General features: G+C 70.9%; 44 protein-coding genes, 1 pseudogene and 1 riboswitch. Of the genes and pseudogenes, 13 read left to right on the plus strand and 32 right to left on the minus strand.

Annotated features, from left to right (window positions below):
• Positions 1-149: 149 nt before the first annotated feature.
• The 10 genes and pseudogenes from gatB to ACFWYM_RS38740 form a co-directional block, all read right to left on the minus strand.
• Positions 150-1,661, minus strand: a complete 1,512-nt coding sequence (gatB, locus tag ACFWYM_RS38695; protein ID WP_384848323.1) for an Asp-tRNA(Asn)/Glu-tRNA(Gln) amidotransferase subunit GatB — start codon at positions 1,659-1,661, stop codon at positions 150-152.
• Positions 1,662-1,675: 14 nt separating this feature from the next.
• Positions 1,676-1,918 carry a hypothetical protein gene (locus tag ACFWYM_RS38700; RefSeq protein WP_384848199.1) on the minus strand — a complete coding sequence of 81 codons (243 nt, stop codon included), beginning with the start codon at positions 1,916-1,918 and terminating at the stop codon, positions 1,676-1,678.
• Positions 1,915-3,423, minus strand: coding sequence for an Asp-tRNA(Asn)/Glu-tRNA(Gln) amidotransferase subunit GatA (gene gatA / locus ACFWYM_RS38705; RefSeq protein ID WP_384848202.1), 1,509 nt, complete (start codon positions 3,421-3,423; stop codon positions 1,915-1,917). Before gatA ends, ACFWYM_RS38700 begins: the two co-directional genes overlap by 4 nt.
• A gap of 5 nt (positions 3,424-3,428) precedes the next feature.
• The gene (gene gatC / locus ACFWYM_RS38710; RefSeq protein WP_010984178.1) at positions 3,429-3,725 is read right to left on the minus strand and encodes an Asp-tRNA(Asn)/Glu-tRNA(Gln) amidotransferase subunit GatC; all 297 of its coding nucleotides are present in this window, start codon (positions 3,723-3,725) and stop codon (positions 3,429-3,431) included.
• A 298-nt stretch (positions 3,726-4,023) separates the two neighbouring features.
• Positions 4,024-6,090, minus strand: a pseudogene (locus ACFWYM_RS38715) (putative bifunctional diguanylate cyclase/phosphodiesterase); the annotation flags it as partial.
• A 695-nt stretch (positions 6,091-6,785) separates the two neighbouring features.
• Complete coding sequence (gene ligA / locus ACFWYM_RS38720; protein WP_384848205.1) at positions 6,786-8,969, minus strand: NAD-dependent DNA ligase LigA; 2,184 nt, start codon at positions 8,967-8,969, stop codon at positions 6,786-6,788.
• A gap of 31 nt (positions 8,970-9,000) precedes the next feature.
• Positions 9,001-10,032 carry a methionine synthase gene (locus ACFWYM_RS38725; RefSeq protein WP_384848208.1) on the minus strand — a complete coding sequence of 344 codons (1,032 nt, stop codon included), beginning with the start codon at positions 10,030-10,032 and terminating at the stop codon, positions 9,001-9,003.
• Positions 10,029-10,718 carry an SDR family oxidoreductase gene (locus ACFWYM_RS38730; protein ID WP_384848211.1) on the minus strand — a complete coding sequence of 230 codons (690 nt, stop codon included), beginning with the start codon at positions 10,716-10,718 and terminating at the stop codon, positions 10,029-10,031. The genes ACFWYM_RS38725 and ACFWYM_RS38730 overlap by 4 nt, the downstream gene beginning before the upstream one ends.
• Positions 10,719-10,776: 58 nt before the next feature.
• A complete protein-coding gene (locus ACFWYM_RS38735) occupies positions 10,777-11,322 on the minus strand; it encodes a TIGR00730 family Rossman fold protein (protein ID WP_384848214.1) in 546 nt (181 codons plus the stop codon).
• On the minus strand, positions 11,319-12,167 hold the full coding sequence (locus ACFWYM_RS38740) for a class I SAM-dependent DNA methyltransferase (RefSeq protein ID WP_384848217.1): 849 nt from the start codon (positions 12,165-12,167) through the stop codon (positions 11,319-11,321). The genes ACFWYM_RS38735 and ACFWYM_RS38740 overlap by 4 nt, the downstream gene beginning before the upstream one ends.
• Positions 12,168-12,287: 120 nt before the next feature.
• On the opposite strand from ACFWYM_RS38740, the gene ACFWYM_RS38745 reads away from it, so the two are divergent.
• Complete coding sequence (locus tag ACFWYM_RS38745) at positions 12,288-12,650, plus strand: DUF427 domain-containing protein (protein WP_384848220.1); 363 nt, start codon at positions 12,288-12,290, stop codon at positions 12,648-12,650.
• Here the strand turns inward: ACFWYM_RS38745 and ACFWYM_RS38750 are convergent.
• Entirely contained in the window at positions 12,634-13,611 is a 978-nt protein-coding gene (locus tag ACFWYM_RS38750) for a GlxA family transcriptional regulator (protein WP_384848223.1), read from the minus strand. The two genes, ACFWYM_RS38745 and ACFWYM_RS38750, sit on opposite strands and share 17 nt — an antisense overlap.
• A 70-nt stretch (positions 13,612-13,681) precedes the next feature.
• Between ACFWYM_RS38750 and ACFWYM_RS38755 the strand changes: the two genes are divergently transcribed.
• The gene (locus ACFWYM_RS38755; protein ID WP_384848226.1) at positions 13,682-14,671 is read left to right on the plus strand and encodes an NADP-dependent oxidoreductase; all 990 of its coding nucleotides are present in this window, start codon (positions 13,682-13,684) and stop codon (positions 14,669-14,671) included.
• Positions 14,672-14,715: 44 nt separating this feature from the next.
• Here ACFWYM_RS38755 and mnmA read toward each other — a convergent pair whose 3' ends face one another.
• Positions 14,716-15,846, minus strand: a complete 1,131-nt coding sequence (gene mnmA / locus ACFWYM_RS38760; protein WP_384848231.1) for a tRNA 2-thiouridine(34) synthase MnmA — start codon at positions 15,844-15,846, stop codon at positions 14,716-14,718.
• A gap of 61 nt (positions 15,847-15,907) precedes the next feature.
• Here mnmA and ACFWYM_RS38765 point away from each other — a divergent pair, with 61 nt between their 5' ends.
• Complete coding sequence (locus tag ACFWYM_RS38765; RefSeq protein WP_384848234.1) at positions 15,908-16,636, plus strand: N-acetylmuramoyl-L-alanine amidase; 729 nt, start codon at positions 15,908-15,910, stop codon at positions 16,634-16,636.
• Here the strand turns inward: ACFWYM_RS38765 and ACFWYM_RS38770 are convergent.
• From ACFWYM_RS38770 to ACFWYM_RS38780, 3 genes are all read right to left on the minus strand, one after another.
• Positions 16,633-17,802, minus strand: a complete 1,170-nt coding sequence (locus tag ACFWYM_RS38770; RefSeq protein WP_384848237.1) for a cysteine desulfurase family protein — start codon at positions 17,800-17,802, stop codon at positions 16,633-16,635. The two genes, ACFWYM_RS38765 and ACFWYM_RS38770, sit on opposite strands and share 4 nt — an antisense overlap.
• A gap of 67 nt (positions 17,803-17,869) precedes the next feature.
• Positions 17,870-18,142, minus strand: a complete 273-nt coding sequence (locus ACFWYM_RS38775; protein ID WP_384848240.1) for a DUF4190 domain-containing protein — start codon at positions 18,140-18,142, stop codon at positions 17,870-17,872.
• 11 nt (positions 18,143-18,153) lie between these two features.
• The gene (locus ACFWYM_RS38780; RefSeq protein WP_384848329.1) at positions 18,154-18,321 is read right to left on the minus strand and encodes a hypothetical protein; all 168 of its coding nucleotides are present in this window, start codon (positions 18,319-18,321) and stop codon (positions 18,154-18,156) included.
• Positions 18,322-18,432: 111 nt separating this feature from the next.
• Here ACFWYM_RS38780 and ACFWYM_RS38785 point away from each other — a divergent pair, with 111 nt between their 5' ends.
• Complete coding sequence (locus tag ACFWYM_RS38785) at positions 18,433-19,059, plus strand: TetR family transcriptional regulator (RefSeq protein WP_384848243.1); 627 nt, start codon at positions 18,433-18,435, stop codon at positions 19,057-19,059.
• Between the two features lie 22 nt (positions 19,060-19,081).
• Positions 19,082-19,993, plus strand: a complete 912-nt coding sequence (locus tag ACFWYM_RS38790; RefSeq protein ID WP_384848246.1) for an alpha/beta fold hydrolase — start codon at positions 19,082-19,084, stop codon at positions 19,991-19,993.
• Here the strand turns inward: ACFWYM_RS38790 and ACFWYM_RS38795 are convergent.
• Positions 19,932-20,933, minus strand: coding sequence for a helix-turn-helix transcriptional regulator (locus tag ACFWYM_RS38795; RefSeq protein ID WP_384848249.1), 1,002 nt, complete (start codon positions 20,931-20,933; stop codon positions 19,932-19,934). The genes ACFWYM_RS38790 and ACFWYM_RS38795 overlap by 62 nt on opposite strands.
• A 151-nt stretch (positions 20,934-21,084) precedes the next feature.
• On the opposite strand from ACFWYM_RS38795, the gene ACFWYM_RS38800 reads away from it, so the two are divergent.
• Positions 21,085-21,681, plus strand: coding sequence for a TIGR03086 family metal-binding protein (locus ACFWYM_RS38800; protein WP_384848252.1), 597 nt, complete (start codon positions 21,085-21,087; stop codon positions 21,679-21,681).
• Positions 21,682-21,743: 62 nt separating this feature from the next.
• Here the strand turns inward: ACFWYM_RS38800 and ACFWYM_RS38805 are convergent, their stop codons facing one another.
• The 7 genes from ACFWYM_RS38805 to ACFWYM_RS38835 form a co-directional block, all read right to left on the minus strand.
• Entirely contained in the window at positions 21,744-22,598 is an 855-nt protein-coding gene (locus ACFWYM_RS38805; protein WP_384848255.1) for a thioesterase family protein, read from the minus strand.
• A gap of 66 nt (positions 22,599-22,664) precedes the next feature.
• Positions 22,665-23,333 carry a trimeric intracellular cation channel family protein gene (locus ACFWYM_RS38810; protein WP_384848258.1) on the minus strand — a complete coding sequence of 223 codons (669 nt, stop codon included), beginning with the start codon at positions 23,331-23,333 and terminating at the stop codon, positions 22,665-22,667.
• 142 nt (positions 23,334-23,475) lie between these two features.
• Positions 23,476-24,714 (minus strand): ABC transporter ATP-binding protein, encoded by a 1,239-nt coding sequence (locus ACFWYM_RS38815; protein ID WP_384848261.1) that lies wholly within the window; start codon positions 24,712-24,714, stop codon positions 23,476-23,478.
• A 32-nt stretch (positions 24,715-24,746) separates the two neighbouring features.
• The gene (locus ACFWYM_RS38820) at positions 24,747-25,844 is read right to left on the minus strand and encodes an ABC transporter ATP-binding protein (protein ID WP_384848264.1); all 1,098 of its coding nucleotides are present in this window, start codon (positions 25,842-25,844) and stop codon (positions 24,747-24,749) included.
• Positions 25,841-26,839, minus strand: coding sequence for an ABC transporter permease (locus ACFWYM_RS38825; RefSeq protein WP_384848267.1), 999 nt, complete (start codon positions 26,837-26,839; stop codon positions 25,841-25,843). Before ACFWYM_RS38825 ends, ACFWYM_RS38820 begins: the two co-directional genes overlap by 4 nt.
• Before the next feature lie 123 nt (positions 26,840-26,962).
• Positions 26,963-28,732 (minus strand): ABC transporter substrate-binding protein, encoded by a 1,770-nt coding sequence (locus tag ACFWYM_RS38830; protein ID WP_384848270.1) that lies wholly within the window; start codon positions 28,730-28,732, stop codon positions 26,963-26,965.
• 76 nt (positions 28,733-28,808) lie between these two features.
• The gene (locus ACFWYM_RS38835) at positions 28,809-29,819 is read right to left on the minus strand and encodes an ABC transporter permease (protein ID WP_384848273.1); all 1,011 of its coding nucleotides are present in this window, start codon (positions 29,817-29,819) and stop codon (positions 28,809-28,811) included.
• Positions 29,820-30,871: 1,052 nt separating this feature from the next.
• Here ACFWYM_RS38835 and ACFWYM_RS38840 point away from each other — a divergent pair.
• On the plus strand, positions 30,872-31,291 hold the full coding sequence (locus ACFWYM_RS38840; RefSeq protein WP_384848276.1) for a hypothetical protein: 420 nt from the start codon (positions 30,872-30,874) through the stop codon (positions 31,289-31,291).
• A 70-nt stretch (positions 31,292-31,361) separates the two neighbouring features.
• On the opposite strand, the gene ACFWYM_RS38845 is transcribed toward ACFWYM_RS38840, so the two are convergent.
• The 8 genes from ACFWYM_RS38845 to ACFWYM_RS38880 form a co-directional block, all read right to left on the minus strand.
• On the minus strand, positions 31,362-32,420 hold the full coding sequence (locus ACFWYM_RS38845) for a methyltransferase (RefSeq protein ID WP_384848279.1): 1,059 nt from the start codon (positions 32,418-32,420) through the stop codon (positions 31,362-31,364).
• The gene (locus tag ACFWYM_RS38850; RefSeq protein WP_384848282.1) at positions 32,398-33,117 is read right to left on the minus strand and encodes a DUF6875 domain-containing protein; all 720 of its coding nucleotides are present in this window, start codon (positions 33,115-33,117) and stop codon (positions 32,398-32,400) included. The genes ACFWYM_RS38845 and ACFWYM_RS38850 overlap by 23 nt, the downstream gene beginning before the upstream one ends.
• A 3-nt stretch (positions 33,118-33,120) precedes the next feature.
• Positions 33,121-34,596: an FAD-dependent oxidoreductase gene (locus ACFWYM_RS38855; protein WP_384848285.1), complete on the minus strand. Its 1,476-nt coding sequence runs from the start codon at positions 34,594-34,596 to the stop codon at positions 33,121-33,123.
• Positions 34,593-35,813: an ATP-grasp domain-containing protein gene (locus ACFWYM_RS38860; RefSeq protein WP_384848288.1), complete on the minus strand. Its 1,221-nt coding sequence runs from the start codon at positions 35,811-35,813 to the stop codon at positions 34,593-34,595. The genes ACFWYM_RS38855 and ACFWYM_RS38860 overlap by 4 nt, the downstream gene beginning before the upstream one ends.
• A 1-nt stretch (position 35,814) precedes the next feature.
• The gene (locus tag ACFWYM_RS38865) at positions 35,815-37,104 is read right to left on the minus strand and encodes an acetyl-CoA carboxylase biotin carboxylase subunit family protein (protein ID WP_384848291.1); all 1,290 of its coding nucleotides are present in this window, start codon (positions 37,102-37,104) and stop codon (positions 35,815-35,817) included.
• A 19-nt stretch (positions 37,105-37,123) separates the two neighbouring features.
• The gene (locus ACFWYM_RS38870; protein WP_384848294.1) at positions 37,124-38,377 is read right to left on the minus strand and encodes an MFS transporter; all 1,254 of its coding nucleotides are present in this window, start codon (positions 38,375-38,377) and stop codon (positions 37,124-37,126) included.
• A 234-nt stretch (positions 38,378-38,611) separates the two neighbouring features.
• A complete protein-coding gene (locus tag ACFWYM_RS38875; RefSeq protein ID WP_384848297.1) occupies positions 38,612-39,409 on the minus strand; it encodes an enhanced serine sensitivity protein SseB C-terminal domain-containing protein in 798 nt (265 codons plus the stop codon).
• A 165-nt stretch (positions 39,410-39,574) separates the two neighbouring features.
• Positions 39,575-40,408, minus strand: a complete 834-nt coding sequence (locus tag ACFWYM_RS38880) for an enhanced serine sensitivity protein SseB (RefSeq protein ID WP_384848300.1) — start codon at positions 40,406-40,408, stop codon at positions 39,575-39,577.
• Between the two features lie 181 nt (positions 40,409-40,589).
• Between ACFWYM_RS38880 and ACFWYM_RS38885 the strand changes: the two genes are divergently transcribed.
• Positions 40,590-41,099, plus strand: coding sequence for a hypothetical protein (locus ACFWYM_RS38885; RefSeq protein ID WP_384848303.1), 510 nt, complete (start codon positions 40,590-40,592; stop codon positions 41,097-41,099).
• A gap of 57 nt (positions 41,100-41,156) precedes the next feature.
• Positions 41,157-41,762 (plus strand): hypothetical protein, encoded by a 606-nt coding sequence (locus ACFWYM_RS38890; RefSeq protein WP_384848306.1) that lies wholly within the window; start codon positions 41,157-41,159, stop codon positions 41,760-41,762.
• Positions 41,763-41,908: 146 nt separating this feature from the next.
• Here the strand turns inward: ACFWYM_RS38890 and ACFWYM_RS38895 are convergent, their stop codons facing one another.
• Positions 41,909-42,613, minus strand: a complete 705-nt coding sequence (locus tag ACFWYM_RS38895) for an AAA family ATPase (protein ID WP_384848309.1) — start codon at positions 42,611-42,613, stop codon at positions 41,909-41,911.
• A gap of 146 nt (positions 42,614-42,759) precedes the next feature.
• Positions 42,760-42,890: riboswitch (glycine riboswitch) on the plus strand.
• 154 nt (positions 42,891-43,044) lie between these two features.
• Between ACFWYM_RS38895 and gcvT the strand changes: the two genes are divergently transcribed.
• From gcvT to ACFWYM_RS38915, 4 genes are all read left to right on the plus strand, one after another.
• Entirely contained in the window at positions 43,045-44,178 is a 1,134-nt protein-coding gene (gene gcvT / locus ACFWYM_RS38900) for a glycine cleavage system aminomethyltransferase GcvT (protein WP_384848311.1), read from the plus strand.
• Positions 44,179-44,265: 87 nt separating this feature from the next.
• A complete protein-coding gene (gene gcvH, locus ACFWYM_RS38905; protein ID WP_384848314.1) occupies positions 44,266-44,643 on the plus strand; it encodes a glycine cleavage system protein GcvH in 378 nt (125 codons plus the stop codon).
• A gap of 28 nt (positions 44,644-44,671) precedes the next feature.
• Entirely contained in the window at positions 44,672-45,931 is a 1,260-nt protein-coding gene (gene glyA / locus ACFWYM_RS38910; protein WP_384848317.1) for a serine hydroxymethyltransferase, read from the plus strand.
• 190 nt (positions 45,932-46,121) lie between these two features.
• Positions 46,122-46,972 (plus strand): L-serine ammonia-lyase (locus ACFWYM_RS38915; protein WP_384848326.1); only part of this gene is annotated, 851 nt, incomplete at its 3' end.

Here is a 46,972-nt window from a genome sequence, read left to right on the forward strand (position 1 = left end):
GGCTCACTATGTGACACCGCGGCGGGGGGCCCCCCCCACCCGGGGCGCCGCCCCAACTCCCGTACAGGAGAAGCCCGTGCACGAAAGGCCCGTACACGAAAGGCCCGTACAGGAAAAGCCCGTGCAGGAAAAGCCCGTACAGCTGACGGCTAGCCCTCGCTCACGCCCAGCTGCTCCAGGATCAGCTCCTTGACGCGCGCGGCGTCGGCCTGGCCACGGGTCGCCTTCATGACGGCACCCACCAGCGCGCCCGCCGCCGCGACCTTGCCGCCACGGATCTTGTCGGCGATCGCCGCGTTGCCCGCGATCGCCTCCTCGACGGCCTTCGTCAGCGCGCCGTCGTCCGAGACGACCTTCAGGCCGCGCTTGTCGACGACCTCGTCCGGCGTGCCCTCGCCCTTCAGGACGCCGTCGATGACCTGGCGGGCCAGCTTGTCGTTCAGGTCGCCGGCGGCGACGAGCTCGGAGACGCGGGCCACGTGCTCGGGCGTGATGGGCAGCGCGCCCAGCTCGACGCCCTGCTCGTTGGCGCTGCGGGCCAGCTCACCCATCCACCACTTGCGGGCCGAGGCCGAGTCCGCGCCGGCGTTGATCGTGGCGACGATCGGGCCGATGGCACCGGCGTTGCGGATCGACTGCATGTCGTGGGCGGTGATGCCCCACTCCTCGATCAGCCGGTTGCGCTGTGCGAGGGGCTGCTCGGGGAGCGCGGCGCGCAGCGACTCGACCCACTCGCGGGACGGGGCGACGGGCACCAGGTCGGGCTCCGGGAAGTACCGGTAGTCCTCGGCGTTGTCCTTGATGCGGCCCGACGTCGTGGAGCCGTCCTCCTCGTGGAAGTGACGGGTCTCCTGGACGATCGTGCCGCCGGAGGACAGCACCGCCGCGTGCCGCTGGATCTCGAAGCGGGCCGCGCGCTCCACGGAGCGAAGGGAGTTGACGTTCTTCGTCTCGGAGCGCGTGCCGAACTTCTCCGTCCCGTTGGGACGCAGCGAGAGGTTCACGTCGCAGCGCATCTGGCCCTTGTCCATGCGGGCCTCGGAGACGTCGAGCGCCTTGATGACCTCGCGCAGCTCGGCGACGTACGCCTTGGCGACCTCGGGGGCCCGGTCGCCCGCGCCCTCGATCGGCTTGGTGACGATCTCGATGAGGGGGATGCCCGCGCGGTTGTAGTCGAGCAGCGAGTGCGAGGCGCCGTGGATGCGGCCGGTGGCGCCGCCCACGTGCGTGGACTTGCCGGTGTCCTCCTCCATGTGGGCGCGCTCGATCTCCACACGGAAGATCTCGCCGTCCTCCAGCTGCACGTCGAGGTAGCCGTTGTAGGCGATCGGCTCGTCGTACTGGGAGGTCTGGAAGTTCTTCGGCATGTCCGGATAGAAGTAGTTCTTCCGGGCGAAGCGGCACCACTCGGCGATCTCGCAGTTGAGAGCGAGGCCGATCTTGATGGCGGACTCGACGCCGATCTCGTTGACGACCGGCAGCGCGCCGGGCAGGCCGAGACAGGTCGGGCACGTCTGGCTGTTGGCGTCCTGCTTCAGCTCGGTCGAGCAGCCGCAGAACATCTTCGTCTTGGTGCCGAGCTCGACATGGACCTCGAGGCCCATGACGGGGTCGTACGACGCCAACGCGTCCTCGTACGACAGAAGTTCGGTGGTCACGATGGAAACTTTCCCTCTCAGCCCAGCAGGACGTCGTCGTCGCCGAGGCGCTTGAGCTCGCGCACCAGGAGCGCGACGCCGGTGACGATGGCGGCGGCGGACACGGCGGCGTCGATCAGGCGCAGCGTGTCGCCCTCGAAACGAGCCTTCTTGGCCTGCTTGACCACGCTGATCGCGCCGAACGCGGTGGTGCCGATCGACAGATACGTACCGGTCTTGGACTTCTTGAAGCCCTTGGCCTTGCTCACAGCACTACTCACAGCGACGGAGCCTCCTCAAGCAGCGGGTGGCCCCACTTTTCCACGAAGGCGGCCTCGACGGCAGCGCCCACCTTGTACAGGCGGTCGTCCTTCATGGCGGGGGCGATGATCTGGAGCCCGACGGGCAGGCCGTCCTCCGGCGCGAGGCCGCAGGGCAGCGACATGGCGGCGTTGCCCGCCAGGTTGGTCGGGATCGTGCACAGGTCCGCGAGGTACATCGCCATCGGGTCGTCGGCGCGCTCGCCGATCGGGAAGGCGGTGGTCGGCGTGGTCGGCGACACGATGACGTCGACCTGCTCGAAGGCCGCCTCGAACTCGCGGGTGATGAGCGTGCGGACCTTCTGGGCGCTGCCGTAGTACGCGTCGTAGTAGCCGGAGCTGAGCGCGTACGTGCCGAGGATGACGCGGCGCTTGACCTCGTCACCGAAGCCCGCCTCGCGGGTCAGCGCGGTGACGTCCTCGGCCGACTTGGTGCCGTCGTCGCCGACGCGCAGGCCGTACCGCATGGCGTCGAAGCGCGCGAGGTTGGACGAGCACTCGGACGGGGCGATCAGGTAGTACGCGGACAGGCCCAGGTCGAACGAGGGGCAGTCCAGCTCGACGACGGTGGCGCCGAGGGACTTGAGCAGCTCCACGGACTCGTTGAAGCGCTGGACGACGCCGGCCTGGTAGCCCTCACCCGCGAACTGCTTGACGACGCCGACGCGCATGCCTTCGACGCTGCCGTTGCGCGCGGCCTCGACGACCGCGGGGACCGGGGCGTCGATGGAGGTCGAGTCCAGCGGGTCGTGCCCGGCGATGGCCTCGTGCAGGAGGGCCGCGTCCAGGACGGTACGGGCGCAGGGGCCGCCCTGGTCCAGGGACGAGGAGAAGGCCACCATGCCGTAGCGGGAGACACCGCCGTACGTCGGCTTGACGCCCACGGTGCCGGTGACGGCGGCGGGCTGGCGGATGGAGCCGCCGGTGTCGGTGCCCATGGCGAGCGGCGCCTCGTACGCGGCGAGGGCCGCGGAGGAGCCGCCGCCGGAGCCGCCGGGGATGCGGGTGAGGTCCCACGGGTTGCCGGTCGGGCCGTACGCGCTGTTCTCGGTGCTCGACCCCATGGCGAACTCGTCCATGTTGGTCTTGCCGAGGATGACGACGTCGGCGGCCTTCAGGTTCTTCGTGACCGTCGCGTCGTACGGCGGGATCCACCCCTCGAGGATCTTCGAGCCGACCGTGGTCGGGATCCCCTCCGTGGTGAAGATGTCCTTCAGCGCGATCGGCACACCGGCGAGCGGCCCGAGCTTCTCGCCCCGGGCACGCTTCTCGTCGACGGCACGGGCCTGCGCGAGGGCACCTTCCCTGTCCACATGCAGGAAGGCGTGCACCTTCTCGTCGACGGCCTCGATGCGGGCCAGGTGCGCCTCGGTGACCTCGACGGCGGTGAGGCTGCCGTCGGCGATCTTCGCGGCGATCTCGGCGGCGGTGAGCTTGATGATGTTGACGTTGCTGTTGTCCGTCATGGTTCTTAGTCCTCCCCCAGGATCTGCGGCACCTTGAAACGCTGCTGCTCCTGGGCCGGGGCGCCGGAGAGCGCCTGCTCGGGGGTGAGCGACGGACGGACCTCGTCCGCGCGCATGACGTTCGTCAGCGGCAGCGGGTGAGAGGTCGGCGGTACGTCTTGGTCGGCGACCTCAGAGACGCGGGCGACCGCGCCGATGATGTCGTCCAGCTGTCCGGCGAAGTGGTCGAGCTCTTCGGCCTTCAGCTCCAGACGTGCTAGGCGGGCGAGGTGGGCGACCTCCTCGCGCGTGATGCCAGGCATGCAGCGATCCTCTGGGGTGAGTGTGTGGGTTGTGCCCCCAATCCTATGGGGCGCGAGCGGTTGCCCGTGCAGCGGTTTCTCCCCGCCGCTCCGCGACGGTCTCTACGCCGCTCCGCGACGGCTGCTGCCCCGCTCCGCGGGGCCTTCCCCGGCGCTCCGCGCCGGGTCTCCTCGCCGCTCCGCGGCAGCCTCTTCGCCGCTCCGCGCCGGGTCTCCCACCCGCCCACCCGTTCTCTGCGACGCGGGACACAGGTCATGTGTCCCCTCCCACGGACCGGCGGCCGCAGGCCAGGGCGCCCTACTTGGAGGACCGCTCCCCCTCCGCGGCCTGAGCGGCAGGCCGCTGCCAGCCCCGCGACCCCCGCGCCCGCAGCCACGCCGTCGTCTCCTCCTCCGGCATCGCCGCCGCGACCAGCCACCCCTGCACCGCGTCGCACCCGAGGTCCCGCAGCCGCTCCCACGTCTCGTCGTCCTCGACGCCCTCCGCGACGACGAGCAGGCCCAGCGAGTGCGCCAGGTCGACGGTGCAGCGCACGATCTCGGCGTCCTCCGTGTCCACGGCGAGGCGGGCCACGAACGACCGGTCGATCTTCAGCTCGCTCACCGGGAGCCGCCGCAGGTGGACCAGGGACGAGTAGCCCGTGCCGAAGTCGTCGAGCGACATCTTCACCCCGTGCCCGGTCAGTCCGGCGAGCGTGTCCGCCGCCCGCTGCGGGTCCTCCAGAAGCACGTGTTCCGTTATCTCCAGTTGGAGCGCTCCTGCCGGGACCCCGTGCCGGGCGAGGCGGGCCGCCACCGCTCCGGCGAAGCCGGGGGTGTGGACGTCACGCGGCGAGACGTTCACCGCGACGGGCACCTTCAGGCCCTGCGCCTGCCAGCGCGCGACCTGCGCGAGCGCCGTCTCCAGCACGTACTCGGTGAGATGCGGCATCAGGCCGGACGACTCCGCGATCGCGATGAACTCGTCCGGCGGGACCTTCCCGCGCTCGGGGTGCACCCAGCGCACGAGCGCCTCCAGGCCCGCGACCTGTCCGTCGAAGCGCACCTTCGGCTGGTAGTGCAGCTCCACCTCGCCCGCGTCCAGGGCCCGGCGCAGATCTCCCAACAGCCCGAGGCGGTCAGGGGTGTTGGAGTCCCGCTTCGACTCGTACACCTCCACTCCGGTGCGGTCGCGCTTCGCCTGGTACATCGCGACGTCCGCGCGCCGCAGCAGTCCCTCCGCGTCCAGCGCGTGGTCCGGGAAGACGGCGAGCCCGGCGCTCGCCTCCAGGACCAGCGTCAGTCCGTCCAGGTCGAGCGGGGAGCCGAGCGCCGCGACCAGGGAGCGGGCCACGCGGGACGCCGACGTCGTGGAGTCGGCCACCGGGAGCAGCACCGCGAACTCGTCGCCGCCGAGGCGGGCCGCCTCCGCGCCGCGCGGCAGGGCGAGCCGCAGCCGGTCGGCGATCTGCAACAGGAGCCGGTCACCGGCGAGATGGCCGAGGGTGTCGTTGACGGAGCGGAAGCGGTCCATGTCGATGAGCATCAGCGCGCACCGCGCCCCAATGCGCTCGGCGTCGTCGATGGCCGTCCAGGTGCGCTCCAGGAGCCACTGCCGGTTGGGCAGCCCGGTCAGCGGGTCGCGCAGCTGTTCCTCCGCGCGGGCCCGGGCGATCCACAGTGTGGAGTCGAGCGCGACCAGCGGGATCGCGAAGAGGGGCAGCAGAATCGGCAGCGCTGTCGCCACCACGCAGATCAGGGGTGCGATGCCCAGCAGGGCCACGCCGACCAGGCCCTGTCTCACGAGGGCGGTGCGGGTGACGGTCGGCAGCGCCCCGGAGCGCGGCGCGTGCACGTACCACAACAGGACGCGGGTGACGCCGAGATACGTGGCGGCGACGAGCGCCACCTCGGGGGCGGTGTACAGGTCCCAGCTCTCGGGCAGCCAGGGCGACTCGGCCGAGGGCGCGGTGCCGAACGCGGCCATCGCGAGGGCGGCGGCGCCGATGCCGAGGAGGTCGACGGCGCCGTGCAGCAGGCCCTGCCGCCAGCGGTTGCGCCGGGCGACGCTGACCAGCACGACGACGGTGAGGCTGACCATGCCCGCGGGCACCCAGCCGTACAGCAGGAGCACCGCGACGGTGAGGGCGCCACCCGAGCCCGTACCGCCCCACCAGCGGTCGCGGCCGAGGGCGACGAGGTGGGCGACGATGAGTCCGGTGAGGACGGCGAGCGACCAGCCGACGGTGCCGGACGGGAACAGCGCGTGGTGGTCGGTGAAGGCGTGGAAGAAGCCCGTGCCGAGCACGACCGCGGCGGCGGCCACGACGGCGACGGGCAGCAGCGGCCAGGGCTCGTGGCCCTCCTGGCCGCCGTGCGGCGGATGCGGCCCGCGACGGTCCAGGACGCGCCACAGCGGCCGACGTGCTTCGGACGTCCGGGACTCGGCGGAGACGGAGGGCCGCGTCGCGGTCGTACGGGGGTCGGCCATACGGGAGTCGGTCGCACGGGAGTCGGTGGCGCCAGAGTCGGTGGCGCGGGGGTCTCTCGCCCGCTGCTCGGTCTCGGGCCCGGCTCCCTCCTGGACTCCGGTGCTCAGCACCGGGCCGATGGGCGTTCCCCCGGCCGTGGTCCGCCGGTCCGCGGCGCGCGCCCCGACGGGGCTCCGCTCCGGCTCGCGCAGCTCAACTTCCTTGCCCTGTACGCCGGATGCGCGTGCGGCATCGGATGTGCCCGAAGTGCCACGGTCGCGGCGGCTGAACCAGGCGCCCGGCCCGGCCTTGAGGCGGGCTCGCAGCCGTGAGTCCGGGGCGACGCTCTCGGTCGGTTCCATTCCCGTCCCTCTCACAGCCGGCGGTGCCCACGCCACGCGGACCCAGTCCCAAGTCAGCCGCGTCTGAAAACCCTTCCCCAGGCTCTCGATGAGCAGGAGATACCCCATCCGCACCGGGGCACGGCAGGCGCACACCTCAACAGTAGGCCGCAGAAGGCTTCCACGGGCAGCGGTCGACAACGGTTGCCCGAATGCGACCCGGCCACCCGTATGCATCTGGTATGCGCTGAACGGGTGGCCTTCAACCGCTACTCCTCGGTCGGAAGCGCGACTTCCTTCGCGGCGTCCGGTCCCTGTTCCAGGAGGACCGCGAAGCCGTCCTCGTCCAGAACGGGGACCTTCACCTGCATCGCCTTGTCGTACTTCGAGCCGGGATTGTCGCCCACGACGACGAACGACGTCTTCTTGGAGACCGAACCGGTCACCTTCGCCCCACGGGACTGCAGGGCCTCTTTGGCGCCGTCCCTGGTGTGGTGCGCGAGCGTTCCGGTCACGACCACCGTGAGTCCTTCGAGGGGGCGGGGGCCCTCGTCGTCGCCGGTGGACTCCTCCTCCATGCGGACTCCTGCGGCCTTCCACTTACGGAGGATCTCGCGGTGCCAGTCCTCCTCGAACCACTGCTTCAGGGAGGCCGCGATGGTGGGTCCGACGCCCTCGACGGCCGCCAGCTCCTCCTCGGTGGCCTGCTCGATGCGGTCGATGGAGCGGAACTCGCGGGCGAGGGCCACCGCGGCGACCGGGCCCACATGGCGGATGGACAGGCCCGTGATGATGCGCGCGAGAGGGCGTTCCTTCGCGGCTTGAATGTTGTCCAGCATCGCCAGGGTGTTCTTCTTCGCCTCGCCCTTCTGGTTGGCGAAGAACGTGACGACCTTCTCCTCGCCGGTCTTCGGGTCGCGCTTGGGCAGGCCGGAGTCCTGGTCCAGGACGTACGACTTGATGGGGAGCAGCTCGTCGACCTTGAGGTCGAAGATGTCGCCCTCGTCGAGGATCGGCGGGGTGGAGGGCTCCAGGGGGTTGGTGAGGGCGGCGGCCGCGACATAGCCGAAGTTCTCGATGTCCAGGCACTTGCGGCCGGCCAGGTAGAAGAGGCGCTCGCGCAACTGGGCCGGGCACGACTGGCCGTTCGGACAGCGGAGGTCGATGTCGCCCTCCTTCATGGGGCGCAGCGCCGTCCCGCACTCGGGGCACTCGGAGGGCATCTCGAACTCGCGCTCGCTGCCGTCCCGCAGGTCCACGACGGGGCCGAGGATCTCGGGGATGACGTCGCCCGCCTTGCGCAGCACGACCGTGTCGCCGATGAAGACGCCCTTGGCCTTCACCACGTCCTGGTTGTGCAGGGTGGCGAACTCGACCTCGGAGCCCGCGACGGTGACGGGCTCGACGACCGCGTACGGCGTGACGCGGCCGGTGCGGCCGACGCCGACTCTGATGTCGACGAGCTTGGTGTTGACCTCCTCCGGCGCGTACTTCCAGGCGATGGCCCAGCGCGGGGCGCGGGAGGTGGAGCCGAGGCGGCCCTGGAGGGGGATCTCGTCGAGCTTGACGACGACACCGTCGATCTCGTGCGCCACGGAGTGGCGGTGCTCGCCGAAGTGGGCGATGAACGCCCGTACGCCGTCGAGGTCCTGGACCACCTTGTTGTGCTGGGCGGTGGGCAGGCCCCATTCGTGGAGGAGCTCGTAGGCGTGCGAGAGGCAGTCGATGTCGAAGCCCTCGCGGGCGCCGATGCCGTGCACGACCATGTGCAGGGGGCGGGTCGCGGTGACGCGCGGGTCCTTCTGGCGCAGTGAACCGGCCGCCGCGTTGCGCGGGTTGGCGAAGGGCTTGTCGCCCGCTTCGACCAGGCGGGCGTTGAGCTCCTCGAACTTCTCCATGGGGAAGAAGACTTCGCCGCGGATCTCGACGAGGGCGGGGATGCGCTCGCCCTTGAGGCGCTCGGGGATGTCGGCGATCGTGCGGACGTTCGGAGTGATGTCCTCGCCGGTGCGGCCGTCGCCGCGGGTGGCGGCGCGGGTGAGTCTGCCGTCCTCGTACGTCAGGTTCACCGCGAGGCCGTCGACCTTCAGCTCGCACAGGAAGTGGAAGTCGGTCGTGCCGACGTCCTTGGCGACGCGGTCGGCCCAGGCGCCGAGCTCCTCGTCGTCGAAGGCGTTGTCGAGGGAGAGCATGCGCTCGCGGTGCTCCACGGACGCGAAGTCCGTCTCGTAGGCACCGGCGACCTTCTGGGTCGGGGAGTCCGGGGTGCGCAGCTCGGGGTGCTGCTCCTCCAGCGCTTCGAGGGAGCGCAGGAGCTTGTCGAACTCGGCGTCGCTGACGACCGGTTGGTCCTTCACGTAGTACCGGAAGCGGTGCTCCTCGATCTGTTCGGCCAGCTGGGCGTGCTTGTCCCGTGCCTCGGCGGGCACTGTGCCTTGCTGTTCGACAGCCACCGTCTCGTCCTCCCGTTACCTTCAGACCCCGTTACTCAGGGTTGTCCGCGAGTGATCTCGCTGCCCGGGCGCAGTGGGCGAGCGCCTGTCGTGCGTACGCGGGCGACGCGCCCGCGAGTCCGCACGACGGAGTGACCGTGACCGACTCCGCGAGAGAACCCGGATTCAGCCCCAGCCTGCGCCACAGCGACCTGACACCCATGACGCTACCGGCAGGGTCTGACAATGGGCCGTCCACGCCGGGCACGACACCGGCGAACAGCTGTGTACCGCCCTCGACGGCCTCCCCGATCACCTCGTCGTCACGCTCGGTGAGCAGCGCGAAGTCGAACGAGACGGCGTCGGCGCCCGCCCTGCGCAGCAGCGCGAACGGCACGTCGGGGGCGCAGGAGTGGACGACGGTCGGTCCCCCGTCGACGCCGTGGACGGCGAGCACGTCCCGCAGGGTGCTCTCGACGAGTTGGCGGTCCACGGCGCGGTGGGTGCGGTACTCGCTGGCCGTCTTGATCTGTCCGCGCAGCACCGCGATGAGCGAGGGCTCGTCGAGCTGGAGCACCACGTCGGCGCCGGGGACGCGGCGGCGCACGTCCGCGAGGTGGGCGCGCAGGCCCTCGGCGAGGGAGCCCGCGAGGTCGCGGCAGGCGCCCGGGTCGCTGAGCGCGGCCTCGCCGTTGCGCAGCTCCAGGGCGGCGGCGAGGGTCCACGGGCCGACGGCCTGGACCTTGAGCGGTCCCTCGTACCCCTGCGTGAACTCCTCGAGGGCGTCGAGGTCTTCGCCGAGCCAGGAGCGGGCGCGCCTGGTGTCGCGCCCGGGGTGGTCGCCGATGCGCCAGCCGCTGGGCTCCACGCGCGCGTACAGGTCGACGAGGAGTCCGGCGCTCCGGCCGATCATGTCGGCGCCGGGCCCGCGCGCGGGGAGCTCCGCGAGGTACGGGATGCCCTGCTCGGCGCTCTCGAAGGTGCCGGTGACGGTCTTCGCGGCCTCGCGCGCGTCACCGCCGGGCATCGATCCGACGCCGGTGGCCGCTCCCCACACACCTGCTCTCCGCACGCGTTCGCTCATCGGCCGGGCCGCACCGTCAGGTCGTTGACCTCCGCGTCGCGCGGCAGGTCGAGGGCCATCACGATGGTCGTGGCCACGGACTCGGGGTCGATCCAGCGCGTGGGGTCGTACTCCTTGCCCTCCTGCTGGTGGATCTTCTGCTGCATGGGGCTGGCGGTGCGGCCGGGGTACACGGAGGTGACCCGGACGCCATTGCCGTGCTCCTCGTGGCGCAGGGAGTCGGCGAGGGCCTTCAGTCCGTGCTTGGAGGCGGCGTACGCGGACCAGTCGGCGTTGGCGGTCAGGCCCGCGCCCGAGTTCACGAAGATCACGTGGCCCTGGGCGACGCGGAGTTGGGGCAGGAAGTGGCGGGTCAGCTCGGCGGGCGCGATCAGGTTCACGTTGAGCTGGTGGCGCCAGGACTTGGGGGTGAGCTCGCCGACCGGGCCGAGGTCGGCGACGCCGGCGATGTGCAGCAGGGAGTCCACGCGGTCCGGGAGCGTCTGGTGCCCGAAGGCCCAAGAGATCTTGTCCGGGTCGTCCAGGTCGCCGACGAGGGTGCGCGCGCCGGGGAACTCGGCGGCGAGGTCCTTGGCGCGCGCCGCGTCGCGGGCGTGCAGGACGAGGTCGTCGCCGCGGGCGTGCAGGCGGCGGGCGACGGCGGCGCCGATGCCGGAGCCCGCGCCGGTGATCACATGTGTAGCCATGGGCCCATCGTCGCATTCCGGCCGCGCGGGGCCGGAACGCGCCCAGGGGCCGAGACGGTCAGACCTGTCCGCTCGACTCCTCCAGGTACGCCAGCGCCCCGACCGGCTCCTCGGCGAAGAAGACCAGGTCGGTGAGGGGCACCGGCAGGAAGCCCTCGTCCTCCATGCGGCGGAACTGCTCCTTCAACCCGTCGTAGAAGCCTGCCGAGTTGAGCAGCACGACCGGCTTGGTGTGCTTGCCGTGCTTCTTCAGCTCCAGGATCTCGGTGGCCTCGTCGAGCGTGCCCGTGCCGCCCACCATGATCACGACGGCGTCGGCCTTCTCCAGGAGCAGCGCCTTGCGCTCGGCGAGGTCGCGCGCGATCACCATCTCGTCCGGCGCGGACACGGTGCGGGCCTTCGCGGCGAGGAAGTCCACCGAGACCCCGAGGAGCCGCCCGCCCGCCTCCTGCACGCCGTCCGCCACGACCTTCATCAGGCCGCTCTCCGAGCCGCCCCACACGAGCGTGTGGCCGCCCTTGCCGAGCAGCTCGGCGAACTCGCGGGCGGGGCGGGTGTAGCGGTCGTCGAGGTCGGCGGCGGAGAGGAAGACGCAGATGTTCATGCGCCCACGGTACGACGCACCTCCGACACCCGGGGCTCGGGCAGCAGGGACTCCGTCCGGCTGTCCTTCGGGGCGTGGGTGATCCGGATCTTCGACTGGCCGTGCGGCTTGTCCTCCCAGTCGGCCATGAAGCGGGCCGACAGGCCGTGCTGCGCGGCGAGTTCGACGAGGGTCTGGGTGCGGTAGTAGAAGTCCTCGCGCAGGACCTGGTGCTCCTTGCCCTCGGTCCGGTCGAAGGTGAAGTCGAAGTGGCCGCCGGGCGCGAGGACGCGGCCGACGTGGGCGAAGCACTCCTCGATGACGTGCAGCGGCGAGTGCGAGAAGACGCTGTGCGCGTGCACGACGTCGAAGTGGGCGTCGGGCAGGAAGTCGAAGGTGAGGTTGTCGACGAGGGTGAGGTGCGGGGTCTTGGCGCGCAGCCCCTGGCTCACCAGGGTGCGCTGGGCGGCGAGGAGGATGTCCGGGGAGATGTCGATGCCGTGGTAGTGCCCGGCTTCGAGGTGGTCGATGAAGAGGCGGCCCGCGCGGAGGTTGCCGCAGCCGATCTCCAGGAGGCGGTGCTCGGGGCGCAGGCCGTGCTCCACCAGGTAGTCGAACTGCATCTTGCCGATCCACGTCCACCGGTCGACCGAGGGGCCGCCGCCGACCGCCGCCTCGGCGCTGCGGGCCGCGTCGGAGGCCATCACCGCCCGGTAGTACGCGACGTGGTCGCGGTGCTTGACCCGGAGCACGGCGTCGCGCAGGGCGCGGCGCAGATGGGCCGGAACGCGGCCGGGGTGCCGCAGGGCGTAACGGGCCTTGTGGACCAGGGACTTGCGGTTCCGCTTCAGGTCGTCGGCAGCCACACGCGCCTCCATGACAGTGAGTGATGAGCCATTGCGGAGCGTGATTGTGTCATGGCGCGGGGCGGGAACAAGCCGCCTGTGGACAACGCTGCACCCAGTACCCGAAGAGAGGCGGAACTGATGACCCAGGGACACCGGATCACCGTCGAGCAGGGCACCGACCGTGTGCGCGTGGTCCACGGCGGGCAGGTCGTGGCGGAGAGCGGACGCCCGCTCCTGCTGCGTGAGACGGGCTGCCCGGTGCGCTACTACCTCCCTCCGGAGGACGTGCGCACCGATCTGCTGACGGCGTCGGAGACCACCACGTACTGCCCGTTCAAGGGAACGGCCTCCTACTGGTCACTGCCGGGCGCGCAGGACCTGGTGTGGGCCTACCCCGACCCGAAGCCCGACGTGGCCGGGATCAAGGACCACCTCTGCTTCTACGAAGTCGAGGTCACCGAAGCGGACGTCGACGAAGTGGACGTCAGCGCACAGCCGTGAACGTCCTGCGGTAGGCCGCGGGCGACGTGCCGAGCACGGAACGCATGTGCTGGCGCAGCGAGTTGGCCGTCCCGAAGCCCGCCCGGTGCGCGACGAGGTCGATGGACAGGTCGCTCGACTCCAGGAGCTGCCGGGCCAGTTCGAGGCGCTGTGCGGTGAGCCAGCGCCCCGGAGTGGTCCCGGCCTCGTCGCGGAAGCGGCGCGTGAAGGTCCGCAGGCTCATGCGCGCGTGGGCGGCCATCTCGCCGAGCGAGAGCGGCTCCTGGAGCCGTTCGAGCGCCCACGCGCGTGTGGCGGCCGTCGTCGCCATCGTCGGCTCCGGGACGGGCCGTTCGATGTACTGGGCCTGTCCGCCGTCGCGCCACGGCGGCACGACGCACACGCGCGCGACGCTGTTGGCGACCGCGCTGCCGTGGTCCCGGCGCACCAGGTGCAGACACAGGTCCACGCCCGCGGCGACGCCCGCCGCCGTCAGCACGTCCCCGTCGTCCACGAAGAGCACGTCCTCGTCGACCCTGACCCGGGGGAACGTGCGCTGGAAGTGCCGGGCGACCTGCCAGTGCGTCGTCGCGGGCCGCCCGTCGAGGAGCCCGGCGGCGGCGAGCACGTACGAGGCGCTGCAGATCGACACCATGCGCGTACCGGGCCTGATCCGGGCGAGGGCGGCGGCGAGCGGCGGCGGCAGGACGCCCTCGTCGGTGCCGCCGCAGAGGTGGCGGGTGGGCGGGATGACGACGGTGTCGGCGCCCGCGAGCACTTCGGGACCGTGCTCCACGGCCACCGAGAACCCCGCCTCCGTGCGCACGGGACGCCCGTCGACGGTGCACACGACGACGTCGTACAGGGACCGCCCGGAGGCGTCCTCGGCGCTCCCCAAGACCCTTGAGGGGATGCCCAGTTCGAAGGGGTACACACCGTCGAGCGCGAGGACGGCGACGCGGTGCACGCTGCTGGCTGCCATGGCCAGATCCTGTCACATCATGGCCATACTGCCAGCACCATGATCGACCGCAGAGCCTCAGGCTGAAGCCATGACGACGAACACGAACAGCCTGAACAGCACGAACAGCACGAACAAGAAGATGCGCGCCATCGCCGCCCCCTCCTGGGGCGCCCCCGACGTCCTCACCCCCGTCGAGGTCGACCGCCCCGAGCCCGGCCTGACCGAGATCCTGGTGCGCGTCCACGCGGCCGGGGTCAACCCCGTCGACTGGAAGATCCGCGCCCACGGCACGATCGTCCCCTGGGAGCCGCAGACCCCGATCCTCGGTTACGACGTGTCGGGCACCGTCGAGGCGGTCGGCCCCGGAGTGACCCTGTTCGCGCCCGGGGACGAGGTGTTCGGGATGCCGCGCTTCCCCGAGCAGGCGAGTGCGTACGCCGAGTACGTGACGGCCCCCGCGCGCCGCTTCGTGCGCAAGCCGGAGGCCCTCGGCCACGTGGAGGCCGCCGCGCTCCCCCTCGCCGCCCTCACGGCCTGGCAGTCCCTCGTCGACACCGCGCAACTGCGGTCAGGACAGCGGGTGTTGATCCACGCGGCGGCGGGCGGCGTGGGCCACCTCGCGGTGCAGATCGCCAAGGCCAGGGGCGCGTACGTCATCGGCACCGCGCGCGCGGACAAGCACGCCTTCCTGAAGGGCCTCGGCGCGGACGAGCTGATCGACTACACGACGACGGACTTCGCCACCGCCGTACGGGACGTCGACGTCGTCCTGGACGGCATCGGCGGCGACTACGGAGACCGCTCGCTGCCCCTCGTGCGCCCCGGCGGCCACCTGGTGACGCTGCCGTCGCCGGACGACCTGCCGTCGGCGCGGGCGGCCGCGGAGCGGGGCGTGCACCTCGGCTGGACGGTCGTGGAGCCGGACAGCGCGGGACTCCAGGCCGTCGCCCGTCTCGTCGAGGAGGGAAAGCTCCGGGTCGAGATCGACGCGGTGCTGCCCCTGGAGGAGGCCGCGCAGGCCCACGCGCGCGGGGAGGAGGGCCGCACCCGGGGCAAGATCGTGCTCCGGGTGTCCTGACCCGGCTGATCGGCTGCCCCGGCTGACCCGCCCGCCCCGAACCGCTACGCGGCGGCCGTCGCCCGCTCCGTGGTCGCGATCGTCGCCGAGCCGACCACGCGCGTCCCGTCGTACAGGACGATCGCCTGGCCGGGGGCCACGCCCCGTACGGGCTCGGCGAAGGAGACCTTCAGCTCCGAGCCGTCGACGAGCTCCGCGGTCACCTCCGTCTCGCCGCCGTGGGCGCGCAGTTGGGCGGTGTACGTGCCGGGCCCGGACGGGGCGACGCCGCACCAGCGGGGCTTGACGGCGGTGAGCGCGGTGACGTCCAGGTCGGCGGCGGGGCCGACCGTCACCGTGTTGTTCACCGGCGAGATGTCCAGGACGTAGCGCGGCTTGCCGTCCGGGGCGGGGGTGCCGATCCTGAGCCCCTTGCGCTGGCCGATCGTGAAGCCGTACGCCCCCTCGTGCGTGCCCAGCTTGTTGCCGTCGGCGTCGACGATGTCGCCCTCCGCCTTGCCGAGCCGGTCGGCGAGGAAGCCCTGGGTGTCGCCGTCCGCGATGAAGCAGATGTCGTGCGAGTCCGGCTTCTTGGCGACGGCGAGGCCCCGGCGCTCGGCCTCCGCGCGGATCTCGTCCTTCGTGGTGACCGTGTCCCCGAGGGGGAAGAGCGCGTGGGCGAGCTGGCGGTCGTCCAGGACCCCGAGGACGTAGCTCTGGTCCTTGGCCATGTCCGAGGCGCGGTGCAGCTCGCGGGTGCCGTCCTCGTTCACGATCACCTGGGCGTAGTGGCCGGTGGCGACCGCGTCGAAGCCGAGCGCGAGGGCCTTGTCGAGCAGCGCCGCGAACTTGATCTTCTCGTTGCAGCGCAGGCAGGGGTTGGGGGTGCGCCCGGCCTCGTACTCCGCGATGAAGTCCTCGACGACGTCCTCGCGGAACCGCTCGGCGAGGTCCCACACGTAGAACGGGATGCCGATGACGTCCGCGGCGCGGCGGGCGTCGCGGGAGTCCTCGATGGTGCAGCAGCCGCGGGCGCCGGTGCGGAACGACTGCGGGTTGGCCGAGAGCGCGAGGTGCACTCCGGTCACGTCGTGCCCGGCTTCGGCCGCGCGGGCGGCGGCGACGGCGGAATCCACGCCTCCGGACATGGCGGCGAGTACGCGGAGGGGGCGGGTGCGCTGCGGGGTCTCAGTCATAGCCCTTACAGGGTACGGGCCGACGGGAACCGGATGCCCGTGCGTATGCGTTCACGATCACATGGGGGAAGACGAGACGACTCAGGGACAGGACGGCGAACGGCCCGCGCCCCGCTCACAGGGGCGGGGCCTCAACCGCCGCACACTCCTGATCGGCGGCGCCGTGGCCGCCGCGGGCACCGCCGTCCTCGCCCGCGACGAGCTCGGGCGCCTCTGGTGGCGGCTGCCCGGAGTCGTCAAGCGCCGCAAGGAGGGCGAGGTCGACGCGAAGGGCGCGCAGTGGGTCGCCGCGTCCGAGTACAACTGGCGCCGTGCGGACCGCCCCGACGACTACCGCATAGACCGCGTCGTCATCCACGTCGTCCAGGGCAGCTACGACACGGCCCTGCGCGTCTTCAAGGACCCGTCCCACGGCGCGGCCGCCCACTACGTGGTGCGCAAGGACGGCCACGTCGCCCAGATGATCAGAGAGCTCGACGTGGCGTTCCACGCGGGCAACAAGGACATGAACGAGCGGAGCATCGGCATCGAGCACGAGGGCTTCGTCGACAAGAAGTCCTCGTTCACGCCGCGGATGTACGCGGCGTCGGCCCGCCTCACCGCCGGGATCTGCAAGCGGTACGGGATACCGGTGGACCGGGAGCACATCATCGGGCACGTGGAGGTGCAGGGCACGGACCACACGGACCCGGGGCCGAACTGGGACTGGGACCTCTACATGCGCGAGGTGCGGGCCGCGCGGAAGCGCCTGGACCAGACGGAGGCGAAGGCGAAGCGGGAGAAGAGCTAGCTCAGCCCGGCCGCCCGCGCCCGCTCCACGGCGGGGCCGATCGCCTCCGCCACCGCCTCGACGTCCGCCTCGGTCGACGTATGGCCGAGGGAGAAGCGGAGCGTGCCGCGGGCCAGGTCCGGGTCCGTGCCCGTGGCGAGCAGGACGTGGCTGGGCTGGGCGACGCCCGCGGTGCACGCGGAGCCGGTGGAGCACTCGATGCCCTGGGCGTCCAGGAGGAGCAGCAGGGAGTCGCCCTCGCAGCCGGGGAACGTGAAGTGGGCGTTGGCCGGGAGGCGGCCCTCCGGGGACGGGTCGCCGCCGAGGATCGCGTCCGGGACCGCCGCCTGCACGGACTTCACCAGGTCGTCGCGGAGCGCGCCGACCTCGCGGGCGAACCGGGCGCGCTGCGCGGCGGCGTGCCGGCCCGCCACGGCGAAGGCCGCGACGGCGGGCACGTCGAGGGTCCCGGAGCGGACATGGCGCTCCTGGCCGCCGCCGTGCAGAACCGGCACGGGGCTGTACTCACGCCCGAGCAGCAGCGCCCCGATGCCGTACGGGCCGCCGATCTTGTGCCCGGAGACGGTCATCGCGGCGAGCCCCGAGGCGCCGAAGTCGACGGGCACCTGGCCGAACGCCTGCACCGCGTCGGCGTGCAGCGGGATGCCGAACTCCCGTGCCACGGCGGCGAGTTCCTGCACCGGCTGGAGCGTGCCGATCTCGTTGTTGGCCCACATGACGGTGGCCAGGGCGACGTCGTCGGGGTTCCGCTCGACGGCCGCGCGCAGGGCGTCGGGGTGGACGCGGCCGTGCGCGTCGACCGGGAGGTACTCGACGGTGGCGCCCTCGTGCTCGCCGAGCCAGTCCACGGCGTCGAGGACCGCGTGGTGCTCGACGGGGCTGGCGAGGACGCGAACGCGGGCGGGGTCGGCGTCGCGGCGGGACCAGAACAGGCCCTTCACGGCGAGGTTGTCGGACTCGGTGCCGCCCGAGGTGAACACGGTCTCGCTGGGGCGGGCGCCGAGCGAGGCGGCGAGCGCCTCGCGGGCCTCCTCGACGGTGCGCCGGGCCCGGCGCCCGGCCGCGTGCAGCGAGGAGGCGTTTCCGGTGACGGCGAGCTGGGCGGTCATCGCCTCGATCGCCTCCGGCAGCATCGGAGTGGTCGCGGCGTGGTCGAGATAGGCCATGGTGCCCCCGATTCTACGAGGCACTCGGCGCAGCCCGCCCCGGCCGTCGCCCACCTCCCCGAACGTCTCAGCCCGCGAGACTCCAAGAGGCCGTGCCGTCAACGGAGATGAGCGTGGCGAGCACGACGAGGTCGGCCACACCGAGGCCGAGGCCGAGCAGCGCGCGGCCGCGGCGGGCGGTGCCGCGCCACAGGGCGAGGCTCGCGAGCACGATGGCGACGGGGCCGAGGAAGAGGTTCAGGACGAGCAGGCCGAGCAGACCGAGGACGAACGAGGCGACGGCCATGCCGTCGGCGTCGCGGCGCACGGCAGGAGAGGCGGCGGGGGCGGTGAGGTGCATGAGATGACTCCTCAGTGACGGCGGGCGCGGCGCTCGCGGATCGCGAACACCAGCAGCCAGAGGCCGATGACGGCGGCGGCGACGAAGGTGACGGGGAGCGGGGCGTGGGCCACGGAGCCGAGCGCGACGCCGAGCAGCAGGAGGGCGGCGACGAGGAACAGCATGTGAATGCCTCTCAAAGGGAGGGCGGCAGGATAGGTGAACAGTTGTGGTTACAACTGTTCACTGACTGGAGAGTCTACGCCCTCTCCGGCTTTCAAATCTCAGAGAACAGTTGTTAACTGCATGGCATGAGTCACACCCTCGGCAGCCGGCAGGCCCAGAAGCAGAAGACCCGCCAGGCCCTCCTCGACGCGGCGCTCGCGCTCCTGGAGGAGCAGAGCCTCAGCAGCCTGGGCCTGCGCGAGGTCACCCGTGCCGTGGGCGTGGCCCCCACCGCCTTCTACCGCCACTTCCGGGACACCGCCGACCTCGGCGTGGCCCTGGTCGAGGAGGCGCTCGACAGCCTGCACACGACGCTCGGCGCGCTGCTGGCGGCGACCGGGGACGGCGAGGAACGGATCGCGGCGACCGTCGAGTTGATCGCCGCGTACGTCCGCAGCCACCCCGCCCACGTCCGCTTCATCGCCCGCGAGCGGCACGGCGGCGTCAGGGCGGTGCGGGACGCCATCGGCGCCCAACTCGACCTGTTCGCACGGGAGGTGGCCGGCCAGTTCGCGCGCGAGCCGGAGGGCAAGGGCTGGGACGAGGACGATCTGCTGATGCTCGCCCGGATGTACGTCGACCACATGGTGATGACGGCGTCGGCGTTCCTGGACGCCGACGGCGACACCGACGCGGCGGCACGGACGGCCGCGACGGCCCGCAAGCAGCTGCTCCTGGTGAGCCTCGGCCGCTACCACTGGCTGGACCGGTAAGGGTCAACTAGGCTCACTGTCTATGACAGTTGCCCACGACGCCTGGACCCTCGACCGCACCTTCGACAGCTCGTCCGGCACCGTCCGCTGGGCGGCGCTCGGACCGGAGGACGCCCCGCCCGTCGTCCTCCTCCACGGCACGCCCTTCTCCTCGTATGTCTGGCGGGACATCGCCCGCGCGCTCGCGCCCGGACACCGCGTGCACGTCTGGGACATGCCCGGCTACGGGGCGTCCGAGATGCGGGCCGGGCAGGATGTGTCGCTGGCCGCGCAGGCGCGGGTGTTCGCGGAGCTGCTCGCGCACTGGGGCCTCGACGGTGACGGTGTCGGAGGTGCGGGCGGGGGCACAGGCACGACCCAACCAGCCGTCGTCGCCCATGACTTCGGCGGCTGCGTGGCGCTGCGCGCGCACCTCCTGCACGGCGCGCGCTACGCCCGCCTCGCCCTCGTCGACCCGGTGGCGCTCGCCCCCTGGGGCTCCCCCACCTACCGCCTCCTCGGCGCGCACGCGGACGTCTTCGCGCAGCTGCCGCCCGAGCTGCACCGCGCCCTCGTCCGCGAGTACGTGAGCTCGGCGAGCCACCCCGGCCTGCACCCCGCGACCCTGGACCGGCTCGTGGACCCCTGGTGCACGGAGGCGGGACGGCCCGCCTTCTACCGCCAGATCGAGCAGAACGACCAGCGGTACACGGACGAAGTCCAGGACCGTTACGGCGAGTTGGGGACGTCCCCCATACTGATCTGCTGGGGCACGGAAGACACCTGGATCCCGGTGGCGAAGGGCCATGAGCTGGCGAAGCTGATCCCCGGCGCCGAGCTGCGGCTGATCGAGGGCGCCGGACACCTCGTACAGGAGGACGCGCCCGCGTCGCTCACGGCCGCGCTGACCCGCTTCCTTCAGGCGCCGCCGGCTCAGGGGGGTACAGCGCGCTGATCGCGGCGGCGTCGCGGGCGAGCAGTGCGCGGGCCTCCGGGGGGTCGAGGACCTCGACCGTGTCGACGAAGGCCAGCAGCGTGCGGGCCTCGCGCACATCGCCGTAGCCGAGCCGGACGGTGGCCCACTCCCCCTCCCCGGCGCTCTCCGGGGGCTCCGTGAGGGCGCCGCCGCAGAGCCGCAGGAACATGTCGAGCCGCTCCCTGCGTACGCGTGCCGTCACCGCGACGAGGCCCGGTCGCTCCTCGACCTGGCGCCGCAACACCTCCCAGGCGTCGGCGAGTTCGACGCCGGGCCGCCGCTGGACCGGTTCGTCCAGGAGGGCCGCCGAGCGCACCCGGTCGGCGCGGAAGAGCCGTGGTTCGCCGTCGCGGTCGGCGACCAGGTACCAGATGCCGGCCTTGGAGACGAGGCCGTACGGGTCGACGGTGTACGTCTTCGGCTCGGTGGCGCCGCTGTGCCGGTAGCGCAGCCGCAGGCGGCAGTCCGCGAAGACGGCGTCCTGGAGCACATCGAGCTCGACGGCGGCCGCCGGGACGCCGCGTGTCCAGCGCGAGGAGTCGACGAGGATCCGACGGCTCGTCAACTCGGCGGCGGGCCGGTGGGGTTCGGGCAGTGCGGCCATGACCTTGCGCAGCGCGGAGCCGAGCGCGGCGTCCAGGCCGAGCGCGGCGTGCGCGCCCTGACTGCCCAGGATGAACAGGGCCCGCGACTCGTCGGCGGTCAGCCCCGTGACATCGGTGCGGTACCCCGGGAGCAGCGCGATCCCGCCGTGCCGCCCGCGCTCGGCGTAGACCGGCACACCGGAGGCCGAGAGGGCTTCGATGTCCCGGTAGATGGTGCGCACGGAGACCTCGAGCCGGTCGGCCAGCTCGTGGGCGGGCACCTGCCCACGGGTCTGGAGGAGAAGGAGGATGGAGAGGAGGCGGTCGGACTTCACGGGGGCAGGATCTCGCAGTTCGGGGAGATTTCCGGGGGAAAGGCTGACGGTAGCTGTCAGGTTATAGGGGCACCCTGCTTCTCGTACGCGGACGCCGCGACAGTCATACGGAGCCCATCTCGTGGGCGTGCGACGACTCTTGGAGACAGACATGACCTCGACGAACCAGCCCCTGCCCGACCCCCGCCCGCTCTTCGCCCGCGCCAGCGAGCAGCTCCTGGAGTTGGTGTCGTCGGTCAAGCCCGAGCAGCTGTCCGACCCCACGCCGTGTACCGAGTTCGACGTGCGCGCCCTGATCGGGCATCTCGTCGGCGGACTGAAGCGCGTCGCGGTGGTGGGCGAGGGCGGGGACGGGCTCGCCGTGGACGTGGACATCAAGGGGCTCGCGGACGACGCGTGGGGCGCCGCGTACGACGAGGGGCGCCGGCGTGCGATCGCCGCGTGGACGGACGACGCCCGCCTCGACGCTACGGTCACGGTGCCGTGGGGCGAGGTACCGGGCCGGGCGGCGGTGTCCGGCTACGTGATGGAGTCGGCGACGCACACGTGGGACCTGGCGGTCGCGCTGGGGCGTTCCACGGGTGAGCTGGACCAGGAGGTGGCCCGATTCGCGCTCGGGGTCGCGCGCCAGGTGCTGCCCGCCGACCGCCGGGGCGAGGGAGTACCTTTCGCCGACGTGCAGCCCGCGGCCGAAGGGGCGGACGTGTATGGGGAGTTGGGGGCTTGGATGGGGCGCAGCGCCATGTGACGGAGGGCTGCGGCCCCCTGCGGCGGAGGGCGCCGCAGCCCCCTGTGACGGGGGCACCCCCATCAAGCCAGCTTGACCCGCGCCAGCTGCCGGGACTGGGCCACCAGCCGGTCCTCGCTGTCCCAGACCTCCGCGTCCTCCTCCAGGAAGCCGCCCGCCAGGTTGCGGGTCGTGATGGAGACGCGGAGGGGGCCCGGGGCGGGGCGGTGGCGGATGTGCGTGGTGAGTTCGACCGTGGGGACCCAGCCCATCAGGCCCAGTTCGAAGGCTGTGGGAGGCAGGGCGTCCACCACCAGGAGGAGCGACAAGGGGTCCGCGTCGCGGCCGTCCGCCAGGGAGAACCAGGCGCGCATCTCGCCCTTGCCCGAGGGCGCGCCGAGGGCCCAGCCGAGCGTGGACGGGTCCAGCTTCAGCGCCAGGCGCTCCGTGATCGCCGAACTCCCGGGCACGGGCGGGGCGTTGTCGGGGGCGTCCCCCGCGCCGAAGCACTGGTCGATCGGCGGGATCGCGGGGGGCTTCGCCGTCGTGCGGACGTCGTCGGGGAGGGTGTCCAGGTCGCCGTAGGAGGCCAGGACGCGGATGCGCTCCACCTCGCGGCCCTCCTCGTCGTACTGGAACAGCGACGCCTGGCCGGTGGAGAGCGTGCGGCCGCCGCGGACCACGTCGGTGCGGATGACCGCCGGGCCCGGCTGCGACGCCGTCAGGTAGTGCGCCGAGATCGTGAAGGGGTCGTCGTGCGGCAGCGCGTCGGCGAGGGCGCGGCCGATGAGGGCGAGGAGGTAGCCGCCGTTGACGGCGTTGATGATCGTCCAGCCCGCGGAGAGCTCCGCGTCGTAGACACCCGGCTCGCGGAGCGTGACCCGGGTGTCCCGGTCGAACTCGCTGTCGCCGATCGTCGCTGCTGCATCTGCCTTCATGCAGGCAAGGTACAACAGGAAACTACTGAGCGGTAGCTTTTTCAGGACCTCCGTTGCTTCCGGAGCTCACGCGCCCTCTTCCGGCTCCACCGCCGCCGACCTGCGGTTCCACGCCCGCGGTGCCCGCCAGTGGTACTTCATCGCCAGCAGTCGCAGGACGAACGCCGTCACGATCGCCAGGCCGCTCGTGAACGCCGTCAGGGCCTCATAGCGGATGCAGAGCGCCACCATCGTGGCGCCCACGATCGCGGGCACCGCGTACAGGTCGCGGTCCCAGCGCACCAGAGACGGCACCTCGTTGGCGATGATGTCGCGCAGCACACCGCCGCCGACCGCCGTCGCCAGGCCGAGGGCCACCGACGACGTGAGGCCGAGCCCGTAGTCGTACGCCTTCGTGGTGCCCGTGACGCAGAACAGGCCGAGTCCCGCCGCGTCGAAGACGTTCACCGCGAGCTGGGTGCGCTCCACCTCGGGGTGGAGGAAGAAGACCAGCAGCGCCGCGAAGAGCGGGGTGATGAAGTAGCCGAGGTCGGTGAAGGCCGCCGGGGGCACCGCGCCGATGACCAGGTCACGGAAGAGCCCGCCGCCGAGCGCGGTGACCTCGGCGAGGACCGCGATGCCGAACACGTCGAAGTTCTTGCGCACGGCGAGCAGGGCGCCGGAGATCGCGAAGACGAAGATCCCGACGATGTCCAGGGCGTGCTGGACGGAGGGCGTGAAGAGGTCTTGGAGCACGCGCCATTCTTACCTGCGGCCGGGCATGGGCCCGGTATGTGGCGCTGTCCGCCGATTGTCCGCCGAGCGCCCGGAGATGCACCGAGCGGGAGAGTGCTGGGGGCACTCTCCCGCTGGACGCGTATCCCTGTGACCGGGGGACCTACTCCTTGCCGTCCTCGCTCTTGCCCTTCGAGACCTCGGGAGAGTCCGAACCCTCCGCGCCCCCCGAGGGGTCCGCGGGCGCGGCCGGAGCGGAGGGAGCGCCGTCGCCGCCGCCCTCCCCGCCCACCGTCACCACGTCGATCGCCTCCCGCGCGACCGTCAGCAGCTCCGTGTCCTCGGGCGCCTGGTCCGCGAAGTTCTCCGGGTGGTGGCAGGCCACCTGCTGGCCGGGCTTGAGCGCGACGAGCGGGGGCTCCTTCGTCGTGCAGATCTGCGTCGCCTTCCAGCACCGGGTGTGGAAGCGGCAGCCCGAGGGCGGCGCGATCGGCGAGGGGACGTCGCCCTTGAGGAGGATCCGCTCGCTCTTCGCCCCGCGCCGGCGCGGGTCCGGGATCGGCACCGCGGACAGGAGCGCCTTGGTGTACGGGTGCATCGGCGCCTTGTACAGGGACGTGCGGTCGGCGATCTCCACGATCTTGCCGAGGTACATCACCGCGATCCGGTCCGAGACGTGCCGCACCACCGAGAGGTCGTGCGCGATGATCACGTACGTCAGGCCGAGCTCCGACTGGAGGTCGTCCAGGAGGTTGACGACCTGCGCCTGGATGGAGACGTCGAGCGCGGAGACCGGCTCGTCCGCCACGACCATCTTCGGGTTGAGCGCCAACGCCCGCGCGATGCCGATGCGTTGACGCTGACCGCCGGAGAACTCGTGCGGATAGCGGTTGTAGTGCTCGGGGTTGAGGCCGACCACCTCCAGGAGGCGCTGGACCTCCTTCTTGATCCCGCCCTCGGGCGTGACGCCCTGGAGCTTGAAGGGCGCGCTGACGATCGTGCCGATGGTGTGGCGCGGGTTCAGCGACGAGTACGGGTCCTGGAAGATCATCTGCACGTCGCGGCGCATCGGGCGCATGCCGCTGACACCGAGGTGCGTGATGTCCTTGCCCTCGAACTCGACCGTGCCCGCCGTCGGTTCGAGCAGCCGCGTGATGAGGCGGCCCATCGTCGACTTGCCGCAGCCCGACTCGCCCACGACGCCGAGGGTCTCGCCGGACTTCACGTCGAAGTCGATGCCGTCGACGGCCTTCACGGCGCCGACCTGGCGCTGCAGCAGACCCTTCCGGATCGGGAAGTGCTTCTGCAGGCCGGTCACCTTGAGCAGGGTCTCGCCGGGGGCGGCGTCCTTGGTGAGCGTCGCCCCGCCGCTCCCGGCCGGGCTCTGGGCGGGGATGTTCACGGCCGCCTCCTCGGGAACTTTCCTGTCGTCGCTCACAGCTTGGGCGCAATCTCTTCGGTCCAGATACGCTCCCGCTGCTCCTGCGTCATGTGGCAGGCGGCCCAGTGCCCGGTGCCGACCTCGGAGAGGTCGGGGCGGACGGTGCGGGTGACGTTGTCCTTGGGGACGTCCGCGTACGGGCAGCGCGGGTTGAAGGCGCAGCCGGACGGGATGTTGATGAGCGAGGGCGGGGAGCCCTTGACCGGGATGAGGCGCTCGGTCTGCTCCTTGTCCAGGCGCGGCATCGAGCCCAACAGGCCCCAGGTGTAAGGGTGTCGGGGCTCGTAGAAGACCTTCTCGGCGGGCCCGCGCTCGACGCAGCGGCCGCCGTACATCACCAGGATCTGGTCGGCGAGCTCGGCGACCACGCCCAGGTCGTGGGTGATGATGATGACGGCCGAGCCGAACTCCTTCTGCAGGTCCCGGATCAGGTCCAGGATCTGCGCCTGCACGGTGACGTCCAGGGCGGTGGTCGGCTCGTCGGCGATGAGCAGCTCCGGGTTGTTCACCAGCGACATGGCGATCATCGCGCGCTGCCGCATACCGCCGGAGAACTCGTGCGGGTACGAGTCGACTCGCTTGTCCGGCTGGGGAATTCCGACCCGGTCGAGCATCTCGATGGCCCGCTTGCGCGCCACCTTCTTGTCCACGTCGTGGTGGACCCGGTACGCCTCCACGATCTGCTTGCCGATCGTGAAGTACGGGTGCAGGGAGGACAGCGGGTCCTGGAAGATCATCGCCATGTCCCGGCCGCGCAGCTTGCGCACCCGGTCGGGGTCGGCGGTGAGCAACTCCTCGCCGTCCAGCCAGATCTCGCCGGAGAGCTGCGCCTTGCGCTTGCCGTACTGGCCGGTGGTGTGCAGGCCCATGATGCCGAGCGAGGTGACCGACTTGCCGGAGCCGGACTCGCCCACGATGCCGAGGGTCTGGCCCTTCTCCAGCTGGAAGCTCAGCCCGTCGACGGACTTGACCAGGCCGTCGTCGGTCGGGAAGTGCACCTTGAGGTCGCGTACTTCGAGGAAGGCGGTGGGGCTCGGCGAGTCCGCGGTGGGCTCGCCGACCGCTGCACCGGTCTTGTTGAGCTCTGTCATGCGAGCCTCACTCGGGGGTCGATCACGGCGTACAGGATGTCCACGACGAGGTTCGCGATGATGACCGCGCCCGAGGTGATCAGGGTGACCCCGAGGATCAGCGGCAGGTCGCGCTCGTTGATCGCGCGGAGCACGGCCTGGCCGAGGCCGGGAAGGCTGTACGTGGTCTCGGTCAGGATCGCGCCGCCGATGAGGGCGCCGAGGTCCATGCCGAGCAGGGTGAGGATCGGCGTCATCGTGGAGCGCATGGCGTGCTTGCCGATGACGACGGGTTCGCTGAGGCCCTTGGCGCGGGCGGTGCGGATGTAGTCCTCGCCCATGACCTCCAGCATGGTCGCCCGGGTGAGCCGGGCGTACATCGCCGCGTAGAGGAAGGCGAGGGTGATCCAGGGCAGGATCAGTCCGCTGAACCAGCCGCTCGGTGAGTCCGCGAAGGCCACGTACTCGCCGTCGACCCAGCCGAGGCTGTAACTGAAGATCGCGAGCGACAGCAGGCCGGTGAAGTAGATGGGGAGCGAGACGCCGGCGAGGGCGATGGTCATCGCGGTGCGGTCCCACAGCGTGCCGCGCTTGAGGGCGGAGAGCACACCGGCGGCCAGACCGAAGATCAGCCACAGGATGGCGGCGCCGATCGCGAGGGCCATGGTGACCGGGAGGCGGTCCTTGAGGACCGGCCAGATGGCCTGCTCGTTCTTGAACGAGTAGCCGAAGCACGGCGCGGAGCAGTGGACGGTGTCGCCACCGCTGCTGTAGGTGCGGCCGACGAAGATGCCCTTGACGAACTCCCAGACCTGCACGAGGAGCGGGTCGTCGAGCTGGAGTTTCTCGCGGACTGCCTCCAGGCCGCGGGCGTCGGACTGCTTGCCGACGTACATGGCCGCGACGTCCACACCGGACCATTTGGGAATCAGGAAGAAGATGCCGAACGTCACGAAGATGACGATCACAAGCATCACGACGACGGCGAACAACCGCCTGATGATGTAAGCGAGCACTGCTCTTGGCCCGGTGTGGCCGGGTCGGAGGCACCGGATTACGGTGCCTCCGACCCGTCACACGACGGCCCTCACCTGCCCTTCGTGCCTAGCGGCGGGTGCGCCGGCGGAGCGGTCGGACGGTCACTTCACGCCCAGGGAGGCGTAGTCGTAGAAACCGTTGTTGTTGGTGGTCGTGTAGGCGTTCGTCAGCCGCGTGCTGCGGTACTTGAGGTTCTTCTCGAAGACGAACGGCAGGTAGACCGCGTGCTCGGAGACCTTCTTGTTGATCTCCGTGTAGTACTTCGAAGCCTCTTCGGGCGTCTTGGCCTGGCTGGCCGCCTTCTCGAAGAGCGCGTCGATCGACTTGTCCTTGAGCATCGAGTAGTTGTTGTTACCGCTCGACAGGATGTACTTCGAGTGCACCAGCGGCTGCATGTAGCCCTGGCCGGACGAGAAGTCCGGGCCCCAGCCCATGATGATGATGCCGTAGCCCTTGTCCTTGACGACCTTCGGGTTGCCGATGATGCCGGCCGTCTGCGAACCGTCGTACTGGTCGATGTCGGCGTCGATGCCGATCTTCTTCAGCGACGCCTGCAGGGACTGCGCGGTGTCGACCTCGACGGCCTTGTTGTTGCGGACCGCGATGGTGGTCTTGAAACCGCTCGGCTTGCCGCAGGCCTTCAGCTCTTCCTTGGCCTTGGCGATGTTCGGCTTGCCGCCGTTGGCGGCCTGGCCGTACGGGTCGTACTTCGGGTCCGCGCCGCCGATGTTCTTCGGCAGCATGTTGGTGCCGATGTCACCGCCGGCCTGCGGGCCGCCGCGCGCGTTCTGCAGCGACTTGTGGTCGGCACCGTAGATCACGGCCTTGCGGCAGTGGATGTTGTCGAACGGCTTGACCGTCTGCGGGAAGGCCGCGTAACGGATGTAGCCCGTGTCCGGGTTGTCGACGTTGCCGCGGTGGTCCCTGATCGCCTTGGCACGGCCCGCGGCGCCGAGGCCGGTGCCGTTGATGTCGACGTCGTAGTCACCGTTGAGGAGACGGTTGTCCATCTCGTCGGAGTTGGTGATGAAGTCGACCGTGATCTTGTCCGGCAGGGCCGCGCGGGCCGTGTCGGTGGACTTGTCCCAGTTCTTGTTGCGGACCAGCTCCATCTTCTTGTTGGGCGAGTACGACTGGAACTGGTAGGGGCCGCTGGAGAACGGCTTGAGGCCGTACTTGGACTTGGTGTCCATGTCCTGGCGGACCGGGGTGCCGGAGGGCATCGCCAGCATCTGCTCGAAGTCGACGTTCGGCTTCGGGAGCTTGAAGACGATGGTCTTGTCGTTGGGCGTCTCGATCTGCTTCAGACCGAGCTTGTCCTTGGACTTGTCCTCGTACGGGCCGGGGTACTTCTTGTCCGGGTCGAGCACCTGCTGCAGGTAGACCGGGCCACCGGAGATGACCTTGTCCGCCCAGATGCGCTCAATGCCGTACTTGATGTCCTTGGACGTGATGGGCTTGCCATCCTGCCACTTGATGCCGTCCTTGAGCGTGTACGTGTACGTCTTGCGGTCGGCGGAGACCTTGGCCAGACCCGTCGCCAGGTCGGGGACGAGCGTCTCGCTCTCCTTGCCCGGGGCCGGCTTGTAGGTGATGAGCTGGCGCGTGTAGTAGCGCGCGAAGTCCCACATGAAGCCGTAGTAGCCGCGCTGCGGGTCCCAGGAGTCGGCTTCCTGGGTGCCGATGAACTTCAGCGTGCCGCCCTTTTTGGTGGACGCGTTGGCGACCTTGCTGTTGCCCGCGTTGAAGCCGGGGCCGTCGCCCTTGTCGTCCTTGCCGCCACCGCCACACGCCGCGGTGGAGAGCAGAGCCGCGACGGCGATGGCCGACGCGACGGCCGTCTTTCGCCTCGATGAGCCTAGGGTTGTCACGATCTCGCTTCCTCCGTCATGAGAGTCACGGTCCGTGCGGTGCGCCGGACCGGGGTACTGGGGGGTGGGTCCGGGGTCAGCGGGAGCCCTTGGGATCAAGGGCGTCGCGCACGCCGTCGCCGAACAGGTTGAAGGCCAGGACCGTGATGAAGATGGCGCAACCCGGGATGATCATGTACATCGGGTCGAGCTCGTAGGTCTGCACGGCCTTCGACAGCATCTGGCCCCACGACGCGGTGGGCGGTTTGACGCCCGCTCCGAGGAAGCTCAGCGCGGCCTCGGTGAGGATGTTCGTCGGGATCATCAGCGTCATGTAGACGGTGATCGGGGCGATGAGGTTGGGCAGCAGTTCCTTGAACAGGATGTACGTGCGCCCGGCGCCGAGGCTGCGCGCCGCCTCGACGTACTCACGCTCGCGCAGGGACAGCGTCTGGCCTCTGACGATGCGGCCGACATAGGGCCAGCCGAAGAAGCCGATGACGGTGATCAGGACCATCATGCGCACACCCGTACCGGTGATCCCGAACATCTTGGTGGGGACCACGGAGATCAGGGCGATGGTGAAGAGCAGCTGCGGGAAGGAGAGCAGCATGTCCATCACGCGGCTGATGACGGCGTCGATCCAGCCGCCGAAGAAGCCGGCGATGACGCCGAGGACGGTGCCGATGACGACGGCGACCACGGCGGCGAGGAAGCCGACGAGGAGCGAGATCCGCGCCCCGTAGACGACGCGGCTGAACACGTCGCGGCCGGTGCCCGGCTCCAGACCGAAGAGGAAGTCCGAGCTCATGCCGCCGCGCGCCCCGACCGGGGCCGAGGTCAGCGGGTCGATGTACTTCTCGCTGTCGTGGTACTGGTTCGGCGGGTGGCCGAGCAGATCCACGATGAACGGCGCGAAGACCGCGACGAGGATCAGGAAGACGACAACGATGCCACCGGACAGGGCCAGCTTGTCCTTCTTGAGCCGACTCCAGGCGATACGGCCGAGCGAGCGGCCTTCGACGGCCTTCGCGCCCGCGGGCACAGCGAGATCCGCGGTCGCGGTCGGATCCGCAGCCGCGGGCGTGTCGTGGATTGGTGCCGTCATCGTGGCAAGGACCCCTCTCAACCGGCGGTGACCGGCCCGCACTTGCCGCTGTAGCGGCGTCGTTAGTCCGTCGTACACAGGGGCGAAGACCCCTGGTGCGGGAGTCTTCATCGGCGCCGTGAGTGTGGGCCAGACCTCACGGAGAAAGGTGACGCAACCGTGATGTGGCCTGGACCCTTCCGGTATCCGAACATCGAGGACGGCCAGCCGGACTGCGCGACCCCCAGCCAAAACGCCCATTTCAGGGGCCTATTGGGGCAAGCGCATCGGTCCCGCGCATGTGCCATCTCAAGTTTGGCGCATGGAAGGTGAGTTGAGGGCACGGACGGCCAACTGTCCATTTTCGGCCGCCCGTTGAGATCACCACGCGCCACATGTGACACAGGTCACACATGAGGGCCGCCTCGCCCCGTTCGCACCATGCCGCCCCATTCATCCACTCCGCAAAACCGCCCAACCGGGGCGCCACAAGCGGAGGTTCGCGTTCCTGGGTGTCCGCACTTGAGGTTCCCCTGAGCTATTCGGAATGCGATTCCGCAGTTCGCTTGCTGCGGCCACCCCGGATCGCTAACTTCACTCCCGCCGCACCGAAATGCCGGTCCGACAATTCGGCAATTCACGTACGGGGGCCGTACGGGGGCGCTGCGCCCGCTCACATTTTTCGTGAGCGGGCGCAGCGGCATGCCCGAAATGAATGGCGAAGCAGTGCGAAAAGGCACTGTGGCGCACGCCACATTCGCAAGTAATGCCAGGTCAACTGCGGTCACTGGGCGCGAACTTGAGGTTCTTCTGAGAATAGATGCACGTCTTTCAAGTAATCCGTTGCCACCCACAGGACGCATCAGTAAGTTCCTCCCCGAAAGCGGAAGTGCCAGCAGAACGAAACGCCAACAAAACAAAACATGGGGAAACGGGGAATCTTGCACGCCATTCGGAAGCAGACGATTTTTTCGGGTGCTGCAGCGGCAGCCATACTCACGGGCTGTCTCATCACGGTCCCGGGGGCCGCGCCTGACGCCAGCGCGCGCTGCAACGAGTACACCTTCTTCAAGGTGAAGAAGGTCGGTCACGCCTACCACAAGGGCGTCGGCCCCAAGGTGGGCATGCAGACGCAGCGCTACAAGGACAAACTCAAGTACGCGAAGAAGCTCAGCACCTCCCGCTCGACGAGCTGGACGTTCGGTGGCTCCGCGTCCGTGAGCTGGGGCATCGGCAAGATCGAGGCCAAGACCGACTACAACGTGACCAAGAAGACCACGACCGGTTACACCGTCACGGCCACGCTGACGATCCCCAAGAAGAGCTATGGCGCCATTCAGCCGAAGGCGCGCTACCAAAAGTTCTCGATCAAGCGGTACATCTCGGACGAGGCGTGCCACACGCGCGTCCTGAAGAACTACGGAACCATGGGCGCCATCGTGGACCCCGTGGACTTCCGCACCTGCGTCTCGCGCAGGCACTGCAGCCCGTGACACACCGCCGGGGCCTCTCTTTCCAGGAGAGGCCCCGGTCTTTCCAGGAGAAGACCCGGGCCGTGGCCCCTCACGGCCCCGCCCTCGTCGCCACGATCACGCACTCCGTCGGCGCCGACGCCAGCACCTGCCGCCGGGGCCGGACGAACCCGGCCTCCGCGAGCCACTCCGCGTACTCCTCGAAGCCATAGGTGCGGCCTCCCTGCGTATGGAACAGGTTGAGGCTGAAGAGCCGGACGTGGGCCTCGCCGAGGCGGCCCGCCGCCCGGTCGACGTCGGGGAGGGGTTCCAGGAGGGCCACCGTCCCGCCGGGGGCGACCGCCGACGCGGTGGCGCGCAGCAGGGCCCTGCTCTCCTCGGCGCCGTTGCCGTGCAGGACGTTGAAGAGCAGCGCCACATCGTGTCCGGTACCGAAGTCGGCGCTCAGCCAGTCCCCTTCGCGGAGCGTGAAGCGGCCTTGCAGGCGCGCCCTGGCGATCGCCTCCGCACCGATCGCCAGGGCGCCCGGCAGGTCCACCAGCGTCGCGTGCAGCCGCGGGTGGCGGCGGCAGAACGCCAGGGCGTAGCGGGCGTGGCCGCCTCCGATGTCGAGGAGGCGGGTGGCGTCCGCCGGGACCGGGACCAGGTCGACCACGTCGTCCTTCAGGGAGTCGGCCAGACCGGTGAGCATCGTCTGGAACTGGCGCAGCGTGTCCGGGCGTTGCTCGATCCAGGAGTAGAAGTCGACGGCCCGGCGCCCCTTGCGCACCGATTCCTCCAGGTCCGTCCAGAGGTCGCCGATCACCGCCTGCCAGAACGAGAAGGCGCTCGCGTAGTCGTCGGGGGCGTCGCGGCGCAGCCAGGTGTCGGTCGCCGCCGTGTTCGCGTAGCCGCCCTCGTGGCGTGTCAGGTAGCCGAAGCTGACCAGCGCGTCCAGGAGCACCGTGAGCCCGCGCTCGTCGGTGGCCGTGCGCGCCGCGAGCTCCGTCGCGCCGAGCGGGCCCGCGTGCAGCTCCTCGAAGACGCCGAGCCGGAAGGCGGCGCCCGCGGCCCGGAAGGAGACCGCCCCGATGAAGTCCAGGTAGGCGGCCGGGGCCTCGTTGGTGTCCGTATAGCGGCGCAGTTCCTCAGGGTCCGGTACGAGCGGCACAGGTCCTCCTCTCGCTCAGGGGGGTCAGGCCGTGCGCGGCCGCCGCCTCGTCGACCTTCGTGCGCAGCCGCGTGGGGATGTCGTCGTACGGGAAGCGCTCCAGATACGCCTCCATGTAGTCGCGGTCGTGCGCCAGGAACGGCAGGTCGGTCGGGACCATGTAGCGGATGGCGAGCAGCGGCACGGGGCTGTGCAGCGGCCGGAAGTCGTCGTTCCAGAGACCGGCCTTCTGGGGCGGGGCGTCGTGGAACTCCCCGATCATCAGCCCGTGCGAGACGTAGTCGATCTTCAGGGCCTCCTGGCTGGCGTCGATGAAGCGGGTCAGGTCGGCGGGCGGCACGTCGGGGAAGAGCACCAGGATGGTCCGGAACTGGGCCGCCGAGAGTCCGGCGGGCCCCATCTCCAGGAACCAGTCCCGGTAGTACGTGAGGGTCGACGCCACCACCCCGAGGTCGTCGGGCACGCCCCGGTACAGGCCGAGGTAGAAGGTGCCGCGGTCCATGGAGCCCTGGGCGAAGGGGCAGACGGGGCCGCGGCGGCCGAGCTCCGGGTGCGGGTTGGTGAGGTACTCGCTCGCCCAGCGCGCGACCGTGCGGAAGGCGTCCTCGTGGCCCCGCACCGCCTCGGGCAGCGGGTCGCGCGGGAGGTCGGCGAGTTCGAGGAGCAGCCGTTCGGGATAGGACCAGTCGATCAGCACGGATTACCTCATGTCCTTCGAAGTGGGGCTCGGAGCGGAGCTCGGAGTGCGTACGGCCTTGCGTACGAGGTGGCGGAGGGCGAGAGCGGTGCCGGCTGCCGTCGCGGCGGCGAGCACCTTCAGCACGGTGTCCTGCCGCCGGGCCCGCTCCAGGGCGTCCCCGTACGGCATCGTGGTGTGCGAGACCATCGTGTAGAGCGGCTGCCATGCGGTCGGGAAGACCTTGCTGAGCGCCAAGTCGGCCTTTTTCAGGGCGACATGGAGCGGGGAGGCGAGGCGGTCGCGGAGCTCCACGAAGTTCTGCTTGGAGAGTTCGTTGAGGACGTCCGTGTGGCGCTTGCGCATCTGCTCGAACTCCCGGAAGGCCGCCTCTAGTTGATCCGGGTGGCGGCCGATGCACGCGTCGAGTTCCAGGCAGTCCTCGAAGGAGGAGTTCATGCCCTGCCCGTAGAAGGGGTAGACGGCGTGCGCGGCGTCGCCGATGAGGACGGCGCGGCCCCGGTGGTGCCAGGGCCGGGTACGGACGCAGACCAGCGTGCCGACCGGGTTGGCGTCGAACTCCTTGAGCAGGTCGGGGATGAGCTCCTCCGCGTCGGGGAAGCGGGCGCGGAAGAAGCCGAGGACGGCCTCCGGGGTGGTCAGGGTGGCGAAGCTCTCCTCGCCCTCGAAGGGCAGGAAGAGCGTGCCGGTCAGGGAGTTGTCGCGGTTGGGGTGCGCGACGATGAGGCCCGCGCCGCCCGGCCAGATGTGCAGCGCCTCGATCCGGACCTGCGCGGAGCCATCGGGAGCGGCCGGGATGGTCAGCTCCTTGTAGCCCCAGTCCATGAACTCCTGGTGCACATCGGCGCGTTCACCGCTGTGGAGGTGGCGGCGGACGGCCGAGTACACCCCGTCGGCGCCGATGACGGCGTCGGCCGCGACGGCGCGTTCCTCGCCGGTGGCCTCGTCGGTGACGTACGCGCGTGCCTGGTCCTTGTCGAGCCCGCTGAGCCGGGTGCGGAAGACGAAGCGGACGTTCGGCAGGGCCTCGGCGGCGTCGATGAGGAGGCGGTTGAGGTCGCTCCGCAGGACCGAGTGGAGGATCTGGCTCTCCTCGGTCCCGTACGCCTGGAACGCCGGTGCGGCGCCCGGCCGGTGGATGACCCGGCCGCGCATCGGCACGGTCAGCGGCCACAGCCGCTCCAGCAGGCCGACCTGGCCGAGGGCCCTGATGCCGCGCGCGGACAGCCCCAGGTTGATGGAGCGGCCCTGCCCGTCGTCGGGCTGCGAGCGCAGGTCGGCCCGGCGCTCGTACACGGTGACGCGGTAGCCGCGCCGCCCCAGGTAGAGGGCCATGAGCGAGCCGGCGAGCCCGGCGCCGACGACGGTGAACCGGGGCGTTGCCGCAGTGTCTGCGGTGTCCGCAGTGCTTGTGCTGTCCGCAGTGCTTGCGGTGCCCGCAGTTTCTGCGGTGTTTGCGCTGTCCGCGGTGCCGGTCATCGCTCCCCCTCGACCCGGTGCGCACCGGTACCCGCAGGCGCCGTCACGACCCGTATGTCCTGCAGCGTCAGTTCGCACCGCCCGACCGCCTCGGCCGCGCTGCGCCCCGTGGCGACGACCTCGCCGCAGACCCGGTCGACCGACCAGGTCAGGGGCGGCACGACCAGGCCCGGCTCGGCCTTCAGGTCCAGGCTCACGCCGTCCCGCAGAGTGCGCGGGACCTCGACGGCGGTGACCGTCCCCGGCTCGGCCGCGATGAACCGGACGGCCGCTCCGCCCACCGGGGGCGGCGCCGTGTGGTCCCACGCGGTCAGGCCGAGGGGCACCCCGACGGCGAGCCGGATCAGGTCGACTCCATAGGTGAGCCGCACCAGTTCGGGGATGCTGTCGCCGCCCGTGCGGTTGTGGGACTCCAGGATCCGGGGGCCCGCCGGGGTGAGCTTGAGCTCGGTGTGCGTGGGGCCCTCGGTCAGGCCCACGGAATCCAGCAGACGCTCCGTCAACTCGGTGCACTCAGCGGCGAGTTGAGGGGTGAGCGCGGCGGGCACGGCCTGGCCGAACTCGATGAAGCGCGGCCCGAGCAGCTTGTCGGTGATCGCGACGACGGTGTGCCGCCCCTCGTACGAGAACGCCTCCAGGCTGACCTCGGGTCCCTCCAGATACTCCTCCGCCAGCATCCGGCCGCGCCCGCCGCGCTCGACCTCCCGCCAGACGCGGGCGGCGTCCGCCGGGCCCTCGACGCGGTGGACGTCGGCGCTGCCGCCGTGGTCCGGCGGCTTGACGATGGCGGGTCCGCCCAACCCCGCGACGAAGGCCGCGAGTTGGGCCGCCCCGCGCACCATGCGGTGGCGCACCGGGGACAGACCGACGGAGTCGAGGAGGCCGCGCATCGCGGACTTGTCCTTGAGCAGGACGGCGGTGCGCGGGCTGTTGCCGCCGAGGCCGAGCTCCGCGTTGAGCCGGGCGGCCGGGACGAGGCCGGGCTCGGTGAGGGTGAGGACGCGCCGGAAGGGCCGCTCGGCGTGGGCCTCGCGGACCTCGGCGGCGATGGCCTCCTCGTCCAGGAGGTCGACGTCGACGACCCGTTCGCACAGCTTCACCGACTCCGGTCCCGCCTTGCCCGGGGCGTGGAACAGGACCGTGTCGAGGCCGTACGAGGCCGCGGCCCGCAGGATGTCGGCCTGGCCGCCGATCACCGCTACACGTGTCTCTGCCATCTCAACTCACCTCTGCCGTCATGGAGTCGGCGTCCTCGACGGGAGCGCAGTGCACGCGGTAGCGGGCCGCCGTGTCGAGGACCTGCCGGGTTACCTCGGCTGTGGTCCGGCCCCGGTAGCGGAACCGGCCGCCGATGAACTCGTACGTCCCGCGCAGGTCCGGCACCACGGCACCGGGCTCGGGCAGGACCTCGGCGTACGGCCCTTCGGCGCCCGTCATCGAGGGGGCGCTGACGATGCGGCAGGGCCGGGGCCCGGTGAGCGGGACGAGGAGGCAGCCGCCGACGGGCTCGTCCGCAGGGAACGGGCGCAGGCGCGGCAGGACGTCGCACTGGAGGTGGAACTCCAGCTCCATCAGGTCGACTCCGTGCACCTCGCGCCAGACGAAGGGGATGTCCCCGCCGCCGGGACGGCAGCCGACCTCCAGGAACACACACGTGGGCCGGCCGTCGCGCTCGGCGAGGAACAGCTCCAGGTGGAAGACCCAGGGCTTGGTGGACATGCCGGGCACGACGGTGCGCAGGAAGTCCTCCACCACGGCGTTGACCGCCGGGTCGTCGACCTCCACGGAGCCGACGGGCTCCCCCATCATGAAGGCGAGGGGCCCGGTGGTCGCGGCGCCCGGCACGTTCTCGTACGTGGACAGGCGCCAGGGCCCGAGGTCCTGGCCGGTGTAGATGCCGTCGACGTGGTACACCCGGTGGTCCAGATACTCCTGGACGAGGACGGGCTGCGTGGCGTCGATGGCCAGCCGGTCGGCGGCGCAGTCATCGGGTCCTTCGAGGCGCCGGATGCCGGTGCTAGCCCGGCCCTGCAGCCGCTTGGCGACGACCGGCCAGCCGTACTCGGAGGCGAACTTCTCCACTTCGCCGGGCGAGGTGGCGAGGTGGGAGGCGGGGGTGGCGACGCCGGTGCGGCGGGCGGCCGCGAGCATCGCCTCCTTGTCGAGGAAGTGGTGCAGCTCCTCGGGGAGCCGTCCGCGCGAGCCGAAGTCGGCGCGCAGCCGGGCCGCGACGGCGAGGTCGCTCTCCTGGAGCGCGACGACGGCCTCGGGTAATCCGAAGCGGGTGACGACGGGGTCGAGTGCCGCGCGGACCGCGGCGTAGTCGGTGGGGTCGTCGACGACCAGGACGTGGGCGGCCTCCGCCGGGACGGCCGAGCGGCCGATCTCGGTGGTGACATAGGTGACGGCGCAGGCGGTGTGGTCGACATAGGTGAGGTAGTCCGCGTATTTGTCACGCCATCGGTTGAAGACAAGGATGTGCACGTTGTGCAGGGGAACTGCGGGCATGCGGGTTCTCTTTCCTGAATCAGGCTTCGGCAGCGGCCAGTTGGAGATGCCGCGCGATCACGGGCCGGTAGCACACGACGATGAGCGCCGCCATCACGGCGAACGACGCGGCCATTCCCCAGGGCGGAAGGAGCGCACTGGCGCTCAGGCCGACGGACGCGATGATGAGTCCGCCCTGAATGCTCATCTTGAACACGGCGAGATAGGTCGTGCGGGCCTGCTCCGGCACCAGATCGGCGAGCATCGCCTGCATGACGGGAATATGCATCAGCTCACCGACCGTCAGGGCCGCCACGGAGAGGATGAGCAGCACGACGGAATTACTGACTCCGAGCGCCGCCATTCCCGTCCCGAAGAGCGCGATTCCCCAGTAAGCCCGTCTGGAGTCCGGCAGTTCGCGCAGCAGCCGTTCCGAGAAGAAGGCGAGTACGACGATGAGGATGGTGTTCTCCGCGCGGAGAATGCCGAGCAGCCGGTAGCCGTCGAGGTGCAGCCCCCAGAAGTCCTGGGGCCGCAGCTCCTCGGCCAGCCGCACGGCGACATAGCCGGTCATCTGCAGTTCGATGCCGAGCCACAGCGTCATGCCCAGGACCAGGCGCACGAACAGGGAGTCGCGCAGCACCTGGGCGTACCCGGCGACGAGCCGGCGCGGCCGCAGCACCTCGCGGGGCACCGGCGGCGGCTCCCCCGCGGGGCGTGGCGGCGCCGTCTCGGTCAGCAGCCGCAGGCTGACCAGGGCGGCGGCGCCGGCGATGGCCGCGGCGGCGGCAAGCATGGCGGCGAAGAAGTCGGCGTAGAGGAACCCGCCGACGACGGCGCCGGCGGCGAGGGCCACATTGACCGACCAGTACTGCAGTGTGTAGACGCCCTTGCGCTCCTCGGACGACGTCGTGTCGACGATCATCGCCTCGTTCGCGGGCAACGCGAAGCTGCCCAGCGAGGTATTGAGCACATAGCAGAGATAGACGCCGGCCGCCGAATGGATCCATGGCGAACTGAAGAGCGCCATTCCGCCGAAGGAGAGCGCCACTCCGCCCGTCCCCGCGACGAGCGGCCTGCGGCGCCCGAAGGCATCCGCGACCGGTCCGCCCAGGAGGCTCGCGAGGACCGAGATCCCCACGGCCACCAGAATGAGCAGACCGGCCAGTGCGGCGCCGACCTCGGCGGCCAGGTAAATGGCCATGAGCGGCGTGATGATCGTGTTCAGAAATCGCTCGACAAATCCCACGGCGATTCTGAGACGAAGGGCTGGATGAAGGGCGCGGAAGTGCACCTTGATATCCCCCGGTCAAGGTGGCAGTGCGACTTTTCGCAAGAAGCATTCCCGGCCGGAATCCAGACTGTCAATGTGATGCACATCACACCGTAGAAAGAGTAATTACCTTGCCCGGACGTTGAGTTGCTAAATCACCGGAGAATGTAAAGGGCCGCACGTCACGCGACCGTCACACGGCCGTCACCGAATGCGAGCAGTAATTACCAGCCGATGAATTGCGCCCCGGCCGTCTCAGTAGGAACGCGGCGCGGCGCCGTGCGGCGGCGGATAGCCGTAGCCCGCGGGGGCGGGCGCGGGGGCCGCCTGGGCCTCCCGGTCGTAGAACGGCCGGGCGTTGGCGCGCAGCCACATCGCCACCGGGTCGTACCCGTCCGACATCGCGACCGTCGAGACGGGCAGACCGTCCGGGACCGCGGCGATCGACTGCTGCATCATGGCCCGCACCGCGTCGACCGACGCCGGCGACGTGTCGTACACATCGAGCCCGATCGCCAGGTACGGGGCGCCGAGCGAGGGCTGCACCCAGGCGCGGCGCAGCGAGCGCACGGCAGGCGTGCGGTGTGCGGTCTGCGCCAACAGGGCCCAGAACTGGGGGATTTCGATGCTCGGCTCGGTCAGCCGCAGCGGGCCCGCGGGCACCAGGTCCAGGCCCGTCGCGATGCGGCGCAGGTCGAGCCAGGGGATGCCGACGCCACCGCCGGGCGCGTGCGGGTTGAGCCACAGGCCGTAGTGGTCGGGGAAGAGGGTGCGGGCGACGTCGAGGCCGCTCACCACCTCGTAACTCCTGTTCCAGCCGCTGGCGGAGAGCTCCTGGGCGGAGGTCACACAGGGGGCGTAGCCGAGGCCCTCGACCTCCATGTTGCCGTACTGGGCGTCGGGGGAACCGGCCTGGCCGTGCCAGAGCAGCATCCACACCTGGTCGGCGGCGAGGGCGCGCAGCAGTGCCTCGTACGCGTCATAACGCCCCGGCGTCACCTGGCGCAGCATGTGCTCGACCTGACCGGCCGCAGCCGTGCCCGACGCACTCACCCGTAACCGCCCCTTCATGACTCTTCCGACGAACCCGGCACATCTCTCGCGACGGTGGCACGACAGCGCGCTGTGTACGGCCGCGCGCCGACCGGGTCATGAAACCAGCTTAAGCGGCGATCCTGACACCGACTTGGCGTACGGCATCCTCGGCGGCGCCGTTGCTCACTCGGTATGGCCCGGCGGCTGGAACGCGGGCTGTTCGGAGGCCACTTGGTGCGGGTGGCCGGCGGCCGCCTGATGGAAGGGCCGCACCCGCTCCCGCAGCCAGTCCCCCACCGGGTCCTGCGCCACGTCGAGGAGGACGAGGTTCACCGGCCAGCCGACCGGGGCCTGGGCCAGGGCGCGGCCGAGCGCCGCCATGGGCCGCTCGCGGGCGTCGCCGTCCCAGGTGGACAGCTCGACGCCGATGAACAGGGTGGGGTCGCCGTCCTCGATACGGGCCAGACAGCGGCGCGCGGTGCGCACCACGCCGGCCGCCTCGAACTCGCGGGCCGCGGCGGACAGGAAGTCCACCGGGTCGTGCTGCCAGTCCGGCTCGTACAGCTGCACCCGGCCGCCGCTCGCGGGCCCGTCGAGCTCGGTGCGCCCGGCCCGGCACAGCTCGGCGACGGCGGGCGGGGGCAGCGGGACGCCCACGGTGCCCTCCGGGTTCACGGCGATGCCGAGCTGCGGGGGCAGTCCGCGCGCGAACTCCACCGCGGGCGCCACCGTGCACCCCATGCGCCCGCCGGTGACCTGCTGGAACTGCTCCTCGGACGAGAAGACCGGGACGTACGCCTGGCCGTCGATCTCCAGCGTCGGCAGGTCGAGCGTCGCGCTGTCGGGGCCGCCGCCCCTGGGCAGCGGGATCCAGATGTGGCTGCGCCCGAGGACCTCGACGATGCGGGCGCCCGCCGACGGTGCCGCGCCGCCGAGCGACGCCGCGAGCACCTCTTCGAGTTCGTTGCCCGGCCATCCGCCATATGGATGGGCGTGTGCCTGCGCCGGAATGTCCATCGCTCAACCCCTGCTCGCGTACCGCTCTGCCTGCGGCTCGAACCCTAACGCCGGTCGCCGCGGCGGGGGCCGCGTGCACCCAAATGGACACGCTCCGCATCCGTCTGGTTGCGGACTGTAGGGACCGCTTCGAGGGTGGCCGTACAACCCCATCCCGCCCCCACCGCCGAAAGGTCCCCCCATGACTCCGCTCAGGACCGCCTCGCTCGTCGTCAGCGCGTCCCTCTGCGGCGCCCTGATCCTCGGGGCGGCCGCCCCGGCCGGTGCGGTGGGTGCGGCCCCTGCCAGGAGCTCCACCGACACCGCCCGCCCGGCCGTGCCCCGGACCGTGCAGGACCTGGAGTCGCTCCTCGAAGCCTGTCAGTACCTGCTCGACACCTCGTTCGGCGGCTGGATCAACCCGGACGCCCTGGAGAAGGTCAGCGCCGAGCTGGACACGGTGCTCGGCGAGCCGACCCCGCCCGGCGTGGAGCCCGGCACCTGGCCCGGCGAGGCCCGCAAGACCTTGAAGAAGGAGGTCCAGGGCCTCATCGACGCGGCCTCGGACGGCGACTGGTTCAACGTCTTCCTCGCCCTGCAGACCGTGCCGAAGGCGGCGAACGACCTGCTGTTCGCCGTCGGCCTCGGCAACTTCATCGACTCGCTGCCCCCAGCGCCCGAACTTCCGGCCACCACCCCGCCGGCGCAGTAGTCCCCACCCCACCCACAGAAACACCGAACACCCCACCCCCACGGAAGGACCCTCCCCATGCGACTCAGCAAGTCCGCCACCGCGCTCGCCGTCTCCCTGTCCCTCTTCGCCGGCGCCGCGGGCTCCCTCGCCCTCGCCGCCCCCGCGAGCGCGGCCACCGCCTCCGTCGACGACCAGCGGGCGCTCCGCGTCGAGCAGGGCTTCGACGCGCTGTACGACGCGATCGACCGGCTCGCCGACCGCGCCGCCGACGACTCGGTCAGCCCGGCCGACCGCGCCGCCGTCGACGCCGCCCTGGACCGGGTGCTCGCCGCGACCGGTGCCGTGCGCGCCGCCGACCCGGAGCCGACGCCCGAGAAGGACGACGACCCGGTCAAGGCGGCGCAGGCCAAGCTGAAGGCGCAGGTCGACGTCCTGGTCAAGGCGGCGGCCAAGGCGGACCTCCTCGGCCTCGTCGTCGCCCTCAACGCGGTCCCGCAGCTCGCGGTGGACCTGCTGATCCAGGTCGGCCTCGGCAAGCTCACCAAGGACCTGCCGAAGCTGCCGGAGATCCCGGGCCTGCCGAAGATCCCGGGCATGCCGGAGACTCCGGCCACGACGACGCCGCCCGCGACGCCGCCCGCCGTGCCGGGGATCCCGAAGATCCCGGGTCTGCCGTTCTGACGGAGTCCTCCCGTCCGTGAAGGGGGCCCGCGCCGGGGGACGGCGCGGGCCCCCTTCGGCCCGTCCGGCGTGTGAGGACGAGCCGCGAAGCGGCGATACGGGGGCGAGGGGCGGACCCCCGAGAGGGCGCCCCACCGTGCGGGCACTCAGCGCACGAAGGAGATCCCGCCCAGGACCTGCGCCGCCGCCCGGTCCAAGAGCACCGCGGACCCGCACCCCCGCGGCAGCTCCCCCTTCTCGGTCGCCGCCACCAACCGCCCCACCATCCTGCGGTGCCGCGCGAAGGCGTACCGCGAGACGCCGCGGCCCCGCTCCCGCTGGCCCTCCAGGGCCGTGGTCGGCGCGACGTCCAGGAGGAGCAGGTGCAGCACGGTCCCGCGCCGCGCGGCCTCGCGCGCCAGCCAGCGCCGCACCCACGCCTGCGTACCGCAGTCGTGCACCACGACGCTCTCGCCGGAGCGCAGCGCCCGCCGCAGGCCCGCGTAGTGGGCGAGGCGGACGAGGGGGCGGTAGAGCGCGTACGGGAGCAGCCGCGGCATCCGGTGCGCCCAGCGGTCGCGGGTGTCCTGGGAGTCGATGCGCCCGCCCGCGGCCGCGCGCCGCATCAGCGTGGACTTGCCGCTGCCCGGAAGACCCGACACCACCACCAAGTCGCCCTGGGCGAAGGCGAGTCGGTGCGGGCTGCGGCCCGCGCGGGCCCGGAGGTCGCGGACCACCGGCCGGGGCAGCGGCGGCGCCGCGGCGTCCGGCGCACGGCGCTCGTGGGCCGGGGCACCCGCCTGCCCGGGCAGCAGGGCCCCCGTCGTCGTCGCGTAGACACTCGCCTTGCGCACCGTGATCGGCCTCCCCATGCGGTCACACGTCACTGGTCTCCCGCCCTTCCCCATCGAGTGTAAAGAGAAGGTAATGCCGCACAAGGGCTCCGCTGTTCGACCGCAGCTCCCCGGGGTGCGCCCCCGCATGCAATGATGTGCGCGCCAACTCCATACCGGCCGCTTGAATCCGCGCGGGAGAGTTCCCGGACCCCTGTACCGCACTACCGCTTCGTCGGTAGGTGATACGGATCCGGGGCGCCGAAGGAGCAAGTTCCTCCCTTGAATCTCTCAGGCCCCGTACCGCGTGGGCGAGGCACATCTGAAAAGCGGGCCGCCCCCTGGGCCGCCCCACCCAAGGTGCAAGCCGACGTTCCGGTAGCCCCGGACCGAGGCGAACCTCTCAGGTTCCATGACAGATGGGGAGGAAACCAACCTCGCCGTCATGCATGCCCTGGGAGCCTTCACTCATGAGCAACGCCGTACGCCACACCGCCCTCGATGCCCTGCATCGTTCGCTCGGCGCGACCATGACCGACTTCGCGGGCTGGGACATGCCGCTGCGGTACGCCAGCGAGCGCGACGAGCACAACGCCGTGCGCACCAGGGCCGGACTCTTCGACCTGTCCCACATGGGCGAGATCACCGTCTCCGGCCCCCAGGCCGTGGACTTCCTGAACTTCGCCCTGGTCGGCAACATCGGCTCCATCGGCGTCGGCCGCGCCCGCTACACGATGATCGTCGACGAGAACGGCGGCATCCTCGACGACCTGATCGTCTACCGCCTGGGCGAGGCCGAGGCCCCCGAGTACATGGTCGTCGCCAACGCGGGCAACGCCCAGACCGTCCTGGACGTCCTCACCGAGCGCGTCGCGCAGTTCGACGCCACGGTCCGCGACGACCGCGACGCCTACGCGCTGCTCGCCGTCCAGGGCCCCGAGTCCCCCGGCATCCTCGCCTCCGTTACCGACGCCGACCTGGACGGCCTCAAGTACTACGCGGGCCTGCCCGGCACCGTCGCCGGCGTCCCCGCCCTGATCGCCCGCACCGGCTACACCGGCGAGGACGGCTTCGAGCTGTTCGTCGCCCCCGGCGACGCCGAGAAGCTCTGGCAGGCGCTCACCGACGCGGGCGCGGCCAAGGGCCTCGTGCCCTGCGGCCTCTCCTGCCGCGACACGCTGCGCCTGGAGGCGGGCATGCCGCTGTACGGGCACGAGCTCACCACCGCGCTCACCCCCTTCGACGCCGGTCTCGGCCGCGTCGTGAAGTTCGAGAAGACCTCGCAGTCCGACACCTTCGTGGGCCGCGCCGCGCTCAGCGCCGCCGCCGAGCGCGCCGAGTCCGCTCCCCCGCGCAAGCTCGTCGGCCTGATCGCCGAGGGCCGCCGCGTCCCGCGCGCGGGCATGCCCGTCGTCGCCGGCGGCCAGGTCATCGGCGAGGTCACCTCCGGCGCCCCGTCCCCCACCCTGGGCAAGCCGATCGCCATGGCGTACGTGGACGCCGCGCACGCCGAGCCCGGCACCACCGGAGTCGGCGTCGACATCCGCGGCACCCACGAGCCGTACGAAGTCGTGGCGCTGCCGTTCTACAAGCGCCAGAAGTGACCGTGGGGCGCCGCACGTGACGGCGCCCACGTCTCCCAGCTTTCCCTTGTTCACCAGCACACGCCCGCGTACAGGAGAATTCAGGACATGAGCAACCCCCAGCAGCTGCGCTACAGCAAGGAACACGAGTGGCTGTCGCCCGCCGAGGACGGCGTCGCGACGGTCGGCATCACGGAGCACGCGGCCAACGCGCTCGGTGACGTCGTCTTCGCCCAGCTCCCGGCGGTCGGCGACACCGTCACCGCGGGTGAGACCTGCGGCGAGCTCGAGTCGACGAAGTCCGTCAGCGACCTGTACTCCCCGGTGTCCGGCGAGGTCGTCGCGGCCAACCAGGACGTCGTGGACGACCCGTCGCTGGTGAACTCCGCGCCCTTCGAGGGCGGTTGGCTCTTCAAGGTGCGGATCGCGGAGGAGCCGAAGGACCTGCTCTCCGCGGACGAGTACACCGAGTTCTCCGGCTCCTGAGTCTCCTGCCTCCTAAGGACGTATAGGCATGTCGCTTCTGAACACCCCCCTCCACGAGCTGGACCCGGACGTCGCCGCCGCCGTCGACGCCGAGCTCCACCGCCAGCAGTCCACCCTGGAGATGATCGCCTCGGAGAACTTCGCTCCGGTCGCGGTCATGGAGGCCCAGGGCACGGTCCTCACCAACAAGTACGCCGAGGGCTACCCCGGCCGCCGCTACTACGGCGGCTGTGAGCACGTCGACGTCACCGAGCAGATCGCGATCGACCGGATCAAGGACCTGTTCGGCGCCGAGTACGCCAACGTCCAGCCGCACTCCGGCGCCTCCGCCAACCAGGCCGCCCTCTTCGCGATCGCCCAGCCCGGCGACACGATCCTCGGCCTGGACCTGGCGCACGGCGGGCACCTCACCCACGGGATGCGCCTGAACTTCTCCGGCAAGCAGTTCAACGTGGTCGCGTACCACGTGGACGAGGCCGGCCGGGTCGACATGGCCGAGGTCGAGCGCCTCGCCAAGGAGAACAGCCCCAAGGTGATCATCGCGGGCTGGTCCGCCTACCCGCGCCAGCTGGACTTCGCCGAGTTCCGCCGGATCGCCGACGAGGTCGGCGCGAAGCTGTGGGTCGACATGGCGCACTTCGCCGGTCTCGTCGCCGCCGGGCTGCACCCGAACCCGGTGCCCTACGCGGACGTGGTCACCTCCACCACGCACAAGACCCTCGGCGGCCCGCGCGGCGGCGTCATCCTGGCCCGCGACAAGGAGTTCGCGAAGAAGCTGAACTCCGCGGTCTTCCCCGGCTTCCAGGGCGGCCCCCTGGAGCACGTGATCGCCGCCAAGGCCGTCTCCTTCAAGGTCGCCGCCTCGGAGGAGTTCAAGGAGCGCCAGCAGCGCACCCTGGACGGCGCCCGCATCCTGGCCGAGCGCCTGGTCCAGGACGACGCCAAGGCCGTCGGCGTCGACGTCCTGTCGGGCGGCACCGACGTGCACCTGGTCCTCGTCGACCTGCGCAACAGCGAGCTCGACGGCCAGCAGGCCGAGGACCGCCTCCACGAGGTCGGCATCACGGTCAACCGGAACGCGATCCCGAACGACCCGCGCCCGCCGATGGTCACCTCCGGCCTGCGCATCGGCACCCCGGCCCTCGCCACCCGCGGCTTCACCGCCGAGGACTTCCGCGAGGTCGCCGACGTGATCGCCGAGACCCTCAAGCCGTCCTACGACGCGGCCGCGCTCCGCGCCCGGGTGACCGCTCTGGCCGAGAAGCACCCGCTCTACCCCGGCCTGTAAGGGTTCCGCAAGGATTACGTACCCTTGCGTACGTACGAACCTTCGGGGCACCGCGCACACTGGAATCAGAGAGACCAGCGTGCGCGGTGCCCCTGCCCATGCACCCCATGCACCCCATGCACCGCCTGAGCGTCACCTCTGCACGACCCCGGCAGACAACGGCGTCTACCAACCACCCTTGGAGTTCCCCGTGGCCATCTCGGTCTTCGACCTGTTCTCGATCGGCATCGGCCCGTCCAGCTCCCACACGGTCGGCCCGATGCGCGCCGCCGCCCTCTTCGCCCGCCGCCTCAAGAACGAGGACCTGCTCCAGCGCACCGCCACCGTCCGCGCCGAGCTCTACGGCTCCCTCGGCGCCACCGGCCACGGCCACGGCACCCCGAAGGCGGTCCTGCTCGGCCTGGAGGGCGAGTCGCCCCGCACGGTGGACGTGGAGAAGGCCGACGACCGCGTCGAGGAGATCATGCGCAGCGGCCGCCTGAACGTCCTCGGCGCCCACGACATCGCCTTCGACTTCGACGAGGACCTGGTCCTGCACCGCCGCAAGGCGCTGCCGTACCACGCCAACGGCATGACCGTCGCCGCCCACGACGCTGCCGGAACGCTTCTGCTGGAGAAGACCTACTACTCGGTGGGCGGCGGCTTCGTCGTCGACGAGGACGCCATCGCGGGCGAGAACCCGATCGTCCCCGACGACACGGTCCTCAAGTACCCCTTCCGCACCGGCGCCGAGCTGCTGACCCGCGCCCGCGAGACCGGCCTGTCCATCTCCTCGCTGATGCTGGAGAACGAGAAGGCATGGCGCACCGAGGACGAGATCCGCTCCGGCCTGCTGGACATCTGGCGCGTCATGCAGGCGTGCGTCAGCCGCGGCATGTCACGTGAGGGCATCCTGCCCGGCGGCCTCAAGGTCCGCCGCCGCGCCGCCACCTCCGCCCGCCAGCTGCGCGCCGAGGGCGACCCCCAGGCCCGCGCCATGGAATGGATCACCCTCTACGCCATGGCCGTCAACGAGGAGAACGCCGCAGGCGGCCGCGTCGT

Source organism: Streptomyces sp. NPDC059009 (assembly GCF_042740175.1).
Lineage (GTDB): Bacteria > Actinomycetota > Actinomycetes > Streptomycetales > Streptomycetaceae > Streptomyces.

What these genes read in the sequence shown, in the direction of transcription:
- gatC (WP_010984178.1), bottom strand. Translation starts at nt 3,725, where the DNA reads ATGCCTGGCATCACGCGCGAGGAGGTCGCCCACCTCGCCCGCCTAGCA.
- ACFWYM_RS38790 (WP_384848246.1), top strand. Translation starts at nt 19,082, where the DNA reads ATGACAGTTGCCCACGACGCCTGGACCCTCGACCGCACCTTCGACAGC.
- ACFWYM_RS38755 (WP_384848226.1), top strand. Translation starts at nt 13,682, where the DNA reads ATGACGACGAACACGAACAGCCTGAACAGCACGAACAGCACGAACAAG.
- glyA (WP_384848317.1), top strand. Translation starts at nt 44,672, where the DNA reads ATGTCGCTTCTGAACACCCCCCTCCACGAGCTGGACCCGGACGTCGCC.
- gcvH (WP_384848314.1), top strand. Translation starts at nt 44,266, where the DNA reads ATGAGCAACCCCCAGCAGCTGCGCTACAGCAAGGAACACGAGTGGCTG.
- ACFWYM_RS38835 (WP_384848273.1), bottom strand. Translation starts at nt 29,819, where the DNA reads ATGACGGCACCAATCCACGACACGCCCGCGGCTGCGGATCCGACCGCG.
- ACFWYM_RS38775 (WP_384848240.1), bottom strand. Translation starts at nt 18,142, where the DNA reads ATGCACCTCACCGCCCCCGCCGCCTCTCCTGCCGTGCGCCGCGACGCC.
- ACFWYM_RS38820 (WP_384848264.1), bottom strand. Translation starts at nt 25,844, where the DNA reads ATGACAGAGCTCAACAAGACCGGTGCAGCGGTCGGCGAGCCCACCGCG.
- mnmA (WP_384848231.1), bottom strand. Translation starts at nt 15,846, where the DNA reads ATGACTGAGACCCCGCAGCGCACCCGCCCCCTCCGCGTACTCGCCGCC.
- ACFWYM_RS38885 (WP_384848303.1), top strand. Translation starts at nt 40,590, where the DNA reads ATGACTCCGCTCAGGACCGCCTCGCTCGTCGTCAGCGCGTCCCTCTGC.
- gcvT (WP_384848311.1), top strand. Translation starts at nt 43,045, where the DNA reads ATGAGCAACGCCGTACGCCACACCGCCCTCGATGCCCTGCATCGTTCG.
- ACFWYM_RS38890 (WP_384848306.1), top strand. Translation starts at nt 41,157, where the DNA reads ATGCGACTCAGCAAGTCCGCCACCGCGCTCGCCGTCTCCCTGTCCCTC.
- ACFWYM_RS38745 (WP_384848220.1), top strand. Translation starts at nt 12,288, where the DNA reads ATGACCCAGGGACACCGGATCACCGTCGAGCAGGGCACCGACCGTGTG.
- ACFWYM_RS38895 (WP_384848309.1), bottom strand. Translation starts at nt 42,613, where the DNA reads ATGGGGAGGCCGATCACGGTGCGCAAGGCGAGTGTCTACGCGACGACG.
- ACFWYM_RS38805 (WP_384848255.1), bottom strand. Translation starts at nt 22,598, where the DNA reads ATGAAGGCAGATGCAGCAGCGACGATCGGCGACAGCGAGTTCGACCGG.
- ACFWYM_RS38800 (WP_384848252.1), top strand. Translation starts at nt 21,085, where the DNA reads ATGACCTCGACGAACCAGCCCCTGCCCGACCCCCGCCCGCTCTTCGCC.
- ACFWYM_RS38725 (WP_384848208.1), bottom strand. Translation starts at nt 10,032, where the DNA reads ATGAGCGAACGCGTGCGGAGAGCAGGTGTGTGGGGAGCGGCCACCGGC.
- ACFWYM_RS38865 (WP_384848291.1), bottom strand. Translation starts at nt 37,104, where the DNA reads ATGCCCGCAGTTCCCCTGCACAACGTGCACATCCTTGTCTTCAACCGA.
- ACFWYM_RS38860 (WP_384848288.1), bottom strand. Translation starts at nt 35,813, where the DNA reads ATGGCAGAGACACGTGTAGCGGTGATCGGCGGCCAGGCCGACATCCTG.
- ACFWYM_RS38730 (WP_384848211.1), bottom strand. Translation starts at nt 10,718, where the DNA reads ATGGCTACACATGTGATCACCGGCGCGGGCTCCGGCATCGGCGCCGCC.
- ACFWYM_RS38855 (WP_384848285.1), bottom strand. Translation starts at nt 34,596, where the DNA reads ATGACCGGCACCGCGGACAGCGCAAACACCGCAGAAACTGCGGGCACC.
- ACFWYM_RS38770 (WP_384848237.1), bottom strand. Translation starts at nt 17,802, where the DNA reads ATGGCCTATCTCGACCACGCCGCGACCACTCCGATGCTGCCGGAGGCG.
- gatA (WP_384848202.1), bottom strand. Translation starts at nt 3,423, where the DNA reads ATGACGGACAACAGCAACGTCAACATCATCAAGCTCACCGCCGCCGAG.
- ACFWYM_RS38785 (WP_384848243.1), top strand. Translation starts at nt 18,433, where the DNA reads ATGAGTCACACCCTCGGCAGCCGGCAGGCCCAGAAGCAGAAGACCCGC.
- ACFWYM_RS38735 (WP_384848214.1), bottom strand. Translation starts at nt 11,322, where the DNA reads ATGAACATCTGCGTCTTCCTCTCCGCCGCCGACCTCGACGACCGCTAC.
- ACFWYM_RS38880 (WP_384848300.1), bottom strand. Translation starts at nt 40,408, where the DNA reads ATGGACATTCCGGCGCAGGCACACGCCCATCCATATGGCGGATGGCCG.
- ACFWYM_RS38750 (WP_384848223.1), bottom strand. Translation starts at nt 13,611, where the DNA reads ATGGCAGCCAGCAGCGTGCACCGCGTCGCCGTCCTCGCGCTCGACGGT.
- ACFWYM_RS38765 (WP_384848234.1), top strand. Translation starts at nt 15,908, where the DNA reads ATGGGGGAAGACGAGACGACTCAGGGACAGGACGGCGAACGGCCCGCG.